We start from the raw sequence: 57,671 nt of genomic DNA, 5'->3' as shown, positions 1-57,671 counted from the left end.
TTTGTTAATTTCTTCTTGTTTTTCATAACTTACCCCAAGATTAAAAAGCACTCCCTCACCTGCTTGTAAAAAATTGTTAATATCATCAAGACCCTCTTTTGATAAATTAGAAATCACAGAAGAATCGAGTAATTTAAGATCACTTATTTTACTAATCTCTTCAAATTGTTCCTCTTCAACAACATCCTGCATAACTTTATCAAACATTTCAAGCGTTTCTTGCTTAAACTCTGAATTGGCTTTCATTTCTGCAAATTGACTGCTAGTTTTAACATCAATAGCCCAGTCAAGAAGTCTATTAGCAAGCCTAACATTTTGACCCATTTTACCTATAGCAAGAGAAAGCTGATCATCGCTAACAACCACTAAAGCTTTATGTAAATCCTCGTCAAGAATATAAACATGCTCTATCTTCGAAGGAGTCAAAGAATCCTTTATAAATTCTTTAATATCTTTACTATAAGGGATAATATCGATTTTTTCTCCTTCAAGTTCCTTAATTATAGATTGAATTCTGACTCCTTTTTGCCCTATACAAGGACCAACAGGATCAATCTCTTCTTTCTCAGAATAAACAGCAACTTTAATTCTGTAACCCGGATCGCGAACTATTTTATGAATTTTAATAATACCTTCTTCAATTTCAGGAATTTCAAGCGCTAAAAGCTCTTCAATAAACTTTGGATGAGTTCTAGAAAGAATAACTTCAATACCATTTTTACCCTTTTTAACATTGTAAACTAAAACTCTAATCTTATCATTAAGGTTATAAACTTCTCTTGGCGACTGATACTTCTTGGGAATTATACCATCCGTATTACCAAGATTAACATAAAGATCACCATTTCTATTTTGTTGAACGTACCCAATAACAACCTTATTCAACTTGCTTTTAAATTCTGATAAAATCTCATTATCCTCAATTCCTTGCAAGTCATTTTTGGTTCTTTGTTTTGCAACCTGAATAGAAAGCCTATCAAAAACTTTAGGATTAATTTCAATGTAAGCATAATCACCTTCTACAATATTTTCCTTTGAGATATCTTTTTCCAATATTTCAAGCAAAGAATCTTTTACCTCTTTTACAATTTTCTTTTTTGCATAAACAGCCAAATCTCCCGTATCATCATCAAACTTAATAAAAGCATTCTCATTGCTTCCAAAATACTTCTTATAAGCTATTAATACTGATTCTTTAATTGTTTTCCTAATAGAATCTATACTCATGCTGCGATCGTTTGCAATATTTACAATCATATGCCCCGTTCCCTTTATCATCCAAACTTCCTCCTTAAACTAATCTGGCCTTCTTAACATCACTATAAAAAACATTTATTTCTTTGCTATCTGTTTTAAAAATAAAACTTTTTGGCTTTGACTCTAATATAAAACCCTCTTCAAATTCATTATCTAGCATCAATTTAATCTTTTTGCCTTCAAAAATTTTAAACTCTCTGTCACTTTTTATTTTTCTATCTATTCCTGGAGTAGAAAGCTCTAAAGTAAAACCATATTTAAGATTTGCTTCTAAAATTAATAAAATCATCTTATGCAAATCAGTTAGCAAATCAATACCTAAGGAAAAATTTTTACTATAAAGAACTATTTGAATTTTTCCATTATTTTTATTTCTAAAGATATTAATTTCTAATATCTCAACATTTAACCGCCTTGTTAAATCTTTTATCAAATTAAAAACTTCATTATTTTTGTCAAAACATTTAATCAACTGTATCCTTAAAAATAATAAGGTTCTTTTAAAAGAACCTTATTAAATACATAAACTAAACCTTAAGTCAAGATTAACACTTAGCAAAAATAATGTCAACATTAAACCAAATTATAAGATTTGGCCAACGAAAGCCTTATAACCTTATAAGCTCCCAATTGCATAATAAGGTCTTCACAAATACACATAGATGCTCCTGTAGTAACAATATCATCAAGCAAAACAATCTTTTTAAATTGAAAATTTTTATATTTTGATCTTAATTTAATTTTATTTTCAAGATTTCTAAATCTGAGATTCCCCTTCATTAACTTCTGGCTTTTTCCATACTTCCTTGAAAAAACATTTATATAATTAAACCCAAAACGGCTTAATAAAATACCAATGTATTCCATATGATCAAAACCATAAAATAATTTTCTTTTAAAACTACAAGGAACCGTTACTATTTGATCAAAATCAATATTATTTAAACATTCAGCAATTCCACTTGCTAAAAATCTACCAATTGACTTTTGAGCATCCCTCTTATAAGACAAAATTAAAAATCTGTAATGCTCTTTATATTCAAAAAAATACATCAGATTTTCATTATATTTTATTTTAAAATTAAAAAGCGACTTACATTGGTCACAAAGAGCATTAGAAGATACATACCTTTGTCCACAAAAAACACAAAAAGGTAAAAATATACTCTTTAGAACATTTAAATAACTCATGCTAACTGGACTGAGAAACAACCTTTAAAATAATTTGATTTAACAGCTCAATTGATTGAAAAGGGGTAATATTATTAATATCTATGTTAGAAATAAAATTTTTTAACTCCAAATACTCATTTAATTTAATATGAACATCAGCGTCATTTTCCAAGCCTTCTTTATCATTACTATCAGAAGAAACACCGGGACAAAGCTCCAAAAAAGAGTTACCCTTTCTGTCAAGCAAACTTTCTAAAATAACATTAGCCCTATCTATTACCCTTAAAGGAAGTCCTGCTATGCGAGCAACATAAATCCCATAAGAATTAAGAGATGGTTTTTCTTCAACCTCTCTTAAGAAAACAAGATCATTACCTTGCTTTTCAATTTTCATTGAAAGATTAATAAAAGCTTTATGATTAATAGACGACAATTCATGAAAATGCGTGGCAAACAAACTTCTAGCTTTAATATACTCTAAAATATGCTCTATAATAGAATAAGCAATAGCAAGCCCATCATTTGTACTAGTACCTCTTCCAACCTCGTCCATAATTATTAAACTCTTTTCTGTTGCATTTCTTAAAATATTAGCTGTTTCATTCATTTCAACCAAAAAAGTGGATTCCCCTTTGGCAATGTTATCACTTGCTCCGATTCTGCAAAAAATTTTATCTGTAATGCCTATTACAGCTTTAGAAGCTGGAACAAAAGAACCTATATGAGCCATTAAAGTAATTAAAGCCACCTGGCGCAAATAAGTTGATTTACCCGCCATATTGGGTCCAGTAATTAAACAAAAATACCTTTCTTTATTAATCCTTACAAAATTCTCAGTAAAGATTTCAGTGTTTTTAACATAATGCTCAACAACAGGATGCCTAGACTTGTCAAGAAAAATTTCCTTACCGGGGGTTAATACAGGTCTTTTATATTCATTTTTTTTTGCCAAATAACCAAAGTTAACAACTAAATCAATATACGCAAAAAATTGTGCAACCTTTTTAAGAACTTTATTATGCTTAACAACATTTGATGCTATTTCATCAAAAATTTCCTGCTCAAAAGCAACCAAATTGTCTTCAGCATTATTAATATCCACTTCAAGAGAAATAAGTTTTTCTGTTTTATATCTTTTTGAAGAATTTAAAACTTGACTTTCCATAAAATGCGGTGGAACTTGAGCATAATTACTCTTTGTAACTTCAAAAAATAATCCCCTATTGTTAGTTTTTCTAATCTTTAGGTTATTGATCTTGCTAAGCAATCTCTCTGATTCAAGATATTTATCAATATATTTATTTGCATTAATCTTTAAATCTTTTAAACTATCAAGCTTTAAATCATAACCTCTCTTAATAAGCTCATCGGGTGAGCTTGAAATTGCACTATTTATTAAAAAATAAACTTTAGAAATACTATCCTCTTCAAACTTATTAAAATTCCAATAATCAAAATTATGCTTATTGAATAACTTTTTTACCGTAAAAAATACAGAAAGGGCTTTTTCAATAAATAAAAAATCTTTTTTAATATATCTTTTCATTTGAACCCTAGATATTATTCTCTCAATATCCCATATATTAATAAAAGTTTCTCTTAAAGTCACAGTTAAGCCAATATTTTTGCAAAAAAATTCAACATGATCTAGTCTGGCATTAATCTCAGAAATATTTAAAATTGGATTTAAAATAAATTCTCGCAAAAGTCTCTTTCCCATTGCGGTTTTGCAATCATTTAACACAGAATATAGTGAATATTGAGAAGAAAAATCATTATTATTTTTCACAAGTTCAAGATTAACCTGAGTTACATCATCAAGAAACATATACGAAGAATCATTATTAATATCTATTTTATCAATATTGCTTAATAAATTTTTTAAATTATTTTTTATATGATTTATAATGAGAAAAATTGAAATGTAATAAGGCTTTTCCTCATCAAATCCAAGAGAACTCAATCCAAGTATATTAAAATGCTCCTTTATTGTTTTTATTGCAATATCCTTATCAAGATGCCAAGTAGGAACCCTATTAATTAAAAACTTACTAAGATTAAGCTTCTCCGAATATTCATAATAAAAATTTTCAGAAACTATTATCTCTTTAGGAGAGTATTTTTCAAGATCCCTTTTAAGCTTTTCAAAAAAACTATTCTCATAAAACATTATCCCAAGACTAGAAGTAGATAAATCTATATAAGAAAACGAATAATAATTTTTATAATCACTAATAGCAACTAAATAGTTATTAACATCATCATTTAAAAAATCTTCATCAATAATAACACCTGGAGTTATTACCTCAACAACCTCTCTTTCTAAAGGCCCTCCAGAAGTAGAATTAGACGCCTGTTCACAAATTGCAACCTTTTTATCAAATAAAATTAATTTTCTTATATATTCCTTACTAGTATGATAAGGCACCCCACACATTGGAACATTTTCTCTTTTTGTCAATGTTAAATTAAGAAGCTTACTTGCCTCAATTGCATCATTAAAAAACATTTCATAAAAACTTCCTACTCTGAAAAAAAGAATAGCATCTTTATATTTTTTTTTGATATCTAAATACTGCCTCATCATTGGGGTAACATTTTTTTCCATATGCTTCCTAAATAATATTGAATTACAATTGATATTATAAAATAAATATAATTCAATTAAAAAGAAAGAATATAATATGATAAAAAGACTCTAAAAGCAATGTTTTATACAATTACACGCTATCTGGTTATTAAAAAATCTGCTGCTTTAAATTCAGTTAAATTTTAAAAAATTTGCAAAAAAATTTTCACAATAAGCAATAATTTTTGCTTAAGTTAAATTTAGACTTATTTTGGAACAGAATATTATAGATTTAAAAAAGAAAGCAAATACCTTGAAAGGAAAAGTCTTTAAGGATTTTTATTGTCCTTTTCTAAAAGATGCTTAACAACATCGGCTGTTATATCAACAGTGCTATTGTGGTAAAGAATATAGGGATTATTTTTTTTCATAATCAAAGAAAAGCCATTAATTTCTGCAACATATTGAATACCACGAAGTATTTTGCTTAAAGATTCACTATTATTATTTAAACTATTCATATTGGCCAACCTCTGCTGCTCTAAATTATTCTTTGCCAAACCAGACACTCTCTTTAGCTCATCAACTTTTAAATTATATTGGTTCCCAAAAGATCTTGCATTATCTAAATCATTATCAGCAATCGATTTATCATACATTTGTCTTAAATTCTTAAGCTCTAAATTTAACATATTTATTTGTTCTTGATACCGATTCTTTATTTGATCAAGATTAGCCTTCAATTGAGGATTTAAAACCTCAATCACAATTCTATCAAAATCAACAATTCCTATTTTAATAACATCTATCGAAAAAACATTAAAAGATAATAAAAAAAACAATGGTAAAATCAAAAAAAACACAAATTTCTCCATGATATAATTAATATCTCATTTCAATTCCTAAGAAAAATTTAAATCCAGAAAAATATTTGTAATAACTGTTAACTTTATCATTGTCAAAATAAAAAGGATAAGCTATCACAAAAGACAACGGCAATTGAGGCAAAAGACTTCTAATTCCAGTTCCCCAGCTAAAGGCAAAACTACTAAAAGGCCTAAACAAAGAATTCTCTTGCCCCTCTAAAGAATAGGAAGCAAAATCTATAAAAAAAGCATCCCAAACTAAAATATTTTTTAACAAAGGAATAGATATTTGCACAGTATTTACAAAAGAACTATAAATATTTTTCAAAATCCCCCAACCTCTAGCCTGCATAAAATTTTCACTAAGAACTATGTGGTGATGGGGCTGAATTTCAATTTCAAAACCATTACCAAGAGGAGGCAATATATTTGAATAGACGCTCCTTAGGGTCAAAATAATATCAAAATAAGGGGTAAACACATCCTCATATCCTAAAAGAGAAAAATATCTCTCAAAGGTTGTAGAAGATTTAACAAAATGGCTCTGACCAAATAAAAATCCACCAAAAAAATCAAACTGCTGCTTAAGTAAAAATCCATTATTAGATAAAGAGGTAGAATTTCTTGTATCCCAAGCCGCACTCAAACTAAGAGAATTTTCAAATCTAAAAGTTTTATAATTATCTCTTAAATAATAATTTGAAGGCCTGTTAACCTCATTGTCATAAAAAACATATTTTAAAGCGGTTTGCAAAGTGCCAAGAAGAGTTTGCTTACCAAGATAATTAGAAAAAGTATACCCGGTAAACCCTCCAAAACTAAGTTTAAGTAAAGAATAATTCATGGCATTAAAATCAGAAAAGCTTTTAGCATCTCGATATTCTTCCCAACTTGTAAATGGATCAGGAACTTCCCTTTTGCCAGAAAAAATAGGTCCATTAATATCCTGATAAGCAGTATTAACAGAATGTGAAAAATCTATAAATCCACCTACAGTCCATCTTTTCTGGAAAAACCAATTATCTCTAAATGTCAAACTAAGGCTTTGCTCTAAAAAAGATAAATTTAGTCTTGCAGCAAAATAATAGCCTTCGCCTAAAAAATTAGAAAGCTCCCATTGCCCAAATACTGAAAATGGAAACGAAGAATTTGAATTGCCTCCAAAATTCATACCAAATCCAAAATTACTTGTTGCTCGCTCCTCAATGTTTAAATTTATCTTCATAAGTCCTTCTGTATTGCCTGGAACAATATCGGGAATTACATTTGAAAAATAACCAAGCTGCTGTAAATTTGCCATGCCCATCTTAAACTTATCTAAACTAAAAACATCTCCTTCTTGAAGAGGAATCTCTCTAAGTATTACATGCGAAGCTGTATTTTTATTTTTAGAAACAGTAATAGACTCAATATGGGCTTTATCCTTTTCTGAAATTTTAATTAACAAATCAACAAACTCCCCTCTTATCTTTTGTGAAGGAATAATTTCTGTAAAAATATACCCCTCTTTAAAATAACCTTCCTTAATTTTAGCAAAATCTTGTTCAAATTTAGAATCATTAAAAACATCACCTTCGCTAAAGGTAATAAAGCTTTTTAATTCCTCTAGACTAAAAACTGAATTACCAGAAATTTCAAGCTTTCCGAATCTAAAAACATTGCCTTCCAAAAGGGAATATTTCAAAAAAACTTCCTTTTCCGGTCTTTTGGGATCTTTAAGGGAATCTTTAATATCAACAGTACTATTGATAATCTTAACATCAATATATCCATTATTTTTATAAAAAGACTCTAATTGACGCTTGTCCTTATCAACATTGCTTTTTAAATATTTGCCATCTGAGAAAAGAGATACTACTCTTGATGCTAAAGACTTTCTCAAAGTACTGCTTTTAAAGCTTAAATTTCCTTCAAAGTCAATCCCTTTAACAACATATTTGGGTCCGGCTAATATATTAAAAATAATATCAACTAAATTTCCTTCTTCTTTTATTTCAAAATTTGCAGAAACATCAAGATATCCCATGTCTTTATACATCTCTTCAAGTTTGTCAATACCCTTATTAACACTTGCAAGATTTAAAGGCTCATTGGTCTTAATATTCACCTTCTCAACAAGTTCACTATTCCAAAAAACTCTGCTGCTATCAGAAAAAACAACAGAGTTAACTAAAGATTTTTCTTTTACAATAAATGTGATAAAAAGGTCTTCGCCGTCTATTTTAAACAGAGGCTTAATAAGCCCAGAAAAATAATCAAGAGAATAAAGATCAACTTGCAATTTATCAAAAATTTCATTAGAATATTCCACGCCAATGTAAGGTTTTAAAATATCAATAAAATCTCTCTCCTTCTTATTCTTAAGTCCTTCAAAATTAATACCCTTTATTATTTTCCCTTTGTAATTTTCAACTTGACCAAAACTAAAAACAACAAAAAATATTAAAAAACTTACAAAAAACAAACCTCTAATTGAACCCATCTTAACCTCTTAACAATTTAATATTTAAATTTCCAAGAAATGCCTATATTATTTCCTATTCCATCTAAACCTTTTTTCATAAAATTGTAATCAAACTCATAATTAACCAAAAAAAATGGAGAATCAAACTCAATACCCAAATTAATAACAAAATTTAAATCTTTTGAAAAAGGAGTCATTTGTTCTTTCAAAAATCCAAAACCCCCACTAATAAAAACACCCTCAACCAGATATTTGCCTACCTTAACACTTGTATTGTCAAGAACATCAACAAAAGTAGGATTCCCGATTTTGAAAAAATTACTATTAATAGAATTCTTCAATATATCTGTCTTTATACTCAACAAGTCTAAGTTTAATACAGAACGCATATAATCTTCAATGGGTTGAATTAAAAAATCAAGAGCAATGTCACTTACTATTCCAATTGCCATTTCAGCAGCATTAGTCCCTGCCGATCGCAATCCTCCCTCAGCCGACCCTATTGTTGAACCTGAAAGCAAATATTTAATCTCCTGCTCATTTCTAGAAGGGTAAGACATAAACTCAATTTTCCATAAACTTAAAGGACTATCAATACTTATTGTAACAAGCAGTTTATCATTTCTATCCTTAATAGTATTTGTAGCCTCCGCCTTTATCCATGGATCAAATTTAGTTCTACTCTCATTAAAGGATATATAAGAACCGCTTTTAAAGATAAATTTTTTATTATTATAATTAACAAAACCACTTGCAATATTCAAATCTCCCTTAATAATAAAATCATCTGTTTTTGTATCAGATTTTATTATAAGTTTATCCCCTCTTGAAATAGTGGCTTGTAAAAAAGAAATATTACTATCTGGCCAATGAAAAGTAACACCACTGTCAAAATTTATCTCAAGATCAGTTAAAATATCAAAATCTAGAAGATTAATATCAACTGTTTGTAATCTTTTTGCTCGCTTGAAAGGATTTATTAATAAATCAACAACAGAACTTTCAAGAGAATAAACCCAAGCATTTGAAATATTTAAAATGCCTTTAAACATAATTTCATCAGCATTTCCTTCGATTGAAAAATCGCCTAAAGCATAGCCTGTAAAGCTTAAGGCAATTTTGTCAAATTTAATAGGAACTCCCGTTCTACCAGTCACATTAATATCTATTTTGTAATAATCAATAATAGTATCACTTAAAAAGTTTAAATTTAAACTAGTAGAAACAAAAATCTTAGAATATCGATCTAGGTTAAACTCATTACTAAATATAATTTTATTATCTTGAATTTCAACCGGCATATTAAATACTTCTAAAGCTCTATCACCACCAAACTTTCTAGAAGCTCTTAAATATTCAGTGCTAATTGATCCTTCTTGAATATTTAAATTTCCATTAATATTAGGATTATACAAATCCCCATCAATATTAAATTCACCATTTAAAATAAGATCATAAAGAATAAAATGATTGTCAACATTAAATAAAGAATGTGAATCCAAAAAATCTTTGGTGATTATTTTTGAATCAAATTTAATATCTCTTACACTTCCAAGAATTTTATTTTTAATTATTTTGCCTGAGGAATTAAAACTAAAAGGCAAATAATCTTTTAAAATAAAGCTATATTCTCCATTGCCATAATGGTATAAAACATTAATAAGGTCATAATCAATTGAAGTCATATTAAATTTTTCAAAATCATTACTAAATTCAATCGTAAGATTGGATAAAAATTCATTTTTATATTTAATATCTCTAAAGAAAAATTCGCCCTCTGTTTTGGTTTTCAAAACTCCAAATTGCTCTGCATCTTCACTTTGGAAGTTTCTAAAATTTGCATTAAACTTGTAGGAAAACAAGTCGCTATTAAAAGCCATATTAGATACGCCTATAGAACTGCTTAGATCATATCTTAGGCTCCCATTAAGAAACTCTTTTTTATTACGCTTGGCTTTTATATCATATATGTTAAGCTTATTGTCCAATAATCCTAAATTCATAGAAAACTGAACGGGAATACCCAATAAAGTTAATTTATCTGCCTCAAGATATCCACTCAAAGAATAATTTTTAAAATCATTCTTTTTAAAATTTAGCAAAAAATTACCATTAACCTTTCCTTCTAAAAGGGATAAAGAATTAAAATTGTAAAAATCTAAGTCTTGAAATTTAAGCAAAAAATAACTTCCATATTCATCGGAATTAATCCCTAAAAAATATCTCTCTGAATTTAAGCTAGAAAATAAATTTAAACTTCCATTAAAATTATCTTTTAAATTGAATTGTCCATATCCTTGTAAATTTGAAAGTTTGTTTACAAGTTTAACATCAGAAATGTATAATCTATCATATTCATATAAACCCTTAAAACCAAAATTAAAATTATAGGCAGGTATTTTCGAAGACTTTATTATATTAAACTTATCTATTTTAAATTTCAAATCTTCATTAAGGCCTAAATGGTTCCCATGAAAATTTATATTTATCAAAAGATCAGAAGTTTTATTATAAACCCTAAAATCATTAACATTAAGGGCATAAACTATTTTAGAATCAAAATAATTAAAATCTAATTTGATACCAAGAGGAGATTCGGCAACAATAAACTTATCTTTAAAATTAACATTAAACTGCAAAGGATAAACTTTGTTCAAATAAGAAAAATTAGTACTAATATTAAATCCACTTTCAAATAGTTCAACAAACAAACTGGAATGCAAATTGTGATCATTATACTGCAAATCAAAATTGTTTGATTTGTAAATTTTTTTTTCTCCACTAGCATCAAGCACAAATTTGAAATTGTTTAACTTTGAAAATACCATTAAATTGAATTTTTTTAATTTATTTTTACGATAATCAAATTTATTTAAACTAAAATCAGAAACTAAATTTAAATATTTGCCTGAAAATAAAGTCCTGGGTAAAAAATTTATTAAGTGAGAACTAGGAATAACTTCTTTTAAAAAAAGCAAAGGAAATTCTTTAATGCCCAAATTAAGAGAAAATTCTTCATCATTAAGATCTCCTTTTAAAGAAATTTGAGAGTTTTTATTTTCTAAATAAATCAAATAGTCAACAAAAATTTTATCCTTTAAAAAAGAAGTTTTTAAACTTAAATTTTGAAAACTAAGATTTCCAAGACTAAAATTATCAGACTTAACCGAAAAAATATCTTTATCTTTATTAAAATCCAAATACCCATTTAGATCGTTAAAGTTTAAAATTTTTGCAGACTTAAAGTTAAGACGTCCTATTGGAAGCAGCTCTTTCAAAGAATAATAACCCTTATAGTTTACAACCCCCCTTTTAAGCTTTAAAAAAGCATTCTTAACACTTACAATTCTATCATCCCCCTTGATTTCAAGCTGTAAGCCTTGAATTTCCTTGCCTATGGTATCTATATTTAAAGACGAATCTATTATTCCTGCATATCTTAAATCTTTATCCTTAAAATCATAAGAAAATGCCAATTGACCATTTAAACTTATATCAAAATAATCTTTATAAATTTCAAAGCCTTTGTTTAGCTTAATCCAATCTAAAAGATTAATATTGAAAAATAAAGCATCTAATCGGACAAAACCATTGGCCTTGTCATAACTTAAATTAAAATCAAAATTCTCTCTTCGTAAATTGAAAATTTTTAAATTTCCTTTTGAATAATTTATTTGAAATCCTTGCTCAAGCAAAGAAAAATAACTTGTTTTAAGCTCAAAAAAACTAAAATTAACATAACCATCCTTAAAGCCTTTTTTGAATTTCCCCTCAAAATAGAAAGTTGAATCTAAAATTCCATCATCAACTCTTTCAGACGGTAAATTAATTTCTAAATTTTTAACAACACTAAAATCAACTACAGAACTAAATAAAAAATCCTCATCTACAGTACTTAAGGAAAAATTTTTAACTTTAAAATTCAACCAACTACTATTATTAAGCTTAATATTAATATTAATATTTTCTAAATTAATATTTAATCTATAAAGATAGTTTAAAATTTTATTTAAAATTACATTGCCATTGTCAGAATGAGCATTGCTAGGATTAAAATCACTAGATAAACTAAAATCATTTATATCAAAATTAAAATTACTCCCTTTAACATAAACATTTAAAATAATATTTTCATCGCCTAAAATTAATTTAAACAGATTTAAATCTACTCTGACAATATCTATTAATATTTTATCTTTTCCATCCAAGCTTAACTCTAAACCGTCTATCTTGATTGACGACAAGAAATAAGGTGAAATTTTATCATATTTAATACTAAAGCCAAATTTTGATTCAAGATATTTTATAGCAAAAAACTTTGCAGAATAAATTTGAACTTGAACAAATAGATTAATGAAAAAAATTATTAAAACAAAAATAAAAAATGGTAAAATCAATAATAAAAATGTCTTATTTCTCAAAAACAACAAATTCATAAACTCATATATCGATAATTATTATTATATAATAATTATCGATAACCTAATTATTATTAATATCAAAAGAAAGGAAGAAAAAAATATTTGTGATTAAAATATTGAAAAACTTTTATTGCATAGAAGGAATTGATGGAAGCGGAAAAACAAGCATCACCAATAAACTGAAAGCTCTTTGCAAAGATGAATCAAGGTATTATTTTACAAAAGAACCATCAAGCGGAATAATTGGAGAAATGATAAGAGAACAATTAATGAATTTTGAAAATCCTTTAAACGAATCAACATTTGCATATCTTTATGCTGCAGATCGACATGATCATTTATATAAAAAAGGTGGAATACTAGAAATTTTAAACACAAAATCCATAAAAATAATAACTGATCGCTATTTATTTTCATCAATTGCCTATCAAGGAAAATTGGGATATGAATTAAATAAAAATTTTCCATTGCCAGAAAAAGTATTCTTTATTGAAACAGACCCAAATATAGCTTATGAAAGAATACAAAAAAATAGAGCACAAGGTGATCTTTTTGAACTTGAAACATACAAAACTTTTGAACAAATTGCTCTAAAATACTTAAAAATATTTAAAAAACTAGAAAAAAAAATTAATGTGATTTATATTGACAATTCAATAAAAGATAATTTAGATAAAAACGCAAAAAAAATTTTTAATCTAATAAAATTCTAATATAATTAATCATATGATTAATTATATCTTTAAAAATGTCACTTTCAAAATAAATTTAATTTTACTTCTTTTAGTAGCAGCTGAAAAGATAAATGCATCGTCCAAATTTTATTATGCAGAACAATGGTATGTAATCTTTAACTCTCAAATGAAAAAAAAACCTGAAAACTACAAAAAAAATATATTTTTTCTACAAAAAGCCTTAAAATACCCATTTGGAAATCCAAAATACTCATTAACTAAAATAGAAACGAAAGAACAGTGGGCAAAATACAAACTTCTTTTCAAAATGCATGTAAACTTGCTTCTAGTTAAACAAAATTTACACTTGGGAGATCTATTCGATACAAGAAATTTATATTTTTTTAAAACTCCAGAAAAAAATGGAATTATTCTCAATCTAGAAAAATCAAAAAAATTATATAAAATGGCTATTAATTACTACAATGAAGCACTAAAATACCACAAAAAACTTGAAAATTACAAATCTGTTAAGCTGGAAAACGACGGAATAACAAACTGGAAAGACGAATATCATAAAATTTCTCTTAAAGAGCTTAATTACTATGACATTATTAAAAAAGAACTGCTAAGAATTGACGAAACCAAAGCATTTTTTAAACAAAGGCCAAATTATTATTAAAAAAATTCTTTGCCGTCTTTGGGAAAAAAAATTTTATTTATATAATCCTTATTTAAAGAAAACTTAAAAACAAGATCTTTAAAATTATTCTTACTCAAGATGCTATATTCTGAGAATAGAGTTATTAACGCCCTTTCTGCTAAAAAAGGCAGTTCTAAAATATTTCTTAAAATTTCAGATCTATCTACACACGCTTTTTCACTATCTAAAGAATTTACAAAATTTGAATTTTCAACATTAGTGCTTAACGCTACAATTTCATTTTCAAGAAATTTTTTATCTCCTTGTGAATACAGCAAAGCAAATGGCTTTAAAAAAGAAAAAAAATATTCCTTGCCTACAAGATAATGGTGCATTGAACATCTTGTAGAGTAATTTGGATAAATAGCAGACTCAATCTCTTCATCGCCACCAACAATAAGCAAAGGATCAAAATAAGGAGCTGGGATTTCTTTATTATTGTAAAAATAATACCTATACGAAAAAAAAGATTCTTCCATACAATCAATGTGCCCACAATAAGCTCCAAGCTTATAAATCTTATCTGAATATTCTACCAAAAGCTTAGCAGTATCATTAAAAGATTCTTTTCTAAAATTATAAAGCAGTGTAGGCAATATAAATAAAATATTCTCATTTAATGACATTTTATTTAAAACAAAAATTAAACGTTCATCATAAAAACATGCCTCATCAATAATAAAAGTGCCACAACTAGGATTAGAAGCTATTAAATTTTCAATATCAAAAGAGTTTTTAGCAAAACCAATCTCATTAATTTTATCTTTTCCACCACCTCTATATGGTATTACGTTTTCTGGATAATCTTGAAACCTCCTCTTGTCGAGAAAATTTCTAATAAAAAATACATTAACCCTGCTTCTATTTCCTTTAATAATATTACCTAATACCTTGAGAGATTTTTTTCTTACAACAAGCGAATCTTTATAAATTTTTGCAGCATATTCTGTTTTGCCACTTCCCATAGGGCCAACTACAAGAATTAAGTTTACTTTGACTTTAAAATCAAAATGACTAATATAGACAATGTTATTTAATTTAGCATCTTCTTTATTGGCAAAGTCTAAACAAAAGCCCAAAATCCCCCCCCTAAAGTAAATCAAAATTCAATTATATAAATTGAGAACAAGAAAAAACATTAACATTAAAAGCCGAAAAATCAATAACTTGATATTTTATTAAAGTCTTTATTCAAAAGAATAAAAACTTTCAAAACTATCATCATCCAACAAAGCTTTCTTTATTTTTAATTTATTCTTCTCATAAATCTCAATATAATTAAATTTTTTAGAACCATTAACTTTTCTATAAATTGAAACCAAACTTCCAAGCACATAATTTTTAATTTCTACTAAATTAGATCCAAAGTATCTTTTTTTACTTATCAAGCTTGATTTAATATCTAAAACAGAAGTCTTTTCAAAAAATAAATTTAAAGCATTTGACATAAAAAACTCTTTAATATCAAGCAAGAACAACTCCCTAATACCAAGACTATTAAAATTGCAACCCAAATTGTTAAAAAGATTGCACCTAAAAGTATGTAAAGCAAAGGTATAAACATCTCTTTTGTCAGGATATTGAACTTCAATCATATCAACGTAAGGATAAACAGAATAATTTATCTTATAACCAAGCAAACTATTCTCATAATAAACTGGGGACTTGTCTTTAAAATAAATTTTATTAAAATATTTGCTATTTAAACCAAATTTATTGTCAAAATCTACTATTCCTGAAAAAATACCTACTAAAACTCCATCTTTGATTATGGCAACATTATTTTTATTATCAATACAATAAATTCCTGATAAACTTTTATAATCTTCTAAAAATTTACTCTTCATGTCGGGATCCTCTAAAAGATCATAAAACATTTTATATTCATTTATTGTCTCAGGAGGAAATTTTTTAAAAACCCTATAAGCTTCAGTAGAATCTAAAAGTTTGTATTTTAAAAAATAAATACCGTGAATTCCATTATATTCTTTAATTTTATCCTTAAGAAAAGAAAACAAAGAAACAGAATTGCCATAATTAAAATTTGAATTTCTAAATATATAATTAATGTTTTCAGGTGTAAAGAAAAAATCTTCTTTTGATCTAATAGTATTAAAAATGCTAAAAAAAAACCTATCTTCTTTTAAAAACCACTTAAAAAATAAAAAATCATTACCATATAAAGAAAACGCTTTAAATAAAATTTTTTTAAAATCATCTCCAAAACTTTCAAGTCTTTCAGAAGCTTCAAGTCTCATGCAAATTAAATCTTTATCTATTTGTAATTCTTCATTTAAGTTTCCATACAAAGCAATAATTTCTTCATACATGCTCTTATTTTCACTTTGTCTTAAAAGCAACGCAAAATAATAAGTGTATACTTCTTTAAGAGTTGCTACTTTAAAGCTATTAATATTGATTGCTTCTTTTAATAAACAAATTTTATCCCTTAAAGAAACATTATTTTTTAATGAAAGCTCATAAAGAGCATCTGAGGCTAGCAAATTGAAATCAAGAGATCCATAAATTAAATCATTTCCTTTTTGTAAATTGGAAAAATTTTTAGACTCATTGAAAAGAATACTTGAAATATCTTCGTCTTCCTTAACTGAAATTGCATACAGGTTTATAGAAATAAAAAGAATAAAACCCACCTTTAAATAAAACATAAACACTTGCCTAACCTTCTATATCTTTCCCCCTTACTTCTTTTACAGTAGATTCTGCTGAAAATAAATATTCATCTTTATTAGGCTCAAAACCTAAAAGCTCTCTCACTTCTTTGTCTGTCAAAGTTTCTTTTAAAACAAGTTCTTTTGCAAGCTTAACAAGTTGATCCTTGTGTTTTACAAGGATATCTGAGGCCTCTTTTAAACATTCTTCAAGTATTCTTTTTACCTCTCTGTCAACTTTATCGGCAGTGTTCTCAGAATAAGCCTTGGCCTTTGAAAACTCTTTTGGAAGGAAAATAGGCGCTTCATCGTCTACTAAAAATATTGGACCAACTTCTTCACCCATTCCCCACTCCGTAACCATTTTTTTAGCCAAACTAGTAGCTTGCATTAAATCATTTTGAACACCCGCTGTTGTAACGCCCAAATTTATTTGCTCACTAGCATAGCCGCCATAACATATCTTTATTTTATCAAGAATTTGATGTTTGTTTATTGAAAGCTTGTCTTCCCTTGGAAGAGAAAATGCAACACCAAGTGCCCTGCCCCTCGGAATAATGGTAACCTTATGAAGTGGATCAGCATGTTCAAGATAATAGTGAAGCAAAGCATGGCCTGCCTCATGATAAGCCGTCTCAAGCTTTTGCCTATCAGTAATAGTCATGGATTTTTTTGCAACCCCCATCAATATTTTATCTCTGGCCTCTTCCATATCCTTCATTAAAATTTCATCCTGATTATTCCTTGCAGCTATTAAGGCTCCTTCATTAATTAAATTTGCAAGATCGGCACCACTAGCCCCAGGAGTAGCTCTTGCTATTACTTGTAAATTAATATCTTTTGAAAGCTTTGTTTTTGAAGAATGAATATTTAATATTGCCTCTCTTTCCTTAACATCAGGCAAAGAAACTGTTACTTGCCTGTCAAATCGCCCGGGCCTAAGCAAGGCAGAGTCAAGAACATCTGGACGATTTGTAGCAGCCATAACAATTACATTAGTATGCGTTCCAAATCCATCCATTTCAACCAGCAGCTGATTAAGAGTTTGTTCTCTTTCATCATGACCACCACCAAGCCCTGCACCACGACTTCGACCAACAGCATCAAGCTCATCAATAAAAATAATACATGGAGAATTTTTTCTAGCATTATCAAATAAATCTCTAACACGACTTGCTCCAACCCCAACAAACATTTCAACAAAATCTGAACCTGACATGTGAAAAAAACTAACCCCAGCCTCACCGGCAACGGCTTTGGCAAGTAAAGTCTTACCAGTACCCGGAGAGCCAACCAAAAGCACTCCTTTTGGAATTTTTGCACCTATTTTTTCAAATTTTTTTGGATTTTTAAGAAATTCAACAACTTCGTGAAGCTCTTGCTTAACCTCTTCTTGACCAGCCACATCTTTAAAGGTAACTTTATTCTTTCCGGCTTCATACTTTTGTGCATTACTTTTCCCAAATGTAAAAACTTTCCCACCACCACCTTGAGTTTGACGAAATATAAAGAAAAAGAAAATAAAAAATAAAATCCATGGCAAAGTTTGTAATAAAACCCCAATCAGAGAAGCTTGACTTTTCCCTGAGCTAAGCTCTACTTTTTTACTTTTTAGTTCTGAAAGTAGATTTATATCAAGATAGGGAATACTGGTAGAAAAATAAGACTTTGCAAAGTTAGAACCCTTGACAACAAATTGAATCAAATTTTTATCAATTATCACTACAGACTCAACTAAACCATTGTCTAAATAAGTCTGAAAAGTACTATAAGGAACATTTTTATAGCTTTCTCCACCCCTTATAAAATATGACATAAATATTGCTGAAACTAAAAAAACAACAACAAGCCCTAAAATCCAATTTTTATTCTTCTTTTTGTTATTAGATTTTCCATTATTATTCATATTATTATTGCCATTCATTCCTTTAAAAGCCCTCCAATCAAAGATATACTAATTTTTTTAAGAATGCTTTTTTCACTCCATATTAAGTTTAAAGTATTTAAATCAATAATTCCAATTAACCTGTTATCTAATGCTAACAACATTAAATAAATCGGATTACACCTTATAAACTTAGAAAAAAATTTTTTTGCTTTAAATCTATCCTTAAAAAATTTATATCTAAACTCATAAGAACAACATTTCAATCTTGATACAGAAGCTGCATCACACTCTAAGTATTTTAGCAAAATCTTACCTAAAGATAAACTATACCATTTACCAACTTCCATAATAAAATCAAAAGGTTTGTAAAATTTTTCATCCCTTTTAAAAATTAAATTAATTTTATTATGCCTTTTTTCTAAAAAAAAATCATTGGTTTTTAACAAAATATTATTTTTCTTCCTATTAATTTCTACTTTAAACGCTTCATTAAGAGTTTTATAGGAGACTTTAGCTACAATTCCTTCTGAATTTAAAATTTTAAAAATCAATCTAAACACCAAATACTTAGGAAAATCTAAAAAAGTTTTCAAATCAAAAGAATAATAATATTTGCCTTTCTCAACAGGAAAAAATTCATCTTTTTCAAAATAATCTGAAAATTCCTTTGAAAATTCAGATATTCTTTTAAGACATTTTTCATATCCTTTAAAAATCTTTTTTATAACGGGTAGTAAATTATTTCTAACCCTATTTCTTAGATATAAATTTTGAGCATTTGTACTATCAACAAAAAACCCAATGTTATTCATAGACAAAAAATTCTCAATTTCTAGCCTGGAAACCTCAAGCAAGGGTCTTATAATGTTCTTATTGACACAAGGAATACCTGAAAGACCATCCAAAAAAGATCCTTGAAAAAATCTCATAATTATTGTTTCAATTTGATCATTCTCGTTATGAGCAAGTGCAATATAATTTGCACCATTTTCTTTAAGAGCATTTTCTAAAGCATTATATCTGTATTTCCTTGCAAGCTCTTCAATAGATACTCCTAACCTAGCCGATTCACTTTTTATATCTATGTCACATTTTTTAATTTGCAAAGAAATATTGTAAAGATCGCAAAATCCCTTTACATGCTCTATCTCTTTATTTTGCTCATTATCAGATCTAATAAAATGAGCAAAATAAAATGCAATAACATTATTGCCCAAGTAATATTTTAAATTTAATAATAAAGTTGTAGAATCAGCCCCGCCAGAAAAAGCAACAATAACTCGATTTTTATTTAAAGAATTTTTTTTATAAAATTTATCTATTTTAATTTGTATATTATCGTCTAAAAAATGCATTAAAAATTACTAGAATTGATTTTTTGAACCTTATTTTTAAAATTTGCTTCGCTAATATCAATCAGCTCATCACTTAAAAAATCATACAATTTTTCAAGCCTATCTATTTCATCCTTGCAGAATCTAGAAAGAACAAAACTCCTTATATCGCACATAACATTGCTTCCAACCCCAATATAAAGTCTACTGTAATTAGAGCTTCCAAGAACACTTGAAATCGACTTAAGACCGTTATGAGTAGACACACCACCTCGCTCTTTAAGTCTGCATTTTCCCAAAGGAAGATCAACATTATCAAGAACAACCAATAAATTCTTTATACACATATAAAAATCTGAAAATATTGAAGGAAATAAAGACCCACTTAGATTCATATAAGTCAAAGGTTTAACCAAAATTACTCTTCTAGAAATCATTTTTAATTCTGAATATTCATATTTTTTTTTTCTCTTTAAAAAAAGGCCATTTTTAGAAATAATTTTATCTAAAAGAGAAAAACCAACATTATGCCTAGTTAAAGAAAATTCTAATCCAGGGTTTCCTAATCCAAGTATCAACAACCCCATAAAATCACTTTATAATAACAACTTCCAAATTCTCGTCATTTTCTGCAAGCCTAACATTGGAAGGCAACACAAGATCTTTAAGAAGAACACCATCCCCTTTATTAACAGGAGTTAAATCAAGCTCTATGAATTCTGGCAAATCCAGGGGCAAAGACCTTACCTTAATCTGCTCTTTTAAAACAGTCAAAATTCCACCCTCTTTAACCCCAACAGAAGCTCCAATAAGCTTAATAGGAACGTATTTTTCAAGTTCAACATTCCTATCTACTTCGTAAAAATCAATATGATAAATAAGCTTGCTGGCAATATTTTCTGCAACATCTTTAACAAAAACACATCTTTCAAGCTTGCCATCATCTAATATCAAAACAGTATTATCCGTAAACTTTGCAAATTTCTTATTAAACTCACTACTCTTAATTTTCAAGTGTGAAACATTATTGCCTTGCCCGTAAACAACAGCCGGTATTTCACACTTAGCTCTTATTCTGCGAGCATTAGAAGACCCAAAACTTGATCTATATTGGCAACTTAAAATCCTGCTATTTTCCACCAAAAAACTCCTAATGTAAAATACTGGGACGGAAGGATTCGAACCCTCGAATGACTGGACCAAAACCAGTTGACTTACCACTTGTCGACGTCCCAAATACCTTATTAATACTTACAATTGACAAGCATACAAGATACAACGAGCTTTGTCAACAATTATCTAAAAATCCAATTCAAGCTCAAGATCGGCTGGATTTTCTCTTACATATTCCTTAAAAATAGAAGTTTGCAAAGCTTTTCTAAAATCCTGACTAATAGGATGTACAATGTCTTTATATTCACCGACTCTAGTTCTTCTATTAGGCATAGCAATAAATACTCCTTTTTGCCCTTTAATAACTCTAATATTGTGAAGAACCAAACAGTTATCAAAAGTAACTGCAACATATGCTAATAATTTAGAACCAGAATTTTTACTATCAACTTTCTTAATCCTTATGTCTGTAATATCCACTTATAAGCCTCCCGCAAAAAGTACATAACTTAAATCTAAAATATTTTGTATTTTTTGTAAACATATTTTTATGATATTTTTAGTTTTTTTAATTAATTTCAATTAAACAGCAATTAAGGATAAATAATAATTCCTTCGGACCATATTTTTTTAAGCTCATAGTATTCTCTAGACTTTTCACTAATTAAATGAATTACCAAATTTGCACCCCGAAAAACAACAGTCCCGTTATAAACCAACCTTTTTCTTTGAACATTAAGATTATTTTTTTTCTTTAAAAAATTTAATTATCTTTTCATTAATGCCTATAGCATAAATTCCACTAAAATCACTTATTATTTTGCATAAATCATTAATATCATTTACTTTTAACATATCTTCCATCAAAATCATCTCCTAAAATAACTATTACATCGGGATTAATATCAAGATTATCAAATTCTAACAATCTTTTAGTTTGAGCCTCAGAAATTGGCTTAATATTTGAAGTTTTAATTGCCTCGCCAACCCTAACAGCCATTTCTAAATTATCTGAATTATTTATAATCAGGGTATTTTTATAAGAATTTTTATCTGCATTGCCAAATTTTAAAACTTTAAATTTTAAAGAATTAAAAATATTTGCTGTTTGTTTTGCAAGCCCAACAACTTTTGTTCCATTTAAAACAACAATCTTTACTATCTCTTCTGCATCTTCATTAATAAGCTCTTTGTTTAATTTATCCACCGATTCTTTTAAAATAGCACCCCCATAATAAGGAAAAATCACCTTTATCAAATTATTATCATTATCTTTAAAAATTTCTTCTTGTCCTTTAATATTAATAGAAATAATTTTATCATTATTTATTTTATAATTTTTAACAATATATTTAAAAACAACCTCTGAAAGGTTAGTATCTAACATGGAATATATTTTAAGAAAATTGTCATTTTCAATGCCAAAATCTGAAATTTGAAAAAGGAGTCTTTTAAAAAACTCTTTAAAAAATTCAATTCTCTCTTCAAACTGATTAACATCATTAAAATATCTTAAATAATCATAAGCCTTATCACCATCAAAATTAGAGGTACCAGAAGGTATTAAAATAGAATCCTCAAAGCTATAAACTTTTACGGAGTTTTTAACAAGAAGTCTAACTCCCCCTAAGTAATCAATAAGTTTAACAAAATTTTCTTTTTGAAAACGTATATAGTAATCTGATTCATGAGATAGTTGTGTATAAATTTTAGATAAAAACTTATTAAAAGAATTTTTTTTATAAAGATCTTTAAACCAAGAAATATTCCCTTTTAAATCTTCATATCCAGTATGAATTGGAATATCTAAAAACCCAATATTTCCTGTTTTCATATTAATAAAAATTTCTTGCATACTTACAAGACTCTTGTTAAGATCTTCTATTAGAAACAAAAAACTAATATTGCTCTTTGTATTAAGCTCGAAGTAAACCAACTCTTTTTTCGAACTTTTAATAAAAAAAATTACTACGCTTGCTATTATCAAAACAATTAAAAATAAAAAAAATAAATCTTTTCTCAAACATTTACCTTTTTAAAATATAAATTATTATCTTTAATGTATTTTAACACACTAAAAGGCAATAAATAGCTGACAGGAAATCCATTTGCAATTCTATTTCTAATCTCTGATGAGGAAATCGGTATTATTTTATTATTTATATAAATATGCTTAAAAGAACTTTTAAGTTTCTCTTTGTAAATTCTGTGAGCAATAACAAGATCAACAGAACTTACAATACTTTGAGGGTCTTTCCATGAATCAAAATTTTGAAAAAGATCATCACCAATAACTAAAAAAAGTTTATCGTTTTTGTATTTTTTTTTAACACAAGAAATAGTATCAATAGTATAAGTTATGCCACCATTTATTATGTCGCAATCATCTATAAACATTTTATCTTCATTTTCTAATGCAAGCTTGAGCATATCTATTCTATTGTTAACACTAACATCCTCCCCAATCAATTTATGAACTGGATTGCAAGTAGGAATAAATATTACCCTATCAATATTTAATAAATACTCTATTTCTTTAGCCAAAAAAATATGTCCAATATGAACTGGATTATAGGTGCCCCCCAATATTGCAATTCTCACGATTTCTTTCCTAAATCAAATCTGATATACAAAAACCAAATCTTAAAAGTAAAAAAACCCCAATAAAAAATCAATTTTATTAAAAAGTTTTAGCCAAAATAAATAATTCTTTAACAAGTTCATCAATTCCTCTATTCTCATAAATAGAGATACCAATAACCTTTTCTTTTTCTAAAGCTTTTATCAAGCAATCAAAATTTTTCTCAGAACCATTCAAATCAAGTTTATTGGCAATAATAACTTTTTTTTTATTAAAAAGCTCATGATTATAAGATTTTATTTCATTTAAAAGAATGCTGTATGATTCCAAAAAATCTGCTTCAGAAACATCAATAACCAAAGCTAAAATTTTAGTTTTAGCAATGTGTTTTAAAAACTTAGTCCCAAGCCCTACTCCAAAGCTAGCGCCTTTAATTATTCCAGGAATATCTGCAATAATTAAATCATTATGAAAATGCCTCAGTACACCAAGATGAGGAATCTTTGTTGTAAAAGGATAATTTGCAACCCTAGATTTTGCCGAGGTTATTCTATTAAGCAGAGAAGATTTGCCAGCATTAGGCAAACCAACAAGCCCAATATCCGCCACCAAAAATAGTTCAAGGTGCACGTTTAAACTATTGCCTGATTCTCCGGGTTGAGCAAACCTTGGCGCCCTTCTAACTGAAGTTTTAAAATTCCAATTACCAAGACCGCCTCTGCCACCTTTTAAAACAACAAATTCGTCATTTAAATTTTTAAGCCTACACAAAAGAGTTCCATCATTTTCATTATAAACTTCTGTATTTGGGGGAACAAAAAGAATTAAATCTTTACCATTAGCACCACTTCTCTTAAAACCCATTCCAGGTTTACCATTTTCAGCACAAAGCACATGGCCATTTTTATAAAAAGATAAAGTGCTAAGATTTTCTTTCACCTTAAAAATTACGCTCCCACCACTCCCACCATTTCCACCGTCTGGACCACCTTTTGCATTAAACTTTTCTCTTAAAAAAGAAACACATCCGGAACCACCATTGCCCGAAACTACCGTTATATTTACAGAATCCTTAAAGTTATACAAACTTTCTCCAATTTTTCAATTAAAACTATACAATACTTACATATTTTCGTCCCTTCAAAGTTTTAAACTCTACCCTACCAGATGAAAGCGCAAATATTGTATAATCTCTTCCAAGACCAACATTTTTGCCTTTATGAAATTTTGTACCTCTTTGCCTAACAATTATTTCTCCAGCCTTAACAAACTGCCCGCCGCTTCTTTTAACTCCAAGTCGCTTGGATATAGAATCTCGTCCATTTTTTGAACTACCACCACTTTTACTTGTTGCCATTAATTTTCCTCCAAAACTAATTTAATATCATCAGGATACTCATACGACAAATCACTTATGCCTCTAATTAAAAACCTGCTATAATAAAAAAGACTTTCTTTGCTCAAATCCTTAAAAAGGGGCTTAAATTCTAAATAACCTCTTTTTGAATTTTTTACAACAAAATCCTCACCCTCCAGATCAAGAACACTAAAAAAAGTTCTCAAAATAAAAGAAAAAGAAGAACAGACAATATTAACATTATTCTTACTTATAGCATGACCATTGGCTAAAAGATAAATGATTACATCGTCTTTTACTTTTACTAAAACATTAATCAATAAACTTAAAAAACTATTTCATCAACCAAAATATAAGAATAGGTTTGCCTGTGACCAACCTTTCTCTCACTTGATTTTCTTCTTCTGTATCTGTAAGAAACAACCTTTTTACCTTTTTTATCTTCTTTATAGGTACATCTAATAAGAGAATTTACAACATAAGGCTTTCCTATTTTAACTTCTCCGTCTTTATTAACAAGCAAAACACTATTAAATTCCAGCTTATCTTTTTCAATAGGAGAAATTTTATCTATTTTTAAAAATTCGCCCTCAATAGCCTTATATTGCTTACCATTTATTTCTACCAGTGCATACATATCATTACCTCAACTAAACATTGTAAATTTAATAAAAAAGAAAAGTCAAGCATTAGATTAATTATACCTTACAAGGGAATTGACTTCATAACTTTCAAGGCTTTGTCTACCATTAATGCCACAAAGCTCAATAAAACAAAAAATATCTTTAACCCTACCTCCGGCTCTCTCTAATAAAATTGTAGACGACTTTAAAGTTCCACCGGTAGCTAATATATCATCTATTAAAAGAATATTGGAATACGTCCTAACATCGTCTTTGTGTACCTCTATTCTCCCAAAACCATATTCAAGCTCATACTTTTCGCTAAAAACCTCTCTAGGTAATTTACCCTCTTTTCGAATTAAAACAAGAGGTAGTTGCATTTTTAAAGACAAGGGAGCGCCTATCAAATACCCCCTAGACTCAACAACTGCAATGCAATCGATCTTTTTTAAATTATAAAAAGAATATACCTCATTTATTAATGAACTATAAACTTCGGGTTTTAGCAAAACACTAGTAATATCATAAAAAAGAACACCCTTTTTAGGAAAATCGGGTATTTTTGAAATAAACTGATCATAATATTCTGTCTTATTTTTCATAACCTACTTATCCCATCTATATGTTTATGTTTTTTTTCAAAATAGTAAAACCAAAAGCCAAATTTATTTTTTTACAGGAGGCGATGGAACAAGATTATCTAAATCTACTTTTGGTATTTCATCATCTTTAGCTCTTGTCCAAATTTTGCTTCTGCTAAAAATCCAAACTTTTCCCTTGGTAATAAGATTTCCAGTCTTACTATCAATACTCATCTCAGAATTGTAAATTTTACCGTTTTTAGGATCTATTATTTTACCCCCTTCCCACCTTTTAGAAGAAGAAGAATACTTAAGACCCCACATAAAATCAAGACCCTCTATTGCAAGATTTTCAAATCCAACCACAGTGTCTCCTGAGGAATTTTTAGCATCATATTCTTTGCCATCTTTTATTACAGTTAAAATTCGACCATAAATTTCCCCATTATATTTATAAATATAAATAATAGAATTTTTTATGTTGCTCACATCATTATAACCAACCCAATATCCTAAAACTTCATTTTCAAAACTAAAGTTTTCATCCTTATTAACAATTTCCTTTTCATTTGAATCTTCTGAATTTGCAAATAAAAGCATTGAAACACAAAAAAAAAGAAAAAACTTTGAAAAAACTCTATTCATCAATTCTCCTTAAAACTAAATAATCCTAAATTATAGCTCCTTTTTTAAATTACTCATTTAAAATAGCTAATTTAAAAATTAGCTACAAAACCAATTATACAACTTATCTTTATAATTTTAATTATTAAGATAAAAACTTGAACAAAAAATTAGAAAATTAAGTAAAACGCAATAGGTTAATTAATTGTTATATGGGACAATTAATGCTAATATTAATAAAGTTAATTGTCTTTAAGGATTTAACCGTGGTAAGAGGAATTTATACAGCTGCCAGCGGAATGATGGCAGAAAGGCGCAAGCTTGACACAGTATCAAATAATTTGGCAAACATAGATCTTATTGGATACAAAAAAGATTTATCCATTCAAAAAGCATTTCCAGAAATTTTAATAAGAAGACTAAATGATGATGGCCTTTATAAATTTCCCAAAGGACATCTTGAAACAGCTCCGGTTGTAGGAAAACTAGGAACAGGAGTTGAAGAAAATGAGATATACACAGTATTTGAACAAGGTCCTTTAAAAACTACTGGCAATCCATTGGATTTAGCACTCACCGATCAAGGATTTTTCGTAATACAAACTTCAGATGGAGAAAGATATACAAGAAACGGTTCTTTTACTATTGGGAAAGAGGGAATCCTTGTTACAAAAACCGGATTTCCCGTCCTGGGAGAAAAAGGATATATATATCTTAAAAAAAATAATTTTAAAATAACGCCTCAGGGGCAAATCTTTCACAATTCAAGCTTTGAATCAAACCCTAAAAGACTTGTTAGTGAATATGAAAATTCCTGGGAAAATTATGAACTGCTTGATACTATTAGGATTGTAAATTTTGAAAATCCCAGATTTCTCAAAAAACAGGGAAATTCTTTATGGATCGATACAAAAACATCTGGCAAGGCACAAGAAATTGATGTATCATTAAGGCCTAAAATAGAAACAGAAACACTTGAGGCTTCTAATGTTAACTCTGTTAATGAAATGGTTTTAATGATTGAAATTAACAGAGCTTATGAAGCTAATCAAAAAACAATACAAACTGAAGACAGCCTCTTAGGAAAATTAATAAATGAAATTGGAAAATATTAAGGAGCATATTTTATGATGAGAGCATTATGGACAGCAGCAAGTGGAATGACTGCTCAACAATACAATGTAGACACAATTGCCAACAATCTTTCAAATGTGAATACTACAGGATTTAAAAAAATAAGAGCAGAATTTGAAGATTTGATTTATCAGACCCAATACAGAGCAGGAACTCCTGCAACTGAAAATACTTTAAGACCGCTCGGAAATCAAGTTGGTCACGGAACAAAAATTGCCGCTACTCAGAGAATATTTGAACAAGGGAAAATGCAATCCACCAATTTACTCACTGACGTTGCTATTGAAGGAGATGGATTTTACAAAATTCTTCTGCCCGATGGAACTTATGCATATACCAGAGATGGATCATTTAAAATAGATTCCAATCGAGAGCTTGTAACAAGCCAAGGATACAAGGTATTGCCCAATATATTTTTCCCAGAAGAATATATCCAAAGCTCAATTACAATATCTGAGCAAGGAATAGTGTCAGTAAAAATTGATAACAGCAACGAACCAATAGAGCTTGGGCAAATTGAAATATCAAGATTTGTTAATCCTGCAGGATTAAGTGCTATTGGAAGCAATTTATTTAAAGAAACAGCCGGATCAGGCCAAGAAATAGCAGGAATACCGGGAAGTGAAGGCATGGGAAGACTAAGACAAGGTATACTTGAAATGTCAAATGTATCTATTGCTGAAGAAATGGTAACAATGATAGTAGCTCAAAGAGCTTATGAAATAAACTCAAAAGCTATCCAAACTTCAGACAATATGCTAGGAATTGCAAATAACTTAAAAAGGCAATAAAATAAAAAAAAAAATATTTATTTTTATTTTATTTTTCATAACAGACTCAATTATAAGTGCTACTCATGATTTGTGCTTCAACATTACTCCTAGTAAAGCATATTTCTTTTCAAAGAAGTACTCAAAAATATGCAACAATCAAAGCTTATCAAAAATATATATCCCACCACATTTAACAAAAAAATCAATAATTTTTAAAATGATTTATTACATCACAAAAAATTTATCAAATGAGAATATCTATATACTTCAATTCAACTTTGATGAATCTGAAATAAACATAGAAGATAATTTTTTTAAAAAAATAAAATTTAAAATAAAAAACAACAATTCATACAAAAATATTCCAATTCAAAAAACTCTGGTTTATTATGCAAAAAACTTTGAAAGCTATAAAAGACACAATTATATTAATATGTACATTGATATAATCGAGCCAATTGTATTTGCAAAAGAAAATCTAAAAAAAAATGAAATCCTTAATGAGCACAACATATACTTTAAATACAAAATTAACACAACTAGAATAAATGATGTTTTAAGTCTAAATGAATTAAACAATAGTAAATATAAAGTTATACACAACACAATCAAAAATGAAGAGATAAGATTAAATAAAGTACAAAAAGAATAATGCCTTATTTTATCTTGCTCAATCTGAAAATTATTAATTTCAATCCGCCTTAATGCAGATAATATTTAACAAAGCAAGGATTAATTGGTAATTTAATAAAAAAATTCTATTAATTACAATAATTGATATAAAATAATAGATATTAAAGAAATAAAATAAATGGGGTAAAAAATGAACAAACTAATGTTGATGTTAGCTGCATTTGCAACAAGTCTACTAGCCCAAACAAAAACAGATTCAACAGGATTGAAAACAGAGAAATCACTTAACAATAGCCTGTCTGAAAGCACAAAATTAAGAGAAATTGCAGATATTTATCCTACAAATACAAATTTTTTAACGGGCATTGGAATAGTAGCAGGTCTTACTGGAAAAGGAGACTCTATAAAACAAAAAGACCTTATAATTAAAATTTTAGAAGAAAACAATATAATAAATGAAATAGGCCCTAATAATATAGAAAGTAAAAATATTGCACTAGTAAATGTCAGCCTCCAAGTAAAAGGCAGTACAATCAAAGGTTCAAAACATAAAGCTTGCATTGCATCAATATTAGACTCAAAAGATTTAACAAATGGAATACTTTTAAAAACAAACCTTAAAAATAATGAGGGAGAAATAATAGCAATTGCATCAGGAATTATAAAGACCAACAATAAATTAAAAGGTTCTGGATATACTCTAGATAGTGTAATAATAAATGAAACTCAAAATATTAACTACAGTTATAATATAATTCTTAAAAAAGGAAATTATACATTAATAAATAGAATTCATAAAATATTAACCTCTAAAAAAATCAACAACAAAATTAAATCAGATAGCACAATAGAAATAGAAGCAAAAAATATAAGCCTATTAGAAGAAATTGAAAATATTATAATAGAAACCAACCCTAAAATATTAATAGACAAAAAAAATGGTATTATTCTAGCAAGTGAAAATGCAAAAATAGGAACGTTTACATTTTCCATTGAAAAAGACAATCAAAACATTTTAAGTAAAAATAACAAAACAACAATTCAAATAAACTCAATGAATTTAAATGAATTTATATTAAAAAATAATAAAAATCTTAGCAATAAAGAATTAATTCAAATAATTCAAGCTGCACAAAAAATCAATAAATTAAATGGAGAACTTATCTTGGAGGAAGTTGATGGAAACTAAAATTAATTCACAAAATCTAAAATTTAAAAATCAAATAAATAATTTTAAAAATCCTGTAAAACTAAAAAAATCCTTTCAAAAAAACGAAGAACTTCGAAAAGCTTCTTTAGAATTTGAGGCTATGTTTATCAAGCAAATGCTTGAAAGCATGAAAAAAACTCTTAACAAAGATCAAAATTTGCTAAACGGAGGCCAAGTAGAAGAAATTTTTGAAGACATGCTTTGCGAACAAAGGGCAAAACAAATAGCACAAGCTCAAAGCTTTGGACTTGCCAATTTAATTTACAATCAATTACAAAAAAAGTAAATAATTCAAAAAACACCCCCCAACCTCAAAATTATATCCATCCAATTTAATTTAAAAATGGTTTTAAACTAAATTGGCACAATTTTTGCATGAAAGCTAAGTAGCAAAACTTAATCACAATATTCAAAAAAGGGGAGAAAATATAATACTATGAATATATTTAGTAATGAGGATTTAAACATATATTTAAAATCGGTAAGAGAACACAAACTAATTACTCACGAAGAAGAAATTAAACTTGCAGGACAAATACAAAGAGGCAATGCAAAAGCAAAAAATAAGATGATAAATGCAAATTTGCGACTTGTTTTAAAAATAATAAAAAGATATGCGGGCAAAGGACTAAAAATTGAAGATTTAATTCAAGAAGGCAACTTGGGATTAATAAGAGCTGCTGAAAAATATGACCCAAATAAAAATACCAAATTTTCAACTTATGCATCATTCTGGATCAAACAATCACTACAAAGAGCATTAAACACTAAAACCAGATTGGTGAAAGTCCCATACAGAAAAGAAAATCTAATACTACAAATAAATAAATATCTAACAGAAGAAGAAAAATCGCCCAAAAAAGAAGAAATAATGAAAAGATTTAATCTATCTCCTGCCCAATATATAAAAATTATTCCTTATCTTGAAAAAGAATATTCTCTGGACAAAGAAATAGAGGGATCTGAAAATTCAACGCTCTTGAATCTATACGAGGATAATTCTTTTAACCCTGAAATTACCCTTGAACAAGATTCAACTCTAAAACATTTGAATTATATACTTGAAACAAAATTAAATGAAAAGGAAAGATACATAATCAAAAAAAGATACAACCTAGACAATAGCCCTAAAAAAAGCACCTTAAAAGATATTTCAACAGAACTTGGAATATCATCAGAAACTGTAAGACAGATTGAAAAAAGAGTTCTTAAAAAACTAAAAGAAGAGATAAATTAACATTGACATTCATGACATGTTCTGGTCTACTTTTAAGTCAGTGGTCATGAATGTTTATATTTTATATTAAAAAAAATAAGTTTATTATTATAGTTTTTATTATAATTTCTATTATTACAATAACTCAAACATTTGCAAGTTTTTTATATTTTAACAACAATTCAAAAGTTGCAAATGTCCCACTTAAAAATAAGTTTAAAAAAATACAAAAAGAAAGCTTGATAATAAAAAACAACAAAACAGATAAAAAAGATAAAAGCAAGCCTAAGTTTTACTTAATCATCGACGACGTGGGTTATGATGAATTTATGCTAGAACAATTTATAAAACTTAATCTTAAAATAAATTATGCCATTATTCCATTTTTACCAAAATCAATGAATTTATACAAAAAACTAAAAAATGCTAACAAATCAGTAATAATACATTTCCCAATGCAATCAAAACATAGAAATTCAATAGAAAAATTTCATATAAACATAAAAGATAAAAAAGAAGACATATACAAAAAAATCGAAAAAGCTTTTGAAAAGTATCCTGATGTAAAAATAATGAATAACCATATGGGAAGTTTAATCACTTCAAACAAAGATTTGATGAAAATAATTTTAGAAAAGCTTAAAAAGATTGACAGATATTTTTTCGACAGCGTAACTATTGCAGGAAGCGTACCAGAAATAATAGGCAAAGAAATTGGGGTTAAAGTAGAAAAAAGAGACGTATTTCTTGATAGCAAAGACACAGAAGAGTCCGTAATCAAGGAACTTGAAAAAGCAAAAAATATTGCCAGAAAAAACGGAATGGTGAAAGTAATCGGTCACATTTGGTCTAAAAATACGCTAAAAGTCCTTAAAAAAGAAGGGCCTGATTTGAACCAGGAATTCGAATTCGACAACTTATTAAATCTTTACGAGGAAACAATCAGATGAAAGTACTTGGAATAGAAACCTCTTGTGACGACTGTTGCGTAGCTGTAGTAGAAAATGGAATTCATATTTTAAGCAATATAAAATTAAATCAAAAAGAACACAAAAAATATTATGGCATAGTCCCTGAGATTGCCTCAAGACTTCATACTGAAGCTATTATGTCTGTTTGTATAAAAGCACTCAAAAAAGCAAATACTAAAATATCTGAAATTGATTTAATAGCTGTAACATCTAGACCTGGACTTATTGGATCTTTAATAGTTGGATTAAATTTTGCCAAAGGTTTAGCAATTTCATTAAAAAAACCTATTATTTGCATTGATCACATCTTAGGCCATCTTTACGCTCCTTTAATGCACTCAAAAATAGAATATCCATTTATATCATTATTATTAAGCGGTGGACATACATTAATTGCTAAGCAAAAAAATTTCGATGATGTTGAAATACTTGGAAGAACTCTAGATGATTCTTGCGGAGAGGCTTTTGACAAAGTAGCAAAACATTATGATATGGGGTTTCCGGGAGGTCCAAACATCGAACAAATATCTAAAAATGGAGATGAAAACACATTTCAATTTCCAGTTACCATCTTTAAAAAAAAAGAAAACTGGTATGATTTTTCATACTCTGGACTAAAAACAGCCTGCATACACCAACTCGAAAAATTCAAAAGCAAAGATAATCCAACAACAAAAAACAATATAGCTGCAAGCTTCCAAAAAGCTGCCTTTGAAAATCTGATCACCCCGCTAAAAAGAGCTATAAAAGATACTCAAATCAACAAATTGGTAATAGCAGGTGGTGTTGCAAGCAATCTATATTTAAGAGAAAAAATAAATAAACTTAAAATACAAACATACTACCCTCCTCTTGACCTTTGCACAGATAATGGAGCAATGATTGCAGGACTTGGATTTAATATGTATTTAAAATATGGAGAAAGTCCAATCGAAATCGATGCAAATTCAAGAATAGAAAATTATAAAAACCAGTATAAGGGGAAAAATAATGAAAAGAATTTTAGCAATGCATGATATTTCAAGCATGGGAAGAACATCTCTTACAATATGCATACCAATAATATCTTCATTTAATATGCAAGTTTGTCCTTTTGTGACAGCCGTCCTTTCTGCTTCCACAGCTTATAAAAAATTTGAAATAGTAGATTTAACCGATCATTTAGAAAAATTTATCAATATGTGGAAAGAACAAAATGAACACTTTGACATACTCTATACCGGGTTTCTGGGAAGCGAAAAACAACAAATAACAATAGAAAAAATAATTAAATTAATAAAATTTGAAAAAATTGTAATTGACCCTGTATTTGCTGATGATGGAAGAATTTACCCTATATTTGATAATAAAATAATTAGTGGATTTAGAAAAATCATAAAACATGCAAACATAATAACGCCCAATATCACAGAGCTTGAAATGCTAAGCAAAAGCTCACAACTTAACAACAAAGATGATATCATAAAAGCAATATTAAATCTTGATACAAAAGGAATAGTAGTTGTTACAAGCGTCAAAAAAGGAGATCTTTTAGGAAACATTTGTTACAATCCTGAAAACAAAGAATACTCAGAGTTTTTTTTAGAAAAATTAGAAAAAAATTTCAGTGGAACAGGAGACTTATTTACCAGCTTGCTTATAGGATACTTGGAAAAATTCGAAATAGAAAAAGCCCTAGAAAAAACAACAAAAGCCATTCACTTAATAATAAAAGATTCAATTAAAGAAAATGCTTTAAAAAAAGAAGGGGTTCAGATTGAAAATTTTTTAAAAAATACATTTTGAATTTAAATTTCATTAAATTCAATTTTAAAGAATGAATCTATTTTAGTACAAAGAAAATATTTGAATTAAAATATATTGCTAAAATAAAATGTACAAAAAATCTATTACAAAGATAGTGCTTTGTTATTTTTATGAGTAAAAAACATATGTCAAATAAAAAAATAATATTTTTTACAGGAGGAGGAACTGGAGGGCACGTATTTCCAGGAATATCCATAATACAGACATTAAAAGAATTTGACAATGAAATTGAATTTTTTTGGATAGGCAAAAAAAATTCTATAGAAGAAAAATTAATAAAAGAACAAAATAATATTAAGTTTATTTCGGTTCCCTGCGGAAAACTTAGACGCTATTTTTCTTTTCAAAACTTTACTGACTTTTTCAAAGTAATACTTGGAATAATAAAAAGCTTCTACATTTTACAAAAATATAAACCTCAGATTATCTATGCAACTGGGGGATTTGTTTCAACTCCTACAATTATTGCATCTAGCTTGCTAAAAATAAAAAGAATAACCCATGAAATGGATCTAGACCCTGGACTTGCAACAAAAATTAACTCTAAATTCGCAAATAAAATACACATAAGCTTTAAAGAAAGCGAAAAATACTTCAAAAACCACAAAAACATTGTATACACAGGATCTCCCATAAGAAAAGAATTTTTAACTCCAAACCCCAAAATCATTGAACAATTGACACAAAACACTAACAAGCCAATTGTTAGCATACTTGGAGGATCTCTTGGAGCTAATGCTTTAAACAACCTTGCACTCTGTATTAAAAAGGACATTGGAATCTACTTCATCCATCAATCAGGGAAAAACTTAAATGACCTAAGAGAAGACAATTACCTGAGAAGACAATTTTTTAACGCAGAAGAAATGGCAAGCATAGTTAACTTTTCCAATATAATAATAAGCAGAGCTGGAGCTGGAGCAATAAAAGAATTTGCAAATGCTAGCACATGTATAATTTTGATTCCATTTAAAAAAGGCTCTAGAGGAGATCAAATCAAAAATGCAAAACTACTAGAAAATCAAAATGCTTGCATTTATATAGATGAAGATGAAATTTTAAATACAAATATTTTAAAAATTATAAAAAAAACTTTAAAAGATAGAGAAAAAATTAACTCTCTCAAAGAAAATATCAAAAAATTCAACAATAAGCATTCTTCAACTTTAATAGCCAAATTACTAATAAAAGATATTAAGGAGACAAAATCTAAATGATAACAAACGATCCTGTAAAAATAACCGGAATAGTAGACATACTAATAATAATAATTTTTACATCTTTAGGATTTAGAGGATTTTTAAGAGGATTCATTAAAGAAATTAGTGGATTTGCTGAAGTTTTTGTTTTGATACTACTGCTTTACAAAAAAACTGACGAATTTAGAAGACTGATTGAACCTATTGTTGAACTATCCTACATTCAAGCACTACTTGTATTTTTTCTGCTCATACATATAGGATTTTTAATCCTACAATCATTAATAGAATCAATAATAAGTCAACTTAAATTATTATTCTTTAATAGAATACTAGGCTTAGTACTTGGCCTACTTGAAGCTTTTGGAATAATTGCAATCGTGGTTTACATAATACACTCACAACAAATATTTAAACCTGAATATTTCCTAAAAGAAAGCAAATTACTTGATTATTTAAATCCTGGAATAAACTATCTCTTTAAAATTTCAAAAACAAAATAAGGAACCAAAAATGACAATGCTTCCAAAAATTGCCAAAGACATAATAAACGCATATGATCAAAAAATATTGCCAAATGCAATTCTTTTACTAGGAGAAAAATTTTCATCAAAAAAAGTCAGCGCCATTGAGATTGCAAAAAAAATATTAAACGGAAAAAACTTAACAAATCCCAATTTGCTCATTTTCTCAAATATCGATACAGTAGAAGCAAAAGCACATCTTTCTACAAATTCACACCAAATATCAAATAAATACTTAGAATACATTAAAACTGTAATTTTTACCAAATGTTATTTCAGTAATGAAAAAAATTTGAAAAAAATAGAGAAAAATATCAACTATATTAATTCTGTTTATTATGAAAAAAAATACAATGAAAACATAAAAAATGAGCTTATAAAAAATATAGAAAATATAAACAAAGAAATAAATCATACTATTACTGTTCATGATGTAAAAAAAATTCAAACTTGGATTTTTTCTGAAAAAGAAAAATCAAAGGTAATATACATAAACGAAATCGAAAATTTATCATTCAACGTGCACAATTCACTTTTAAAAATACTAGAAGAGCCCCCTTCAAATATTTACTTTATCTTAACAGCAAGAAATAAAAACAAAATACCAAAAACAATACTTTCAAGACTTAGAGTCTACAATTTTTCAAAACCAGAAAGAAGCCTAGAAATTCAAAGATTCAAGGAAAGCTTTCTAATAAATAAAGATATAACAATTGAAGAGTATTTCGCCTCATTTTACAAAGAAGAAAGCAAAAAAATAAAAAAAGAATTGATAAAAATTCTAAATATAATAAAAGAAAAAAAATCCATATTTAATCTTGAAGAAAGCGAATTTATAAAAGATGATCAAAGCTTTAAACTATTTTTAAACGAACTTACAATTAACATTAGAAAAGATTTTTTAGAAAACAAGATAAACATAAATCAATATCTCAAATATACACAACATTTGAAAAATATTTACAAATATCGCCCTTATAATCAAAATAAAAAATTAATAATAGAAAACTTGATGCTAAATTATGAGGAGATATGAATAATTTTTTTAAAAAAGCTTTAACAAAACTCAACAAATTATCTAATGAGCAAAAAACTAAATTTATTGAACAAATTTACAAAAAAATAGAAATATATGACGGAATATTTGCATCAATTAATGAAGGAATCATTGTGCTTGACAAACAAAACAATATAATCTACTCAAACAAGATTTTATACCAAATTTTAACTTTAACATCTAAATCAAAAATAGAAATTCTTGATGATATTCAAATTCCAATCTTAATAAATTTAATAAAAGAACTAGTTAGAACAGAAGATAAAATAATAGGATTAGAAGTTCCAATCTCAAACAGCATATATATTAAAATTTCATTTATGCCTTATGTAAAAGAAAAAAAACTTGAAGGCAACATTATCTTAATCGAAGACATTAAAGAGAAAAAAAAGAAAGAGGAGCTGTTTAGAAGAGTTGAGGCTTTAGCCTCTTTTACAAGACATGCAAGAAATATTGCCCATGAAATCAAAAACCCACTTGGAGCAATCGATATAAATTTACAACTGCTAAAAAAAGAAATTGAAAAAGAAAAAATAAAAAATAGCAAAGCTGAAAATTATTTTAAAGTAATAAAAGAAGAAATAAACAGAGTAGATAAAATAGTAACAGAATTTTTATTAACCGTAAGGCCAATAAAAATCAACTTACAAGAAAAAGATATTAAACAAGTAATAAGCAGTGTATGTGAATTGTTAAATCCTGGATTAGAAAACAAAAACATAAAACTATTGCTTAATTTAAACAAAATAAGCAACATTCTCATTGATGAGAAACTGTTAAAACAAGTTATTATAAACATAGTTAAAAATGCAGAAGAAGCACTCCTTGAAACAAAAAAAGAAATAAAAAAAATAGAAATTTTTCTTTTTGAAAAAGACAATAAAATACATATAAACATAAAAGATAATGGAAATGGAATAAAAGATGAAGTAAAAGAGGAAATATTTAAACCTCAATTCAGCACAAAAGAAAAAGGAAGTGGAATAGGCCTTACTATTTCTTATAAAATAATAAAAGAGCTTGGAGGTGAAATTTTTGTGGAAAGCAAAGAAGGCAATGGCGCTATTTTTACAATTACACTTCCTAAACTAAATAAAAAAAATATTTTAATTGAAGGGTATTGAAAATGAGCAAAATACTTGTAGCTGATGATGAAAAGAATATTAGAGAAGGAATTGCTACTTATCTTGAGGATGAAGGATATTTTGTTTTCACTGCTAGTGATGGAGAAGAAGCTCTTGAAACAATTGAAAATGAAAATCTTGATGTAATAATATCTGACCTGAGAATGCCTCAGATATCTGGAGAAAAATTGCTCAAAATAGTTAAAGAAAAAAACTTAGGAATACCTTTTATTATTCTAACTGCCCACGGAACAGTTGATTCTGCCGTAGATGCCATGAGAGAAGGTGCTTACGATTTTTTAACAAAACCCTTAGATCTTGAAAGGCTTTTGCTAATAATAAAAAGATCGTTAAATAAAAAAGAAAATAACGATAATGAAAATGCCAATTTAGAAAATATTCTAATAAGAAAAGACCTAAAATACTATGAAAAAATCATGGGAAAATCACTATTAATGCAAAAAATTTTTGAACTTGTAATAAAAATAGCAAAATCAAATGCATCTATTCTTATAACGGGCGAAAGCGGTGTTGGTAAAGAAATAATAGCAGATGCTATTTTTGATCTTTCAAATAGAAATGACAAACCATTTATAAAAGTAAATTGCGCCGCACTTTCTGAAAGCATCCTTGAAAGCGAACTTTTCGGCCATGAAAAAGGAGCATTCACTGGAGCAATTTCCCAAAAAAAAGGCAGATTTGAACTTGCAAACAAAGGCACAATTTTCCTTGATGAGATAGCAGAAATTTCGCCTGAAATTCAAGTTAAACTTTTAAGAGTGCTACAAAACAAAACCTTTGAACGTGTTGGAGGAGAAACTACAATTAAAGTTGATATCAGGCTTCTGGCTGCAACAAACAAAAACATTGAAGAAGAAATTAAAAAGGAAAAATTTAGAGAAGATTTATTTTATAGATTAAATATTATTAATATAAACATACCCCCTTTAAGAGAGAGGAAAGATGATATATCCTATTTAACAAACATACTAATAAAAGATGTTGCAAAAGAAAACAATAGAGAAGAAAAAACTCTTTCTAAAGATGCAATGAAAGCTCTATATTATTACGATTGGCCAGGAAATATTAGAGAATTAAAAAATGTACTTGAAAGCGCATTAATATTATCAAAAGGCAAACAAATCACTAAAGAAGATTTGCCAGTAAAAATCAAAAATAATGAAAATCTTATATTTAAAATAACATTACCAATAGGAATTAGTCTAAAAGAAGCTGAAAAAGAAATAATAAAACAAACGCTTTTTCATTCTAAAAACAACAAGAGCAAGTGCGCCGAAATACTAAAAATAGGAAGAAAAACTTTACACAATAAAATAATCGAATATCACATTGATCAATAAGATTTATTTCAAATTATTAAATTATAATCAATACAAAAAAATAACATTGCTTTAAATTAAATGTATAGTTTTGAAACCAAAAAATTTTTTAATGTCAATAATTATATTAAAATGAAACACTTTCTTTTAAAATCTTGATGCAAAAGTGTAAAAATATTTTTATCAAACAAATAATTATACACCATTATTTATTAATAATAAATACAATTTGATAATATCATATATTTAGCTGGCTTGCAACTAGCCTTACTTTAAAAACTTTAAGGGGTTAATGGGAATATTTTTTTTTAATATTTCAAAGTGTAAATGGGGCCCTGTTGAACGCCCCGTTTGCCCCACTCTTCCAAGAAATTCACCCGATTTAACAAAATCCCCTATCCTTACAGAATATGAATTTAAATGCCCATAAAGAGATTTAATATTATTTTTATGACCAACTACAACAAAATTACCATAAAGATCATTGTATCCAACTTCAATGACTATTCCAGAAGAAGAAGAATACACTTCTGTATTCATTGGAGCTGCAAGATCTATTCCCGTATGAAAACTTTTATTGCCAGTGAAAGGATCATTTCTAAATCCAAAATCAGAACTAACAATAAATTTTTTCAAAGGAAAAATAAAGTTGGAATTTAAGAAAAAAAGTAACTCCGTGCCTGAAAAAAGTCCAAAATCTGGATTCTTGACAAAATCAAAAAAATAAAATTCATAAACTCTCTCATTCCTTTTAATTTTTACCTTTTCAGCTTTAGTAAGATCTCTTGTTGCTAAAAGTAAATTATTAAACCTATAATCTTTACTATCAAAAACAAAAACTCCTTTTTTGCTAGGAATAAGAATCTCTTGTCCAACACTCACAACAGGAGAATCTAATAAATTAACAGTAGCAATGCCAGACTGCCATCCATTTATTTTATTGGCAATTTTAAAAAAAGTATCTCCTTTTTTAACTTTATACAAATAAAAAAATAAAGGAATATGCTGTTTTTTGTTATATTTTAAAACTTTAATTTTAAGATCAGCAAAAATAGGATCTTTTCTTGAAAAATTTTTTATTTCTGGATAAGAAAAAACACAAATTATTTTAAAAAAAAAGAAACCTACTTTAAATAACAAAAAAATTTTACTCATTCATACTGCAAATTCTTTTAAGCTTAATTAATCAAAAATAATAAAAAACATAAAAAATTAAATCCTGTTTAGACTTGCAAATAATAATAAACTGTAATAAACTTTTTCTCAACATGGAGCTAAACGAATACCAAGAAAAAGCAAAAAAAACTGCTAAATACAAAAATAAAAAAGAAGAATTAATTTTAACAACACTTGGCCTTGCTGGTGAAACTGGAGAAGTTGTTGAAAAAATAAAAAAATTGGGAAGAGACAAAAATTACATTATTGATGATGAGTATTTAACGTCAATTAAAAAAGAGCTTGGGGACGTATTATGGTACTTGTCAAGTTTAAGCAATAATTTGGGCATTACGCTTGAAGATGTTGCCCTTACAAACCTAAAAAAAATACAAAAACGACATGAAAATGGAACAATAAACGGCGAAGGCGATGATAGATAAGACATTTAAATTAAAAATATTAAAAGCCTAAAATAAAAATGCTTAATATTTATGTCAAAGGAATCTTACTTGGAATTGCAAACATAATTCCAGGAGTTTCTGGGGGAACGCTGGCTTTAATATTAAAAATTTATTACAAAATAATAGACTCTATCTCGGAAATCTTAAAGCTCACAGAAATTAAAAAAAATTTAATGTTTTTAACTATTTTGGCAACAGGAATGCTAACCTCAATATTATTAACTGCAAAAATATTTAAAGTTTATGCTTTTGACAATGGAATAATAGAAGCACTGCTAATAACATTTTTCATAGGATTAGCATTTGGAAATATACTAACACTAAAAACAGAAATATCTATAAAAGAAATAAATAGTAATACAAAAATATTAAATAATTTATTGTTTTTTATTGGCATGAGTATTATTATATTCTTCTTAATAATCAAAGAATCTAATATACAATTGCAAAGTACAATACCTAAAGACAAAAACTCAATAAAATATTACTTATTATTGATATCTTCCGGAACAATAAGCGGAGCATCGATGATCTTGCCGGGAATCTCGGGATCTGCAATGCTTTTGCTACTTGGCTTTTATAAAGAAATAATACTTATTATATCTGAATTTAACATTACCCTTATTGCAATATTTGCAACAGCTGTAACAATAGGAATAATTACAGCAATATTAATAATAAAGAGAATAATAGATAATAACTTAAATAATTTTATTCATTTATCAAAAGGCTTAATTTTTGGATCAATTCTACAAATGATATTAATTGTATTGAAATTGAACTTTAAAATCAGCTTTACAACTTTTACATCTTTAGGAATATCATTTATACTGGGAATCTTTATAAACAAAAAATTAGCTGAGAAATATCAATAAAAAATTTAAAAATACCGAAGACCGGACTTGAACCGGTACGGAGCTTCCTCCTCAGGATTTTAAGTCCTGTGTGTCTACCAATTCCACCACTTCGGCATAGAATAATATGATAAATAATAATATATTGCAATGTCAAGTTAAATAAGAAAATAAATATAAAAACTCAATTGATAACTATTTTTTGAGGAAAATTCTCAATAGCATAATTGCTATGCAAATAATCTGCAATTACAAACATAAATGAATATAAAGAAACCTTAGCAAAAAAATTAGAAAAAACTCTAAAATCAATTTTATTTGCTAACATTGAAATGCTGTTTGAATCATTTACTAAACTAAAAAATCCATTTTTGATCAATAAATCAAAAATAACAAATTCAGATCTATCCAAAATAAACATTAATTTATCTATTTGGGCTTTTAAATATAAAATTTGCTCATTAATTTGCAAACTAACAGGATTTTTAATAAAATCTTTGCTTAAATTATAAATAACAATACCATAGTGGTTACTCTTAAATTTAAAATCCACAAGCAATCCTAATTTTAAATCACAAAAGCCTTGCATTACACTTAAAACCTTAATATTTATTTGGCGCTTAGAAAGAATACTAACAGAAAGCCCATTCCCTTGATCAATAAAATAAGCATTCTTAAAAGATCCAAATAAAACTCTATTATTGATTAAATCAAGCACATTTTTATTCTCAAGGTTTTTAATAATTATTAAATCAAAACTTTGATTTAAAATATTATAAGCAGAATTTAGTAAGCCTTGAAAAGAGTTATCATTTAAATTAAAATTTGCAACCTTAAGCTCCAAAACACTAAAATCTGTACCCACAAAATTGCAAGAAAAAAATAAAACACTAAGAAGAAATAAACTCTTCAAGTTGGCATTTTGTCTCAACAACTTCAAATACAAGTCCATACTTTTTTGCAGCGCCACTGTCTAACCAAAAATCTCTATCAGTATCCTTTTCTATTTTAGAAATTTTTTGACCTGTTTCTTTTGAAATAATATTATTAAGCTCTTTTTTAACTTTATTTAACTCATTAGTATAAATCTCAATATCTGTAGCAACTCCCTTAAATCCACTCAAAGGTTGGTGCAATAAATACCTTGCAAAAGGCAATGAAAATCTATTTTCTAATTTTGCAGCCAAAAAAATTAAAGCAGCAGCACTAGCTACAAGCCCCACTCCAACTGTAAAAACTTTAGGCTTAACAAAACGAATCATATTAAAAATAGCAAATCCAGCATCAATATCGCCTCCTTCTGAATCAATGTACACAAATATGGGCTTTTTAAAATCTAAAGCCTCTAGCAATAATATTTTTTCCTGGAAAAGTCTAGAAACATCCTTGGTAATCTCGCCAGCAATAACTATTGATCTACTCTTTAAAACCAATTTCAATGATTTATCATGAAAAACACAAGCATCATTATCTTCTTTTCCGGTCATAAAACATCCCTTATATAAAAACATAATGATATATTATAATTTAAAATAAAAGGTTTTTAAATGATAAAAAAGCATAAAATTTAAACAATTACACTTAATTTCTGAAAAGAAAAAGACTAATAAATCTTTAATTAAACTTCATCAAAGTCAAAAAATACTTTAAATTTTACAAATAAGTTAAATTTAAAAAGGAGTTTATAATGTATCATGAATTTGCAGTTATTGGGGGAGGAATAGCAGGAAGCACTGCTACTTATGAACTGCTTAAAAGAAATAAAAAAGTAATTCTTTTTGACGATGAAGATGCAAAAGCAACAATAGTAGCAGGCGGACTTATTAATCCTATTATGGGTAGAAAAATGAACATTGCCTGGAAAGAACCACATATTTTTGAATTTGCAAAAAATTACTATCAAGAAATTGAAAAAACCATTAAATCCAACTTTTTTATAGAAAAAAATATCTTTAGACCCTTTACTACTGAAAATCAAAAAAATGAACTGATTGATAAACTTAAAAATGATAAAAACATGACAAACTTTATTTTAAAAATACAAGATGGGAAAATTTATAATTTCTCAAACGACTCTAATGGCGGAATGATAATAAAAGGCGCCAGGATTAATACAAAAATCTATATAAAAAATATTAAAAAATATTTAATCAAAAAAAAATCATATATAAACAAAAATATAGATGAAAATCAAATTAAACTTGGAGAAAGTTTTTTCAAAATAGAAGATTTCAAATTTGAAAAATTAATATTTGCAAAAGGATATAAAGAAAAACTCAAAGGATTTTTTTCTTATCTCCCATTTGAACCTGCAAAAGGCGAAATCATTATATTAGAATGCAACAAATTAAATTTTAAAGAAGTTTACAATAGACATGTATCTTTAATTCACTTAAAAGGTAATAAATTTTACCTTGGAGGCACTTACGAATGGAACACTTGGAATACGCTTACAAATGAATGGGCAAAATTAGAATTATTGGAAAAATTTAAAAAAATAACAAATCTAAAATGCAAAGTTATTAGTCAAAAAGCCCACATAAGACCTTCAACCCTTGACAGAGAGCCTTTCTTAGGAGAACACCCCAAGTATAAAAATATCTTCATATTAAATGGTTTTGGAACAAGAGGTATATCAATGGCACCATACCTATCTAATTTATTAATTAATAATATTGAAAAAATTGACAAAATTCCAAATCATTATAATATTAAAAGATATGAAAAATACCATAATATTTTGGATCATTCTTAAAATCAAAATTTTCAAATCTATGCTGAGGAGAGATTCTATCTCTTAATATTTCTAAATTCAAGAAAAAATAATATAATGTTTAAGTTAATCTAAAATAATTCTTATCCAAAGAGAAACTAGAAAGTGAGGCAAAATTTAACAAACCAATTAAAATTAATTAATACTTTCAAAACAAACCAGGAGAATAATCTTTGGGATTTAATATTAATATTATAGGAACTGGAGGAACAAGACCACTCCATAATAGATATTTGTCGTCCATACTAATCGAATACAATGGAGATAATTTTTTATTCGATTGTGGAGAAGGAACTCAAATGTCTTTAAGAAAACAAAAAATATCTTGGCAAAAAATAAAAATAATTTGTATTACGCATTTGCATGCTGATCACATCACAGGACTACTCGGAATAGTGATGCTCATGTCACAAAGTGGAGAAACAAGAAAAGACCCATTAATAATTGCTGGGCCTGTTGGAATAAAAAACTATACAAAAGCCAATATAAATATGCTTAAAATATATAAAAACTATGAAATAATTTATAAAGAAATAATCATAGATAAAACCGACAAAATAATATATGAAGATAAAACAAAAAAAATTGAATACACCAAACTAAAACATTCAATAGAATGTGTTGGATATTTATTCATAGAAAAAGATAAACCCGGCAAATTCAATACAGAAAAAGCAGAAGAATTAAATATTCCTAAAGGGCCTATTAGAAAAGCCCTACAAGATGGAAAAGAAATATTGGTAAACGGAAAAATTATAAAGCCCTCAGAAATACTTGGAAAATCTAAAAAAGGACTAAAAGTTGCATACCTTACAGATACTGGTTATTTTAAAGAACTCATACAGCAAATCAAAAATTTTAATCTTGTAATAATTGAGAGCACATTTAAAAATGAGCTAAAAAAGGAAGCAGATAAAAAACTTCACCTAACAGCTGGTGGAGCTGCAAATATTGTCAAGCAAGCAAAAGTTTTACAAACAGGACTTATTCATTTTAGCGAAAGATATACATTAAGAAAAGATCTTGAAAACTTACTAAAGGAGGCAAAATTGGAATATCCAAACGGAGAAATTTTTTTAACAAGAGATGGGATGAGACTTGAAGCAAATAAAAATAACTTTATTATTAAATAGGAGGGTATATGATAAATGTAGAAAAAGTTACTAAAATGTATGGGCCATTTACAGCACTATTTAATGTTAGCTTTAAGGTTGAAGAAGGCGAAGTACTTGGCATACTTGGCCCAAACGGAGCCGGAAAGTCCACATTAATCAAAATCTTAACATCATTTCATTATCCAAGCAAAGGTAATGTGAAAATTTTTGGGAAAGACATTGTAGAGCACTCAAAAGAAATACTACAACACATAGGATATGTTCCTGAAAAACTAGCTCTTTATCCAGAGCTTTCTGTTAAAGAATATTTAAAGTTCATATCAGAAATAAAAGGCGTTAAAAAATTAAAAAAAGAAATTGACAGAGTAATAAGCATATTCAAATTAAAAGAAGTTGAAGATAAGCTGATTTCTCAACTCTCAAAAGGATTTAGACAAAGAGTAGGAATAGCTGGCGCTTTAATAAACAACCCTAAGCTTATAATACTTGATGAGCCAACAAATGGTCTTGATCCAAATCAAATAATTGAATTTAAAGAATTTTTAAGAGAGCTTGCAAAAGAAAGTACAATATTATTCTCTTCACACATACTAAGCGAAGTAGAATCTATTTGCAAAAGAATAATTATTGTCAACAACGGAGTAATTGTTGCTGATGACACAAAAGAAAATATTATTAAAAATAAACTTAAAGAGATTGAAATAGAATTAATAGTTTTTAAAAAATCTGAAAATGAAAAAAAAATTTTCAATAGCAAAAATGATATTTTTACATTAATAAAGCTTGAAGAACAAGAAAAAGACTTAAATATTTCATTAAAATTATCTCAAGGAAAAACAGAAGAAGACCTCTTTAGTTACATAGTAAAAAATAATATAATCTTAAAAGCAATGATCCCAAAACATGAAAGCCTTGAAAAGATATTTAGCAAATTAACCAAGGAGAAAGAAAAATGAAAATAGAAATAGATTTAAAGCAATCTTTATCGCTTTCTAAAAAAGAACTAAAAATATTATTTGGAACTCCAACTGCATACGTTGTGATGCTATTTTTTTTAATATTCATAAACTTTTCATTTATTTTTTTATCAGGATTTTTTATTAAAGACAATGCATCTCTTACCTCTTATTTCTCTTCAATGCCTATTATTTTAATGTTGGTGCTGCCAGCACTTAGCATGGGGGTATTTTCAGAAGAACACAAAACAGGAAGCATTGAACTTCTTTATGCTCTACCGCTAAGCCCTCAAGAGATAGTTTTGGGTAAATTTATTACGCTTAAAATATTTACCTTAATATTATTCTCACTTACCCTACCTCTTACAATAATGACAATTTTCATGGGTGAATTTGATCTTGGAATAATATTGCTTCAATATCTAGGAATAATTCTTTACTCTCTTTCAGTGCTAAGCATGGGAACATTTATATCATCTATTACAAAAAGTCAAATAGTCTCTTACATTCTAACCGTATTTACACTGATATTAATACTATTTTCTGGAAAATTGGTTATGATCTTTGGAAAAGAAAATATAATAGGAGAAATGCTCAATTTTGTTTCAATAACTAATCACTTTAGCTATTTTAATATGGGCATATTAAACTTATCAGACTTTATTTATTTTATTACATTCACAATCACATTTCTAATACTAAGCACACACAGCATAACACTAAAAAAATGGAGATAAATTTATGAAAAATAAAGAAAATGAAGTTTTAAACCTAACACTGAACCTTACAATAATCTTTTTGATTTTCTGTAATATATCTATTTTCATTTTCAAAATAGACTTTACAAAACACAAAGCTTTTACAATATCTAAAGTTACAAAAAATTTATTCTCAAGTGCAAATGAAACAATATATATAACATATTACAATTCAGGAAGCCTTGAAAACTATTTTGCTTTTCCAAGCCAAATAAAAAATTTTTTAATAAGTTTTTCTGATGCTTCAAAGGGCAAGGTAATTTATAAAGAACTTGATGCTGATAAAATTTCAACGCCATTAGAACATATTGGCATTCCTTCTCAGCAAATCGACTTAAGAGACATTAATCAGCTCTCAATACTTAAAATATACTCAGGAATTGAAATTATTTACGAGGGCAAAAGAGAAGTAATACCGGTTGTAACAGAAATTAGCAATTTAGAATATGATCTTGCAAATGGACTTGACAAGCTAATAAACAATACAAAAAAAGTTTTAGGACTTGCTTTTGGAGACAGTACTTTAAAAGAAGCACACAAAAACTTTTCCGAAATAATGAAAAAAGCATTTGGAATTGAAATAAAAGAAATAGATTTAAAAACTGAAAAATTAGAAGACATTAGAAAAGATATAAATGGATTATTCATTATTGGTGCTAAAGAAATTGATGACGAGATTGTAAAAAAAATTGACAATTTTATTGTTAATGATGGAAAAATATTTGTTGCAACAAGCTCAATTGACTACAATCCTCAAAATCCATACGGCATAACTCCTATTAAATCCAGCCTATTTGATCTATTTGAAAGTTATGGTATAAAATACAACGATAATATTATTCTTGATAAAAGAGCGCCCACAATCTTTTTGGGTGGCAATTTCCAAACTTACTATCCATGGATTTTAATAGACAAAAGCAATATTGTAAAAAAAGACATGCCATTACTTAAAAATTTTTATACTGCCACAATTCCTTGGAGCAGCTCACTAGAACTTATAAAAAAAGACGAAGCCGAAGTGAAATTTTTACCTCTATTTGCAAGCTCCAAACAATCATGGCAAGTTAAAGAACCTAATCTTTCAAACATATCTTTGAATGCATTTGAAATTCCAAATAAATTTGAAGAGAATAAAATTAAAATACTAGGATATGCAATTGAAGGAAAAATTAAAAGTCCTTATAAAGATCAATATTCCAAAAATTCTAAAATAATCCTAACAGGATCAAGCATGATATTTAGTGATTATATGTACAATGGTTCTCCATCAAACTTTGAACTATCAGGAAGAATTTCAGATTATTTAATGCAAAAGGAAGAATTTTTTAATATTAAATCCAGAGAAGTACGAGCTAAATTAAAATTTGCAAGCTCTTCAAACGAAATGATCAATGCAAAGTTTTCATTAATAATTGTTAACTTAATTATTCTTCCAACAATAATATTAATATTTGGACTTATTAGATTTACCAGAAAAAGAAAAGCAAATTAATAAGAACAAAGGAGTGTTTATGATAAAACCAAAAATATTCTCAATCAATAAAGAAAAAATAAAAATATTGATAATAGTAGTGTTAACATCTACATTCTTATTGGGAATAATTTTTTCAAATGAAAATAAAGTAGCAAGGATCCTGGAAGAAAAATTTTTTGATTTTGACTTTAATTCAATTTCTAAAATTGAAACAGAACTCGAAGGAACACTAACAAAACTTGGCATAGATTGGATACTAACATATAATAAACAAAATATTCCTGTTGACAATAAAAAAGTTAACTCTCTAATTAAAGCATTAGATGAGCTTCAAAAAAACAAACTTGTAAGTAGGGATCAAAAAAAACACAAAGAACTGGGGATTGGAGAAAACCCAAGTTTTAAATTATTTGACAATAATAACAAACTGTTAACAGAAATTTTTGTTGGAAAATCAGGAGAAGGCGATTCAAGACTGGCATACATTAAAGGTAGTAACGAAAATGTTTACTTAACAAAAAACATTTTCTTATCATATAAAGGAAATTCTTACAATACATTTTCAGATACTACATTATTTCAAGAAAAAAATACAAAATTAGAAAATTTATCATTCAAAATAATAAGAAAATTAAACAAAGAAAATGAAAATAATATAAACAATAACTATGAAATTACCACTAAAGATGGCCTTTATTTTTTAAATAACCAAAAAATGATAAAGGAAAGACCTTTAAATATTATTGCTGAATTTAAAGCCGATGGACTTGAAATTGATAAATCTAAAATAGATGATTATAATCTTCAATACAAGATTGAGGTCAAATGGAGCAACAAAAGTGTCAATAATATTGAAGTTTATTTTAATAAAAACGAAGAAAATGACAAAGACATATTAATCAAAAAAGATAAAGATGATTATTACTACATGACTAGCAAATGGACTTTTTTTGATGTATTCGACTTAGAAAAAAAAATATTAGAAAAAGATAATATTTCTAGCAATGATGATCAAGAAGATCATCACGAACATCACAATAATACAGATTAATCTTGCTATATATAAAAATAAATATAATCAAAATGTAACCTTGACAAAAACAACATTTTATCAAAAGATAAGATGTTGTTTGACTTTACTGATAATATCTTTTAAATTAAGCTCAATGGGTTAAAACAAAAACGTCAAGCTATCAAAAATTAATTTAAGAATTTTTATAAAAAATAGAATTTAAATGAATGGATTTTTAACCCTTAGTAAGTAAAAATTTAACTTTTTTTAAAACTTCATACTCTTGTTTAATTTTAAAAATATTTCTATTAGGATTTAACTCAAGCTCACTTTCTACTCTATCAATAAAATTTATTAATATCGCTTTTTCATCGCTACTTAACACAACATTGCTTAAAGATTCTTGCGCATTAAATTTGCTCACAACCTTTTCAACATCATTAAAATTAAAATTAGAAGAATCCTTAGTTATGTTTTGAGAGTTGGACTTCTCATAATTCGCAAAATCATTGCTTTGACCTTGATCTGCCTCATCTCTTAAATTATCATACAAATTTTTCTCTTCATCATTAGAAAAAGAATCCTCGGCAACCTTAGAATCTAGGTCCTCTTTTAAAATATTTTCAAAGTCATCAAATTCTTTTAGCTCAAAACGTTCGCCAGAGCTCTCAAGAATCGCACAGTTGCCACCATTCTCATGCTCAATGCTTTTTTCATTCTCATTAATCAAATCTAAACGTTGTTTATTATCTACAAAACTTTCCAATTTTTCACTGTGATCGTTATTATTATTTAACGTCATATTTCCTGTGGACACATTATCACTGCCAACATCAATATCTTCTTTTTTAAAGATATTATTAGACAAATTATCAGCCACATGAAAACCACTAGTCAAGCTTAAATCTTTATCTCTATTAAATTTAACATCCTGCTGAACTTCTTCATTTTCTTTTGGGGCATAATTGATACCCTCAAGAAGCGCGTCTAATTCCTCTTGACCAATAGAAATATTTGGCAAATTATCTTCTTTTTTTGAAAAGAAGTCATCTGTCTCAGATGACTTCTTTTCAAAAGCCTTCGAATCATTAGAAATAAAATCTCTTTTAACAAGCTTAAGACTATTATCAAGCATTTCTTTTTCAACTCTCTCAACACGAAGCTCAACGTCCTTTAAACAATTAATCAACTCGCCATGCCTCTCTTTTAATATATTATCGAGTTTTAACAGCTTTTCATCTAAAAAAGTTTTAAGATTATCTGAAGTTGTAGAAACAATATCAACAGACTCACCTCTTAAAAATACCTTTTCAATATCAAAATTAACTTCCTTGGGACCTTCCTTGATAAAAAAAACACTTTCCTTCATGCCAAACTTGCTCTCCAAAACTACTAATAGAACTACTATCTAACCAACTTTAACTACTTGTAAATATAGTATATTAAGAATATAATTACAAGCTATATGACCATTTATAAAAAAATTGCAATGTCTTTTTACTCAGGGATACTAAGCTACTTTATAATAGCCCCCATATTTGGGGAGAGAGGATTTGTTAATTATCAAAAATTGGATAACAACTTGATATTAATAAAAAATCACATCGAAAAACTAAAAGAAATTCAAAAAGAATTAAAAGCAAGATATATTAACCTACAAGTATCTAAATCAGAAATTCTAAAAGAAGCTAAAAAATTGGGCTACTACCCAAAAAACTCAACAGTAATAAAAACCAATAACAATAAAGATCAATATAATCAAGGACAAATATTAACCTTACAAAAACCCCTTTCTAAGAATCAAAATTTTTACCTTATATCAATAGCAATAGGTTTAATTTATTATTTTTTATCAAGCTGCATTATTCAAACCAAAAAAAATATTAAAAGCAACAAACTTGCTTCCAACAACTATAGGGATTAGTCTTTATTGAAAATATTTATTTTTAAAAATACAATATATTTATTAATTAATTTAATTTGTGCATCATTTTTTTGTATATCATTAGTAAATTTTTTTTCAAATGAACAACAGTATAATCCTTTTGTTAAAACAAATGTCCTAAAAAATTACTTACAATATATTGGAATATATAAAAGTATAGAAAGATACACCCTGATACATAACCTTAATCCTAAATCAAAATTAGAAAAAGATTGCTTTTTAAAGCATATAGCTGGCAATTCATATATAATATACAAAACAAAAAATCAAGGAATTCTGTGGGGTGATAATCGATACTCTTTGCTGAGCAAAGGAAAGCCAACTACTAAAGTAATTTTTCAAAAAATATTCAATACTTTAAAAGTCTCAATTCCAGGAGCCCTGCTCTCTTATATTGCAGCAATAGTCCTTATTATAATTTGGAAAATTTACATAAAAAACAACCTAATAAATAATATTTTAGAATATTTAATGCTATTACTCCACTCTATGCCAATAAACTTAACAGTATTTTTAATATTGTCTTTAGTATATTACCTTAATTTAAATCCAAAAAATTTAATAATAGGTGGATTTGCATGGTTTTTTTCATTCTTCATATTTAATTCTGTAATTTTTAAACAATCTCTTGACAAAACTTTATCAGAATTTTACATAAAAGCTGCTAAATCAAGAGGAATAAATAAATTGCAAATAATCTTAAAACATGCATTAATTCCATCAATAACACCGCTGCTCACGAACATGAGACCTATTCTTACAACCGCTTTTTTTGGAGCATCAATGATTGAATCAATGTTTGAAATTGATGGAGTTGGGGCCTTATATTTAAATGCTTTGAAATTCAACGATTATGCTATTTCTAAAGATTTAATTTTTATTGGAGTTTTCATTATGCTTATTCCAAATATAATAACAGATATACTGATTTACAAAATCAACCCATATAAGGACGCTCTAAGCTAATGAAACCAGATACAATAATAAAAAAAATTTATATTGTACTCTTTAAAATATTTATTGTATTCTTAATTATTACTCCGTCACTGGTTAATGAAAATTCAAAAATTGCAATCTATAAAAAAGATCCAAATAAGATTTATTTAAAATCTATTAAAAATGTACCTATGCCACCCACAAAAGACAACCCACTAGGAACTGACAAAATGGGAAGAGATATTATGGCAAGACTAATAATTGCAACCAGAAACTCTATTCTACTTTCACTAAGCTACGCAACAATTTCTGCAATAATTGGAATCTTTATTGGAACAATAATTGGCATGTTTAGTTTTGAAATTTGCATGCTAATTTCAAAACCAATCGAAACATTGCAAACATTACCCTTTTTTTACATTGTGTCTTTGGTTTTTTATTACTTTTTAAAACAAAAAACTTACAATATGCTTCAAACAGCAACACTATTGGCACTGATTCATGGATGGATTAGATTTGCTTTTATTGCAAGAAACAATACATTAATAATAAAAAATTTAGATTATGTTAAAGCCAGTGAAGCTATGGGAGCAAGCAAAATTAGAATAATATTATATCATATTTTTCCAGAAGTATTCTCATCAATATCATCTATCATCCCATTACAAATGGGAAGAAGTCTTACTACTTTTGAAGTAGTAAGCTTTTTACAAAAACAAGATAAAAATCTATATCCCAGTCTTGGAGAACTACTAAACTATATGCAAATGGGCCATAAATATCTATGGATATGGATCAATCCTTTAATAATATTAATAGGTATAAACATAATACTAGCAATGATAAATTTTAAGCTCAGAAAAAAAATGAAACATTTAATATCATCTTAAATAAAAAATTAACAAACTCTTGGAGCAAATTTTTCTAAAAAACAATTATCACAACTTACATTTCTAGAAGTACAAATTTCTCTTGCATGCTTATTGATAGCCATAGAAAATCTATACTGCTTACAAGGCTTTATTCTTCTTTTTAGATCCAACTCAATCTTAATAGGAGAATTTTCCAAAGAAAGAGAATGTCTTTTAACAACTCTGCTAAAATGAGTATCTACAATAATTGCGGGCTTATTATAAACAGATCCAAGAATAACATTTGCTGTTTTTCGACCTACTCCAGGTAGCTTAACAAGATCAAAAATATTATTTGGAATAACGCCATTAAATTTTTCCAAAATATCAATAGAGCAATTTATAATATTTTTAGCTTTTCTTGAATAAAAACCGGTCTTATAAATTAATTTTTCAACATCTCTTACATTTGCCCTTGATAAACTTTCAAAATTCTCGTACCTTTCAAAAAGATGTGGAGAAATTTTATTCACCAAATTATCTGTTGTTCTTGCACTTAAAATAACCATTATTAAAAGTTCATAAGTGTTTTTGTAATTTAAAAAAGGTTTAACATCAGGATATCTAAACAAAGTTTCATCAACAATCAAATCAAGATTAATCATAAAAAAATTATAAAACATTATAAACACAAAACAAAAATAAAAAATATACAAAGTAAAGGTATCTAGACTTTATTGACAAGGATTTTTCAAAATGATATACTCATCAATAGAATTTAAAACGCACCAATAGCTCAATTGGATAGAGCAACAGACTTCTAATCTGTAGGTTTTAGGTTCGAGTCCTAATTGGTGCGCTTTATTCGGGATGTGGCCTAGTGGCTAAGGCACCTGCTTTGGGAGCAGGGGATCGTGAGTTCGAATCCCACCATCCCGAAAAAATGTTAAAGAAGCTAAAAACTTTTGTTTTTAGCTTCTTTAGTTTTTAACAATTTACACAAATTTAATAAAACTGTAAAGTTATTTAACTTTCTTTAAAGTATTTAAATCTAAAACAACTAGATTTTTAAACTCATCTTGCAAATAAATAAAATTTTTTCTCACAGAAAAGCTAGTAAAAGGCAAAATTTTATTCTCTGAAAGAATAAACTCATCCAAATTTTCAGGAGAAAATTTGGCCAATCTCCAAGCATTGCTATCATTCTTGTCCCTAACAGCTACTAAAATCATTTTAGAGTCAACATAAAGAGATGAATTTTTATTAATCTCAAAATTAGACTCTGATACCACTTTCAAATTTTCAAGCTTATTAAGTATCTGAAGCTTAGCTTTTCCTGAATCCATTTTAATAACGACCAAATCTTTTTCGCGCTCATAAATTCCATACCGCTGAATGCCTTGCTGAGTGCTTTCTTTAAGCCTAACACCAGTGTTTAAATCAATAAGCTGAAGAGTTCCTAAATTTGTAATAGGATCTATAACCTCTAAAAATACAGGAATGCTGGAATCTATAGACATAGTAGTCAAATCTTTATTCAAAGAAATAGCTTGATCTTTAACTTGAGGCTCATTCTTTTGCAAATTAACATCTTTATTATCTGCTTCCTCTTTTGAATCAATGTCATCATAAGAAAGCTTATTTAACAGTGATGATTCGCCAACCTCATTATTGTTAGACTTAGAAATCTCATCTAATTTTTCAACCTCAGAAACAGGTTTAAATTCTTTTTTACTATCCAATTTTTCATCTTTGGGTAATTTTTGATCTTCGGGTAACATAAGGTTTTTATCATTATTCAAATCGCCTAAACTTGCCCGTGATTTACCTTTGGGTATTTCTTCTTCCTTGACTTTACTCTTTTCTTTACCAGAAGCTTTGGTTAATTCTAGATCAAGATCTAATGCTTTATCATCTTTGCTTTTTAAAAGCTCTTGGTCACTTTTTTTGATTTCAATTTGCTTTTCAATTTCTTTTTTTTGATTTTCATCACTAGCTTCTTTAAGCTGCTCTTGCAAATCTTCTAGACTCTCTTTTATTTGCAGTTGCTTATCAACTTTAGGAGAACTTACATCACCAGGTTTTGGCAAATTCCTTTCCTTGTTAATCTCGTTAATATCCTCTTGAATTTTCTCTCTAACAGTATCTCTTTGAACATCTAAATTATCTTCAGCAGAATCTAATTTTTGCTGAGCTTTATCAAGATTGATCACCTTTTTATCTAGTTCTTCCTTTTGTTTCTTTTTAGCATCAACCTGACTTTCAATCTCTTTTTTATGCTCTTCATCTGTAGCTTTTTCAAGCTGATCCCTTAAATTTTCAATAGTTTCTGTTATATTGGAATCACTTTCATGGATATTGTCTAATTCAGTATCAATTTTATCTTGATCTGCCTTATGAGTTTCGCCTTGAATATCTGTAATATCTCTTGCAAAGTTAACGCCTGCTTCATTTTCACTCAAAAGAGCCGCTACCACCTTATCTGTAACCAAACTGTCAATATCAATATCAGATTCAATATTTCCAGACAAAATGTCCTTTTTAAGAGGAATAAATATTTGTGTCTTTCCAGCCCACTGACTGTAAACCCTAGAAAGACCTGCATTTTCTTTGGTTAAAGACTTCAAAGCAGCCTCAATATAAAACCCTTTATAATAATCCAAATCTCCTCTATAAACAGCATTATATATTGTAATAACTTTAGCAATTAATTCTGCACTAGACCTGTCATAATCAAAAGACTTTATTAAATACCCTGTAAGAATTCTTCTTAAATTCAATATACTGTCAAGCTCTGATTTGCTGCTAATAGAAAAAACATCAACACTTGCTTTTTTATCTTGATCATCAATAAATCTATTAATAAAATACTTACCATAATAACTTGAATTACTATTAGAATTGGTCAACGGTCTTGCTAAAAACTCTCCAATACCCACTATTTGTTCATATGTATTTGTAGAATCATAAGGACCTTTATAATTTACAAACTCAAGATCCATATTAACGAAGTCCTTTAATTTTTTCCTATCAACTTCCCTTGCATTAAGGGAAAATCCATTCAAAAAAATAAGAAAAAAACTAAAGATTAGTAACATTTTTTTCATAAAAGAAATTCTCCTATATTTAATTATAATCTACCTTGCCAACTAAATTCACCAATTTAAACCTAATTTTAACACAATCGGATTTATATGCAAAACAGCTAATTTAATCTTGAATATTTGAAATATCTTGAATGCTTGAAATAATTTCATTAATATACTTGTTAATATTTTCAGAAAAATTTTGCCTCCTCATAAACATTAATAACTTTATATACTTATGCTTACAAAGGCTAAGAAGTTTGGCTGTTGAATTTAAAATTATATTTCTCAAATTTAAAATCACAGAATAAGCTATTTCTAAATTGCCTTGATAATTTAACACTATATTTTGGATGTAATTATATATAATACAATCTTGCCCATAATAACTTTCAAATTTAGTAA

Annotated in this window: 56 protein-coding genes, 4 tRNA genes and 1 pseudogene (2 of these 61 cut by a window edge); 29 read left to right on the top strand and 32 right to left on the bottom strand. The window is 27.5% G+C overall.

What is annotated here, in order from left to right; translation table 11 throughout:
* The 7 genes from nusA to HNP67_RS01925 form a co-directional block, all read right to left on the bottom strand.
* A protein-coding gene (gene nusA, locus HNP67_RS01955) for a transcription termination factor NusA (protein WP_184124456.1) crosses the window boundary here: on the bottom strand, window positions 1-1,278 show its 5' portion. Its footprint begins 171 nt before the window's first position; the window shows 1,278 of its 1,449 coding nt (coding positions 1-1,278); its start codon is at window positions 1,276-1,278; its stop codon lies beyond the left edge, outside the window.
* A gap of 13 nt (window positions 1,279-1,291) precedes the next feature.
* Window positions 1,292-1,729: a ribosome maturation factor RimP gene (gene rimP / locus HNP67_RS01950; RefSeq protein ID WP_184124454.1), complete on the bottom strand. Its 438-nt coding sequence runs from the start codon at window positions 1,727-1,729 to the stop codon at window positions 1,292-1,294.
* Between the two features lie 101 nt (window positions 1,730-1,830).
* The gene (locus HNP67_RS01945) at window positions 1,831-2,448 is read right to left on the bottom strand and encodes a ComF family protein (protein WP_184124452.1); all 618 of its coding nucleotides are present in this window, start codon (window positions 2,446-2,448) and stop codon (window positions 1,831-1,833) included.
* A gap of 1 nt (window position 2,449) precedes the next feature.
* Window positions 2,450-5,038, bottom strand: coding sequence for a DNA mismatch repair protein MutS (gene mutS / locus HNP67_RS01940; protein WP_184124450.1), 2,589 nt, complete (start codon window positions 5,036-5,038; stop codon window positions 2,450-2,452).
* Window positions 5,039-5,328: 290 nt separating this feature from the next.
* A complete protein-coding gene (locus tag HNP67_RS01935) occupies window positions 5,329-5,862 on the bottom strand; it encodes an OmpH family outer membrane protein (protein WP_184124448.1) in 534 nt (177 codons plus the stop codon).
* Between the two features lie 19 nt (window positions 5,863-5,881).
* Entirely contained in the window at window positions 5,882-8,347 is a 2,466-nt protein-coding gene (bamA, locus tag HNP67_RS01930; RefSeq protein WP_184124446.1) for an outer membrane protein assembly factor BamA, read from the bottom strand.
* Window positions 8,348-8,364: 17 nt separating this feature from the next.
* Window positions 8,365-12,765 (bottom strand): translocation/assembly module TamB domain-containing protein, encoded by a 4,401-nt coding sequence (locus HNP67_RS01925; RefSeq protein WP_184124444.1) that lies wholly within the window; start codon window positions 12,763-12,765, stop codon window positions 8,365-8,367.
* A gap of 89 nt (window positions 12,766-12,854) precedes the next feature.
* Here HNP67_RS01925 and tmk point away from each other — a divergent pair, with 89 nt between their 5' ends.
* Both tmk and HNP67_RS01915 read left to right on the top strand, forming a co-directional pair.
* Window positions 12,855-13,463, top strand: a complete 609-nt coding sequence (gene tmk / locus HNP67_RS01920; protein ID WP_184124442.1) for a dTMP kinase — start codon at window positions 12,855-12,857, stop codon at window positions 13,461-13,463.
* 13 nt (window positions 13,464-13,476) lie between these two features.
* A complete protein-coding gene (locus HNP67_RS01915) occupies window positions 13,477-14,106 on the top strand; it encodes a hypothetical protein (protein WP_184124440.1) in 630 nt (209 codons plus the stop codon).
* Here the strand turns inward: HNP67_RS01915 and HNP67_RS01910 are convergent.
* The 17 genes and pseudogenes from HNP67_RS01910 to HNP67_RS01830 all read right to left on the bottom strand — a co-directional run bounded on the left by HNP67_RS01910 (window position 14,103) and on the right by HNP67_RS01830 (window position 26,921).
* On the bottom strand, window positions 14,103-15,206 hold the full coding sequence (locus tag HNP67_RS01910; protein ID WP_184124438.1) for a thymidine kinase: 1,104 nt from the start codon (window positions 15,204-15,206) through the stop codon (window positions 14,103-14,105). The genes HNP67_RS01915 and HNP67_RS01910 overlap by 4 nt on opposite strands.
* A 108-nt stretch (window positions 15,207-15,314) precedes the next feature.
* Window positions 15,315-16,796: a hypothetical protein gene (locus HNP67_RS01905; protein ID WP_184124436.1), complete on the bottom strand. Its 1,482-nt coding sequence runs from the start codon at window positions 16,794-16,796 to the stop codon at window positions 15,315-15,317.
* A gap of 10 nt (window positions 16,797-16,806) precedes the next feature.
* Complete coding sequence (gene ftsH / locus HNP67_RS01900) at window positions 16,807-18,723, bottom strand: ATP-dependent zinc metalloprotease FtsH (RefSeq protein WP_184124434.1); 1,917 nt, start codon at window positions 18,721-18,723, stop codon at window positions 16,807-16,809.
* On the bottom strand, window positions 18,720-20,042 hold the full coding sequence (gene tilS / locus HNP67_RS01895; RefSeq protein ID WP_184124432.1) for a tRNA lysidine(34) synthetase TilS: 1,323 nt from the start codon (window positions 20,040-20,042) through the stop codon (window positions 18,720-18,722). The genes ftsH and tilS overlap by 4 nt, the downstream gene beginning before the upstream one ends.
* Entirely contained in the window at window positions 20,042-20,608 is a 567-nt protein-coding gene (gene pth, locus HNP67_RS01890) for an aminoacyl-tRNA hydrolase (protein WP_184124430.1), read from the bottom strand. Before pth ends, tilS begins: the two co-directional genes overlap by 1 nt.
* 4 nt (window positions 20,609-20,612) lie before the next feature.
* Window positions 20,613-21,161: a 50S ribosomal protein L25/general stress protein Ctc gene (locus HNP67_RS01885; protein ID WP_184124428.1), complete on the bottom strand. Its 549-nt coding sequence runs from the start codon at window positions 21,159-21,161 to the stop codon at window positions 20,613-20,615.
* Between the two features lie 23 nt (window positions 21,162-21,184).
* Window positions 21,185-21,256: transfer RNA gene (locus HNP67_RS01880), tRNA-Gln, on the bottom strand.
* A gap of 64 nt (window positions 21,257-21,320) precedes the next feature.
* Complete coding sequence (gene spoVG / locus HNP67_RS01875) at window positions 21,321-21,614, bottom strand: DNA-binding protein SpoVG (RefSeq protein WP_184124426.1); 294 nt, start codon at window positions 21,612-21,614, stop codon at window positions 21,321-21,323.
* A gap of 113 nt (window positions 21,615-21,727) precedes the next feature.
* Window positions 21,728-21,998 (bottom strand): annotated as a pseudogene (locus tag HNP67_RS01870) (RsfS/YbeB/iojap family protein).
* Window positions 21,973-23,157, bottom strand: a complete 1,185-nt coding sequence (locus HNP67_RS01865) for an LCP family protein (protein WP_184124424.1) — start codon at window positions 23,155-23,157, stop codon at window positions 21,973-21,975. Before HNP67_RS01865 ends, HNP67_RS01870 begins: the two are co-directional and overlap by 26 nt.
* Complete coding sequence (gene nadD, locus HNP67_RS01860) at window positions 23,154-23,735, bottom strand: nicotinate (nicotinamide) nucleotide adenylyltransferase (protein WP_184124422.1); 582 nt, start codon at window positions 23,733-23,735, stop codon at window positions 23,154-23,156. Before nadD ends, HNP67_RS01865 begins: the two co-directional genes overlap by 4 nt.
* Window positions 23,736-23,814: 79 nt before the next feature.
* Window positions 23,815-24,801 (bottom strand): GTPase ObgE, encoded by a 987-nt coding sequence (gene obgE / locus HNP67_RS01855; RefSeq protein WP_184124420.1) that lies wholly within the window; start codon window positions 24,799-24,801, stop codon window positions 23,815-23,817.
* Between the two features lie 25 nt (window positions 24,802-24,826).
* On the bottom strand, window positions 24,827-25,072 hold the full coding sequence (gene rpmA, locus HNP67_RS01850) for a 50S ribosomal protein L27 (RefSeq protein ID WP_184124418.1): 246 nt from the start codon (window positions 25,070-25,072) through the stop codon (window positions 24,827-24,829).
* The gene (locus HNP67_RS01845) at window positions 25,072-25,392 is read right to left on the bottom strand and encodes a ribosomal-processing cysteine protease Prp (RefSeq protein WP_184124416.1); all 321 of its coding nucleotides are present in this window, start codon (window positions 25,390-25,392) and stop codon (window positions 25,072-25,074) included. Before HNP67_RS01845 ends, rpmA begins: the two co-directional genes overlap by 1 nt.
* Window positions 25,393-25,397: 5 nt before the next feature.
* Window positions 25,398-25,709, bottom strand: a complete 312-nt coding sequence (gene rplU / locus HNP67_RS01840) for a 50S ribosomal protein L21 (protein ID WP_184124413.1) — start codon at window positions 25,707-25,709, stop codon at window positions 25,398-25,400.
* A 57-nt stretch (window positions 25,710-25,766) separates the two neighbouring features.
* Window positions 25,767-26,297, bottom strand: coding sequence for an adenine phosphoribosyltransferase (locus HNP67_RS01835; protein WP_184124411.1), 531 nt, complete (start codon window positions 26,295-26,297; stop codon window positions 25,767-25,769).
* A gap of 63 nt (window positions 26,298-26,360) precedes the next feature.
* On the bottom strand, window positions 26,361-26,921 hold the full coding sequence (locus tag HNP67_RS01830) for a DUF2147 domain-containing protein (RefSeq protein WP_184124410.1): 561 nt from the start codon (window positions 26,919-26,921) through the stop codon (window positions 26,361-26,363).
* 245 nt (window positions 26,922-27,166) lie between these two features.
* Here HNP67_RS01830 and flgF point away from each other — a divergent pair, with 245 nt between their 5' ends.
* From flgF to HNP67_RS01760, 14 genes are all read left to right on the top strand, one after another.
* Entirely contained in the window at window positions 27,167-28,015 is an 849-nt protein-coding gene (gene flgF / locus HNP67_RS01825) for a flagellar basal-body rod protein FlgF (protein ID WP_184124552.1), read from the top strand.
* A gap of 12 nt (window positions 28,016-28,027) precedes the next feature.
* Window positions 28,028-28,825 (top strand): flagellar basal-body rod protein FlgG, encoded by a 798-nt coding sequence (gene flgG / locus HNP67_RS01820; RefSeq protein ID WP_184124408.1) that lies wholly within the window; start codon window positions 28,028-28,030, stop codon window positions 28,823-28,825.
* 199 nt (window positions 28,826-29,024) lie between these two features.
* Window positions 29,025-29,459 carry a hypothetical protein gene (locus HNP67_RS01815; RefSeq protein WP_184124406.1) on the top strand — a complete coding sequence of 145 codons (435 nt, stop codon included), beginning with the start codon at window positions 29,025-29,027 and terminating at the stop codon, window positions 29,457-29,459.
* Window positions 29,460-29,630: 171 nt separating this feature from the next.
* Window positions 29,631-30,629, top strand: a complete 999-nt coding sequence (locus HNP67_RS01810) for a flagellar basal body P-ring protein FlgI (protein WP_184124403.1) — start codon at window positions 29,631-29,633, stop codon at window positions 30,627-30,629.
* The gene (locus HNP67_RS01805; protein ID WP_184124401.1) at window positions 30,619-30,936 is read left to right on the top strand and encodes a rod-binding protein; all 318 of its coding nucleotides are present in this window, start codon (window positions 30,619-30,621) and stop codon (window positions 30,934-30,936) included. Before HNP67_RS01810 ends, HNP67_RS01805 begins: the two co-directional genes overlap by 11 nt.
* Window positions 30,937-31,086: 150 nt before the next feature.
* Window positions 31,087-31,887, top strand: coding sequence for an RNA polymerase sigma factor RpoS (gene rpoS, locus HNP67_RS01800; RefSeq protein ID WP_002557358.1), 801 nt, complete (start codon window positions 31,087-31,089; stop codon window positions 31,885-31,887).
* A 50-nt stretch (window positions 31,888-31,937) separates the two neighbouring features.
* Complete coding sequence (locus HNP67_RS01795) at window positions 31,938-32,816, top strand: divergent polysaccharide deacetylase family protein (protein WP_184124399.1); 879 nt, start codon at window positions 31,938-31,940, stop codon at window positions 32,814-32,816.
* Window positions 32,813-33,853 carry a tRNA (adenosine(37)-N6)-threonylcarbamoyltransferase complex transferase subunit TsaD gene (gene tsaD / locus HNP67_RS01790; protein ID WP_184124397.1) on the top strand — a complete coding sequence of 347 codons (1,041 nt, stop codon included), beginning with the start codon at window positions 32,813-32,815 and terminating at the stop codon, window positions 33,851-33,853. The genes HNP67_RS01795 and tsaD overlap by 4 nt, the downstream gene beginning before the upstream one ends.
* Entirely contained in the window at window positions 33,828-34,622 is a 795-nt protein-coding gene (locus HNP67_RS01785; RefSeq protein ID WP_184124395.1) for a PfkB family carbohydrate kinase, read from the top strand. The genes tsaD and HNP67_RS01785 overlap by 26 nt, the downstream gene beginning before the upstream one ends.
* 146 nt (window positions 34,623-34,768) lie before the next feature.
* Window positions 34,769-35,860: an undecaprenyldiphospho-muramoylpentapeptide beta-N-acetylglucosaminyltransferase gene (gene murG, locus HNP67_RS01780; protein WP_184124393.1), complete on the top strand. Its 1,092-nt coding sequence runs from the start codon at window positions 34,769-34,771 to the stop codon at window positions 35,858-35,860.
* The gene (locus tag HNP67_RS01775) at window positions 35,857-36,345 is read left to right on the top strand and encodes a CvpA family protein (RefSeq protein ID WP_184124391.1); all 489 of its coding nucleotides are present in this window, start codon (window positions 35,857-35,859) and stop codon (window positions 36,343-36,345) included. The genes murG and HNP67_RS01775 overlap by 4 nt, the downstream gene beginning before the upstream one ends.
* A gap of 10 nt (window positions 36,346-36,355) precedes the next feature.
* A complete protein-coding gene (locus HNP67_RS01770; protein ID WP_184124389.1) occupies window positions 36,356-37,402 on the top strand; it encodes an NIF family HAD-type phosphatase in 1,047 nt (348 codons plus the stop codon).
* On the top strand, window positions 37,399-38,547 hold the full coding sequence (locus HNP67_RS01765) for a two-component system sensor histidine kinase NtrB (protein WP_184124387.1): 1,149 nt from the start codon (window positions 37,399-37,401) through the stop codon (window positions 38,545-38,547). The genes HNP67_RS01770 and HNP67_RS01765 overlap by 4 nt, the downstream gene beginning before the upstream one ends.
* 2 nt (window positions 38,548-38,549) lie before the next feature.
* Entirely contained in the window at window positions 38,550-39,908 is a 1,359-nt protein-coding gene (locus HNP67_RS01760; protein ID WP_184124385.1) for a sigma-54-dependent transcriptional regulator, read from the top strand.
* Window positions 39,909-40,154: 246 nt separating this feature from the next.
* Here HNP67_RS01760 and HNP67_RS01755 read toward each other — a convergent pair whose 3' ends face one another.
* On the bottom strand, window positions 40,155-41,042 hold the full coding sequence (locus HNP67_RS01755; RefSeq protein ID WP_184124383.1) for a LysM peptidoglycan-binding domain-containing M23 family metallopeptidase: 888 nt from the start codon (window positions 41,040-41,042) through the stop codon (window positions 40,155-40,157).
* A 113-nt stretch (window positions 41,043-41,155) separates the two neighbouring features.
* Here HNP67_RS01755 and HNP67_RS01750 point away from each other — a divergent pair, with 113 nt between their 5' ends.
* Together HNP67_RS01750 and HNP67_RS01745 are read left to right on the top strand one after the other, a co-directional pair.
* The gene (locus tag HNP67_RS01750) at window positions 41,156-41,485 is read left to right on the top strand and encodes a nucleoside triphosphate pyrophosphohydrolase family protein (protein ID WP_184124381.1); all 330 of its coding nucleotides are present in this window, start codon (window positions 41,156-41,158) and stop codon (window positions 41,483-41,485) included.
* A 38-nt stretch (window positions 41,486-41,523) separates the two neighbouring features.
* Window positions 41,524-42,381, top strand: a complete 858-nt coding sequence (locus HNP67_RS01745; protein ID WP_184124379.1) for a DUF368 domain-containing protein — start codon at window positions 41,524-41,526, stop codon at window positions 42,379-42,381.
* Between the two features lie 12 nt (window positions 42,382-42,393).
* Here HNP67_RS01745 and HNP67_RS01740 read toward each other — a convergent pair.
* The 3 genes from HNP67_RS01740 to HNP67_RS01730 all read right to left on the bottom strand — a co-directional run bounded on the left by HNP67_RS01740 (window position 42,394) and on the right by HNP67_RS01730 (window position 43,847).
* Window positions 42,394-42,477, bottom strand: a tRNA-Leu gene (locus HNP67_RS01740).
* 67 nt (window positions 42,478-42,544) lie between these two features.
* Complete coding sequence (locus tag HNP67_RS01735) at window positions 42,545-43,204, bottom strand: hypothetical protein (RefSeq protein WP_184124551.1); 660 nt, start codon at window positions 43,202-43,204, stop codon at window positions 42,545-42,547.
* Between the two features lie 46 nt (window positions 43,205-43,250).
* A complete protein-coding gene (locus HNP67_RS01730; RefSeq protein ID WP_184124377.1) occupies window positions 43,251-43,847 on the bottom strand; it encodes an ATP-dependent Clp protease proteolytic subunit in 597 nt (198 codons plus the stop codon).
* A 200-nt stretch (window positions 43,848-44,047) separates the two neighbouring features.
* On the opposite strand from HNP67_RS01730, the gene HNP67_RS01725 reads away from it, so the two are divergent.
* The 6 genes from HNP67_RS01725 to HNP67_RS01700 all read left to right on the top strand — a co-directional run bounded on the left by HNP67_RS01725 (window position 44,048) and on the right by HNP67_RS01700 (window position 50,487).
* Window positions 44,048-45,115, top strand: a complete 1,068-nt coding sequence (locus HNP67_RS01725; RefSeq protein ID WP_184124375.1) for an NAD(P)/FAD-dependent oxidoreductase — start codon at window positions 44,048-44,050, stop codon at window positions 45,113-45,115.
* A 191-nt stretch (window positions 45,116-45,306) separates the two neighbouring features.
* Window positions 45,307-46,266: a ribonuclease Z gene (locus HNP67_RS01720; RefSeq protein WP_184124373.1), complete on the top strand. Its 960-nt coding sequence runs from the start codon at window positions 45,307-45,309 to the stop codon at window positions 46,264-46,266.
* An 8-nt stretch (window positions 46,267-46,274) separates the two neighbouring features.
* Window positions 46,275-47,204, top strand: a complete 930-nt coding sequence (locus HNP67_RS01715) for an ABC transporter ATP-binding protein (RefSeq protein ID WP_184124371.1) — start codon at window positions 46,275-46,277, stop codon at window positions 47,202-47,204.
* 2 nt (window positions 47,205-47,206) lie between these two features.
* Entirely contained in the window at window positions 47,207-47,941 is a 735-nt protein-coding gene (locus tag HNP67_RS01710; protein WP_184124550.1) for an ABC transporter permease, read from the top strand.
* A gap of 4 nt (window positions 47,942-47,945) precedes the next feature.
* Complete coding sequence (locus tag HNP67_RS01705) at window positions 47,946-49,454, top strand: GldG family protein (protein ID WP_184124369.1); 1,509 nt, start codon at window positions 47,946-47,948, stop codon at window positions 49,452-49,454.
* A gap of 19 nt (window positions 49,455-49,473) precedes the next feature.
* Window positions 49,474-50,487, top strand: a complete 1,014-nt coding sequence (locus tag HNP67_RS01700; RefSeq protein WP_184124367.1) for a DUF4340 domain-containing protein — start codon at window positions 49,474-49,476, stop codon at window positions 50,485-50,487.
* A 196-nt stretch (window positions 50,488-50,683) separates the two neighbouring features.
* Here HNP67_RS01700 and HNP67_RS01695 read toward each other — a convergent pair whose 3' ends face one another.
* Window positions 50,684-51,817, bottom strand: coding sequence for a hypothetical protein (locus tag HNP67_RS01695; RefSeq protein WP_184124365.1), 1,134 nt, complete (start codon window positions 51,815-51,817; stop codon window positions 50,684-50,686).
* A 96-nt stretch (window positions 51,818-51,913) separates the two neighbouring features.
* Here HNP67_RS01695 and HNP67_RS01690 point away from each other — a divergent pair, with 96 nt between their 5' ends.
* Genes HNP67_RS01690 through HNP67_RS01680 form a run of 3 tightly spaced genes read left to right on the top strand, consistent with a single transcriptional unit; the run spans window position 51,914 to window position 54,219 of the window.
* Window positions 51,914-52,372 (top strand): septum formation initiator family protein, encoded by a 459-nt coding sequence (locus HNP67_RS01690; protein WP_184124363.1) that lies wholly within the window; start codon window positions 51,914-51,916, stop codon window positions 52,370-52,372.
* A 6-nt stretch (window positions 52,373-52,378) separates the two neighbouring features.
* A complete protein-coding gene (locus HNP67_RS01685; RefSeq protein WP_184124361.1) occupies window positions 52,379-53,359 on the top strand; it encodes an ABC transporter permease subunit in 981 nt (326 codons plus the stop codon).
* Window positions 53,359-54,219 carry an ABC transporter permease subunit gene (locus HNP67_RS01680; RefSeq protein ID WP_184124360.1) on the top strand — a complete coding sequence of 287 codons (861 nt, stop codon included), beginning with the start codon at window positions 53,359-53,361 and terminating at the stop codon, window positions 54,217-54,219. Before HNP67_RS01685 ends, HNP67_RS01680 begins: the two co-directional genes overlap by 1 nt.
* Window positions 54,220-54,227: 8 nt before the next feature.
* Here the strand turns inward: HNP67_RS01680 and HNP67_RS01675 are convergent, their stop codons facing one another.
* Window positions 54,228-54,863, bottom strand: coding sequence for an endonuclease III domain-containing protein (locus HNP67_RS01675; protein WP_184124359.1), 636 nt, complete (start codon window positions 54,861-54,863; stop codon window positions 54,228-54,230).
* Between the two features lie 102 nt (window positions 54,864-54,965).
* Between HNP67_RS01675 and HNP67_RS01670 the strand changes: the two genes are divergently transcribed.
* Both HNP67_RS01670 and HNP67_RS01665 read left to right on the top strand, forming a co-directional pair.
* Window positions 54,966-55,039: transfer RNA gene (locus HNP67_RS01670), tRNA-Arg, on the top strand.
* 7 nt (window positions 55,040-55,046) lie between these two features.
* Window positions 55,047-55,119 (top strand) — tRNA-Pro (locus HNP67_RS01665).
* 83 nt (window positions 55,120-55,202) lie between these two features.
* On the opposite strand, the gene HNP67_RS01660 is transcribed toward HNP67_RS01665, so the two are convergent.
* Window positions 55,203-57,287 carry a P83/100 family protein gene (locus HNP67_RS01660; RefSeq protein WP_184124357.1) on the bottom strand — a complete coding sequence of 695 codons (2,085 nt, stop codon included), beginning with the start codon at window positions 57,285-57,287 and terminating at the stop codon, window positions 55,203-55,205.
* Between the two features lie 103 nt (window positions 57,288-57,390).
* Window positions 57,391-57,671, bottom strand: partial view of a PQQ-like beta-propeller repeat protein gene (locus HNP67_RS01655; RefSeq protein ID WP_184124355.1) — the 3' portion only. Its footprint extends 1,417 nt past the window's final position; only the last 281 of its 1,698 coding nucleotides appear in the window; its start codon lies beyond the right edge, outside the window; it ends in the stop codon at window positions 57,391-57,393.

Source organism: Borreliella californiensis (genome assembly GCF_014205885.1).
Taxonomy (GTDB): Bacteria; Spirochaetota; Spirochaetia; order Borreliales; family Borreliaceae; genus Borreliella; species Borreliella californiensis.
The sequence above is the reverse complement of the archived record's forward strand: the minus strand, read 5'-3'. Positions and strand labels throughout refer to the sequence as shown.

Excerpts from the sequence above, each read along its gene's own strand:
- rpmA (WP_184124418.1), bottom strand. The coding sequence starts at position 25,072 with ATGGCAACAAGTAAAAGTGGTGGTAGTTCAAAAAATGGACGAGATTCT.
- HNP67_RS01755 (WP_184124383.1), bottom strand. The coding sequence starts at position 41,042 with ATGAGTAAAATTTTTTTGTTATTTAAAGTAGGTTTCTTTTTTTTTAAA.
- HNP67_RS01700 (WP_184124367.1), top strand. The coding sequence starts at position 49,474 with ATGATAAAACCAAAAATATTCTCAATCAATAAAGAAAAAATAAAAATA.
- HNP67_RS01715 (WP_184124371.1), top strand. The coding sequence starts at position 46,275 with ATGATAAATGTAGAAAAAGTTACTAAAATGTATGGGCCATTTACAGCA.
- HNP67_RS01680 (WP_184124360.1), top strand. The coding sequence starts at position 53,359 with ATGAAACCAGATACAATAATAAAAAAAATTTATATTGTACTCTTTAAA.
- HNP67_RS01925 (WP_184124444.1), bottom strand. The coding sequence starts at position 12,765 with ATGAATTTGTTGTTTTTGAGAAATAAGACATTTTTATTATTGATTTTA.
- HNP67_RS01945 (WP_184124452.1), bottom strand. The coding sequence starts at position 2,448 with ATGAGTTATTTAAATGTTCTAAAGAGTATATTTTTACCTTTTTGTGTT.
- ftsH (WP_184124434.1), bottom strand. The coding sequence starts at position 18,723 with ATGAATGGCAATAATAATATGAATAATAATGGAAAATCTAATAACAAA.
- HNP67_RS01835 (WP_184124411.1), bottom strand. The coding sequence starts at position 26,297 with ATGAAAAATAAGACAGAATATTATGATCAGTTTATTTCAAAAATACCC.
- HNP67_RS01810 (WP_184124403.1), top strand. The coding sequence starts at position 29,631 with ATGAACAAACTAATGTTGATGTTAGCTGCATTTGCAACAAGTCTACTA.
- pth (WP_184124430.1), bottom strand. The coding sequence starts at position 20,608 with ATGGGGTTGTTGATACTTGGATTAGGAAACCCTGGATTAGAATTTTCT.
- HNP67_RS01785 (WP_184124395.1), top strand. The coding sequence starts at position 33,828 with ATGAAAAGAATTTTAGCAATGCATGATATTTCAAGCATGGGAAGAACA.
- HNP67_RS01805 (WP_184124401.1), top strand. The coding sequence starts at position 30,619 with ATGGAAACTAAAATTAATTCACAAAATCTAAAATTTAAAAATCAAATA.
- HNP67_RS01815 (WP_184124406.1), top strand. The coding sequence starts at position 29,025 with ATGATTTATTACATCACAAAAAATTTATCAAATGAGAATATCTATATA.
- mutS (WP_184124450.1), bottom strand. The coding sequence starts at position 5,038 with ATGGAAAAAAATGTTACCCCAATGATGAGGCAGTATTTAGATATCAAA.
- rpoS (WP_002557358.1), top strand. The coding sequence starts at position 31,087 with ATGAATATATTTAGTAATGAGGATTTAAACATATATTTAAAATCGGTA.
- HNP67_RS01905 (WP_184124436.1), bottom strand. The coding sequence starts at position 16,796 with ATGTTTTATTTAAAGGTGGGTTTTATTCTTTTTATTTCTATAAACCTG.
- HNP67_RS01830 (WP_184124410.1), bottom strand. The coding sequence starts at position 26,921 with ATGAATAGAGTTTTTTCAAAGTTTTTTCTTTTTTTTTGTGTTTCAATG.
- HNP67_RS01675 (WP_184124359.1), bottom strand. The coding sequence starts at position 54,863 with ATGTTTTATAATTTTTTTATGATTAATCTTGATTTGATTGTTGATGAA.
- HNP67_RS01915 (WP_184124440.1), top strand. The coding sequence starts at position 13,477 with ATGATTAATTATATCTTTAAAAATGTCACTTTCAAAATAAATTTAATT.
- bamA (WP_184124446.1), bottom strand. The coding sequence starts at position 8,347 with ATGGGTTCAATTAGAGGTTTGTTTTTTGTAAGTTTTTTAATATTTTTT.
- HNP67_RS01765 (WP_184124387.1), top strand. The coding sequence starts at position 37,399 with ATGAATAATTTTTTTAAAAAAGCTTTAACAAAACTCAACAAATTATCT.
- HNP67_RS01760 (WP_184124385.1), top strand. The coding sequence starts at position 38,550 with ATGAGCAAAATACTTGTAGCTGATGATGAAAAGAATATTAGAGAAGGA.
- HNP67_RS01770 (WP_184124389.1), top strand. The coding sequence starts at position 36,356 with ATGACAATGCTTCCAAAAATTGCCAAAGACATAATAAACGCATATGAT.
- tilS (WP_184124432.1), bottom strand. The coding sequence starts at position 20,042 with ATGCATTTTTTAGACGATAATATACAAATTAAAATAGATAAATTTTAT.
- HNP67_RS01775 (WP_184124391.1), top strand. The coding sequence starts at position 35,857 with ATGATAACAAACGATCCTGTAAAAATAACCGGAATAGTAGACATACTA.
- HNP67_RS01695 (WP_184124365.1), bottom strand. The coding sequence starts at position 51,817 with ATGAAGGAAAGTGTTTTTTTTATCAAGGAAGGTCCCAAGGAAGTTAAT.
- HNP67_RS01730 (WP_184124377.1), bottom strand. The coding sequence starts at position 43,847 with ATGACCGGAAAAGAAGATAATGATGCTTGTGTTTTTCATGATAAATCA.
- HNP67_RS01750 (WP_184124381.1), top strand. The coding sequence starts at position 41,156 with ATGGAGCTAAACGAATACCAAGAAAAAGCAAAAAAAACTGCTAAATAC.
- murG (WP_184124393.1), top strand. The coding sequence starts at position 34,769 with ATGTCAAATAAAAAAATAATATTTTTTACAGGAGGAGGAACTGGAGGG.
- HNP67_RS01725 (WP_184124375.1), top strand. The coding sequence starts at position 44,048 with ATGTATCATGAATTTGCAGTTATTGGGGGAGGAATAGCAGGAAGCACT.
- HNP67_RS01705 (WP_184124369.1), top strand. The coding sequence starts at position 47,946 with ATGAAAAATAAAGAAAATGAAGTTTTAAACCTAACACTGAACCTTACA.
- tsaD (WP_184124397.1), top strand. The coding sequence starts at position 32,813 with ATGAAAGTACTTGGAATAGAAACCTCTTGTGACGACTGTTGCGTAGCT.
- rplU (WP_184124413.1), bottom strand. The coding sequence starts at position 25,709 with ATGTATGCACTGGTAGAAATAAATGGTAAGCAATATAAGGCTATTGAG.
- HNP67_RS01690 (WP_184124363.1), top strand. The coding sequence starts at position 51,914 with ATGACCATTTATAAAAAAATTGCAATGTCTTTTTACTCAGGGATACTA.
- HNP67_RS01795 (WP_184124399.1), top strand. The coding sequence starts at position 31,938 with ATGTTTATATTTTATATTAAAAAAAATAAGTTTATTATTATAGTTTTT.
- HNP67_RS01745 (WP_184124379.1), top strand. The coding sequence starts at position 41,524 with ATGCTTAATATTTATGTCAAAGGAATCTTACTTGGAATTGCAAACATA.
- flgG (WP_184124408.1), top strand. The coding sequence starts at position 28,028 with ATGATGAGAGCATTATGGACAGCAGCAAGTGGAATGACTGCTCAACAA.
- HNP67_RS01660 (WP_184124357.1), bottom strand. The coding sequence starts at position 57,287 with ATGAAAAAAATGTTACTAATCTTTAGTTTTTTTCTTATTTTTTTGAAT.